Source organism: Streptomyces sp. AC512_CC834 (assembly GCF_019049325.1).
Taxonomy (GTDB): Bacteria; Actinomycetota; Actinomycetes; order Streptomycetales; family Streptomycetaceae; genus Streptomyces.
Genome location: NZ_JAGMUO010000128.1, coordinates 115,343 through 158,243 on the forward strand (window position 1 = coordinate 115,343; position 42,901 = coordinate 158,243).

General features: G+C 69.5%; 39 protein-coding genes and 4 pseudogenes (1 of these 43 only partly in view). 25 read left to right on the plus strand and 18 right to left on the minus strand.

Going from position 1 to position 42,901, the window contains the following annotated elements; all coding sequences use genetic code 11:
• The 13 genes and pseudogenes from KUM40_RS38835 to KUM40_RS38885 all read left to right on the plus strand — a co-directional run.
• Positions 1–1,723, plus strand: a pseudogene (locus tag KUM40_RS38835) (type IV secretory system conjugative DNA transfer family protein) (it extends 66 nt beyond the left edge of the window).
• Complete coding sequence (locus KUM40_RS38840) at positions 1,720–1,950, plus strand: hypothetical protein (protein ID WP_217171071.1); 231 nt, start codon at positions 1,720–1,722, stop codon at positions 1,948–1,950. Before KUM40_RS38835 ends, KUM40_RS38840 begins: the two are co-directional and overlap by 4 nt.
• Entirely contained in the window at positions 1,947–3,137 is a 1,191-nt protein-coding gene (locus tag KUM40_RS38845) for a DnaB-like helicase N-terminal domain-containing protein (RefSeq protein WP_217171073.1), read from the plus strand. Before KUM40_RS38840 ends, KUM40_RS38845 begins: the two co-directional genes overlap by 4 nt.
• Positions 3,138–3,158: 21 nt before the next feature.
• Complete coding sequence (locus KUM40_RS38850) at positions 3,159–3,329, plus strand: hypothetical protein (RefSeq protein WP_217171245.1); 171 nt, start codon at positions 3,159–3,161, stop codon at positions 3,327–3,329.
• Position 3,330: 1 nt separating this feature from the next.
• Positions 3,331–3,504, plus strand: a pseudogene (locus KUM40_RS41925) (DNA cytosine methyltransferase); the annotation flags it as partial.
• Positions 3,505–3,625: 121 nt separating this feature from the next.
• Positions 3,626–3,865, plus strand: a pseudogene (locus KUM40_RS41930) (DNA cytosine methyltransferase); the annotation flags it as partial.
• A gap of 504 nt (positions 3,866–4,369) precedes the next feature.
• Positions 4,370–4,531, plus strand: coding sequence for a hypothetical protein (locus KUM40_RS41935; RefSeq protein ID WP_254396328.1), 162 nt, complete (start codon positions 4,370–4,372; stop codon positions 4,529–4,531).
• A gap of 93 nt (positions 4,532–4,624) precedes the next feature.
• A complete protein-coding gene (locus tag KUM40_RS38860; protein WP_217171074.1) occupies positions 4,625–5,230 on the plus strand; it encodes a DUF4913 domain-containing protein in 606 nt (201 codons plus the stop codon).
• On the plus strand, positions 5,227–6,003 hold the full coding sequence (locus KUM40_RS38865; protein WP_217171078.1) for a glycosyl hydrolase: 777 nt from the start codon (positions 5,227–5,229) through the stop codon (positions 6,001–6,003). The genes KUM40_RS38860 and KUM40_RS38865 overlap by 4 nt, the downstream gene beginning before the upstream one ends.
• Positions 6,000–6,476, plus strand: a complete 477-nt coding sequence (locus KUM40_RS38870; RefSeq protein ID WP_217171079.1) for a hypothetical protein — start codon at positions 6,000–6,002, stop codon at positions 6,474–6,476. Before KUM40_RS38865 ends, KUM40_RS38870 begins: the two co-directional genes overlap by 4 nt.
• A complete protein-coding gene (locus KUM40_RS38875) occupies positions 6,473–7,141 on the plus strand; it encodes a hypothetical protein (RefSeq protein WP_217171080.1) in 669 nt (222 codons plus the stop codon). Before KUM40_RS38870 ends, KUM40_RS38875 begins: the two co-directional genes overlap by 4 nt.
• A 175-nt stretch (positions 7,142–7,316) precedes the next feature.
• Positions 7,317–8,255 (plus strand): DUF317 domain-containing protein, encoded by a 939-nt coding sequence (locus KUM40_RS38880; protein ID WP_217171081.1) that lies wholly within the window; start codon positions 7,317–7,319, stop codon positions 8,253–8,255.
• Positions 8,256–8,325: 70 nt separating this feature from the next.
• Positions 8,326–8,817: a hypothetical protein gene (locus KUM40_RS38885; protein ID WP_217171082.1), complete on the plus strand. Its 492-nt coding sequence runs from the start codon at positions 8,326–8,328 to the stop codon at positions 8,815–8,817.
• A 4-nt stretch (positions 8,818–8,821) separates the two neighbouring features.
• On the opposite strand, the gene KUM40_RS38890 is transcribed toward KUM40_RS38885, so the two are convergent.
• Positions 8,822–9,088: a hypothetical protein gene (locus KUM40_RS38890; protein WP_217171083.1), complete on the minus strand. Its 267-nt coding sequence runs from the start codon at positions 9,086–9,088 to the stop codon at positions 8,822–8,824.
• Between the two features lie 338 nt (positions 9,089–9,426).
• Between KUM40_RS38890 and KUM40_RS38895 the strand changes: the two genes are divergently transcribed.
• The 3 genes and pseudogenes from KUM40_RS38895 to KUM40_RS42785 all read left to right on the plus strand — a co-directional run.
• Positions 9,427–9,639, plus strand: coding sequence for a hypothetical protein (locus KUM40_RS38895; RefSeq protein ID WP_217171084.1), 213 nt, complete (start codon positions 9,427–9,429; stop codon positions 9,637–9,639).
• Positions 9,640–9,728: 89 nt separating this feature from the next.
• Complete coding sequence (locus KUM40_RS38900) at positions 9,729–10,058, plus strand: esterase (RefSeq protein WP_217171085.1); 330 nt, start codon at positions 9,729–9,731, stop codon at positions 10,056–10,058.
• A 162-nt stretch (positions 10,059–10,220) separates the two neighbouring features.
• Positions 10,221–10,337: pseudogene (locus KUM40_RS42785) on the plus strand (pyridine nucleotide-disulfide oxidoreductase); the annotation flags it as partial.
• A gap of 83 nt (positions 10,338–10,420) precedes the next feature.
• Here the strand turns inward: KUM40_RS42785 and KUM40_RS38905 are convergent.
• From KUM40_RS38905 to KUM40_RS38920, 4 genes are all read right to left on the minus strand, one after another.
• A complete protein-coding gene (locus KUM40_RS38905) occupies positions 10,421–10,801 on the minus strand; it encodes a helix-turn-helix transcriptional regulator (RefSeq protein ID WP_217171086.1) in 381 nt (126 codons plus the stop codon).
• A 163-nt stretch (positions 10,802–10,964) separates the two neighbouring features.
• Complete coding sequence (locus tag KUM40_RS38910; protein ID WP_217171087.1) at positions 10,965–12,188, minus strand: MFS transporter; 1,224 nt, start codon at positions 12,186–12,188, stop codon at positions 10,965–10,967.
• A gap of 10 nt (positions 12,189–12,198) precedes the next feature.
• Complete coding sequence (locus tag KUM40_RS38915; protein WP_217171088.1) at positions 12,199–12,552, minus strand: glyoxalase/bleomycin resistance/dioxygenase family protein; 354 nt, start codon at positions 12,550–12,552, stop codon at positions 12,199–12,201.
• Positions 12,553–12,618: 66 nt separating this feature from the next.
• Positions 12,619–14,010, minus strand: a complete 1,392-nt coding sequence (locus KUM40_RS38920; protein ID WP_217171089.1) for an NAD(P)-binding domain-containing protein — start codon at positions 14,008–14,010, stop codon at positions 12,619–12,621.
• Between the two features lie 164 nt (positions 14,011–14,174).
• On the opposite strand from KUM40_RS38920, the gene KUM40_RS38925 reads away from it, so the two are divergent.
• Positions 14,175–14,534, plus strand: coding sequence for a helix-turn-helix transcriptional regulator (locus KUM40_RS38925; protein WP_217171090.1), 360 nt, complete (start codon positions 14,175–14,177; stop codon positions 14,532–14,534).
• A 194-nt stretch (positions 14,535–14,728) separates the two neighbouring features.
• Positions 14,729–14,992 carry a helix-turn-helix transcriptional regulator gene (locus KUM40_RS41945; protein WP_281907640.1) on the plus strand — a complete coding sequence of 88 codons (264 nt, stop codon included), beginning with the start codon at positions 14,729–14,731 and terminating at the stop codon, positions 14,990–14,992.
• A 45-nt stretch (positions 14,993–15,037) separates the two neighbouring features.
• On the opposite strand, the gene KUM40_RS38935 is transcribed toward KUM40_RS41945, so the two are convergent.
• The 8 genes from KUM40_RS38935 to KUM40_RS38970 all read right to left on the minus strand — a co-directional run bounded on the left by KUM40_RS38935 (position 15,038) and on the right by KUM40_RS38970 (position 25,401).
• Positions 15,038–15,727 (minus strand): ATP-binding cassette domain-containing protein, encoded by a 690-nt coding sequence (locus tag KUM40_RS38935; protein ID WP_217171093.1) that lies wholly within the window; start codon positions 15,725–15,727, stop codon positions 15,038–15,040.
• A complete protein-coding gene (gene pstC, locus KUM40_RS38940; RefSeq protein WP_217171094.1) occupies positions 15,715–17,535 on the minus strand; it encodes a phosphate ABC transporter permease subunit PstC in 1,821 nt (606 codons plus the stop codon). The genes KUM40_RS38935 and pstC overlap by 13 nt, the downstream gene beginning before the upstream one ends.
• Positions 17,536–17,538: 3 nt before the next feature.
• On the minus strand, positions 17,539–18,411 hold the full coding sequence (locus tag KUM40_RS38945; RefSeq protein WP_217171095.1) for a phosphate ABC transporter substrate-binding protein: 873 nt from the start codon (positions 18,409–18,411) through the stop codon (positions 17,539–17,541).
• A gap of 364 nt (positions 18,412–18,775) precedes the next feature.
• The gene (locus KUM40_RS38950) at positions 18,776–19,135 is read right to left on the minus strand and encodes a hypothetical protein (RefSeq protein ID WP_217171097.1); all 360 of its coding nucleotides are present in this window, start codon (positions 19,133–19,135) and stop codon (positions 18,776–18,778) included.
• Entirely contained in the window at positions 19,132–20,667 is a 1,536-nt protein-coding gene (gene gpmI, locus KUM40_RS38955; RefSeq protein WP_217171098.1) for a 2,3-bisphosphoglycerate-independent phosphoglycerate mutase, read from the minus strand. Before gpmI ends, KUM40_RS38950 begins: the two co-directional genes overlap by 4 nt.
• Entirely contained in the window at positions 20,664–21,986 is a 1,323-nt protein-coding gene (gene aroA, locus KUM40_RS38960) for a 3-phosphoshikimate 1-carboxyvinyltransferase (protein ID WP_217171100.1), read from the minus strand. The genes gpmI and aroA overlap by 4 nt, the downstream gene beginning before the upstream one ends.
• 55 nt (positions 21,987–22,041) lie before the next feature.
• A complete protein-coding gene (locus tag KUM40_RS38965; RefSeq protein WP_217171101.1) occupies positions 22,042–24,564 on the minus strand; it encodes a molybdopterin-dependent oxidoreductase in 2,523 nt (840 codons plus the stop codon).
• 108 nt (positions 24,565–24,672) lie between these two features.
• Positions 24,673–25,401, minus strand: a complete 729-nt coding sequence (locus KUM40_RS38970) for a hypothetical protein (protein WP_217171103.1) — start codon at positions 25,399–25,401, stop codon at positions 24,673–24,675.
• A gap of 744 nt (positions 25,402–26,145) precedes the next feature.
• Here KUM40_RS38970 and KUM40_RS38975 point away from each other — a divergent pair.
• Together KUM40_RS38975 and KUM40_RS38980 are read left to right on the plus strand one after the other, a co-directional pair.
• On the plus strand, positions 26,146–27,711 hold the full coding sequence (locus KUM40_RS38975; protein ID WP_217171104.1) for an MFS transporter: 1,566 nt from the start codon (positions 26,146–26,148) through the stop codon (positions 27,709–27,711).
• 111 nt (positions 27,712–27,822) lie between these two features.
• Complete coding sequence (locus KUM40_RS38980) at positions 27,823–28,224, plus strand: helix-turn-helix transcriptional regulator (protein WP_217171106.1); 402 nt, start codon at positions 27,823–27,825, stop codon at positions 28,222–28,224.
• Positions 28,225–28,295: 71 nt separating this feature from the next.
• Here KUM40_RS38980 and aepY read toward each other — a convergent pair whose 3' ends face one another.
• The 4 genes from aepY to KUM40_RS39000 all read right to left on the minus strand — a co-directional run bounded on the left by aepY (position 28,296) and on the right by KUM40_RS39000 (position 38,263).
• Complete coding sequence (aepY, locus tag KUM40_RS38985) at positions 28,296–29,399, minus strand: phosphonopyruvate decarboxylase (RefSeq protein ID WP_217171108.1); 1,104 nt, start codon at positions 29,397–29,399, stop codon at positions 28,296–28,298.
• A complete protein-coding gene (locus KUM40_RS38990; protein WP_281907655.1) occupies positions 29,396–30,091 on the minus strand; it encodes a DedA family protein in 696 nt (231 codons plus the stop codon). The genes aepY and KUM40_RS38990 overlap by 4 nt, the downstream gene beginning before the upstream one ends.
• A gap of 85 nt (positions 30,092–30,176) precedes the next feature.
• The gene (locus tag KUM40_RS38995; protein ID WP_217171111.1) at positions 30,177–31,217 is read right to left on the minus strand and encodes a ketoacyl-ACP synthase III family protein; all 1,041 of its coding nucleotides are present in this window, start codon (positions 31,215–31,217) and stop codon (positions 30,177–30,179) included.
• 26 nt (positions 31,218–31,243) lie between these two features.
• Positions 31,244–38,263 (minus strand): type I polyketide synthase, encoded by a 7,020-nt coding sequence (locus KUM40_RS39000; RefSeq protein WP_217171113.1) that lies wholly within the window; start codon positions 38,261–38,263, stop codon positions 31,244–31,246.
• Between the two features lie 502 nt (positions 38,264–38,765).
• Here KUM40_RS39000 and KUM40_RS39005 point away from each other — a divergent pair.
• Both KUM40_RS39005 and KUM40_RS39010 read left to right on the plus strand, forming a co-directional pair.
• Positions 38,766–38,930, plus strand: coding sequence for a hypothetical protein (locus KUM40_RS39005; RefSeq protein WP_217171115.1), 165 nt, complete (start codon positions 38,766–38,768; stop codon positions 38,928–38,930).
• Between the two features lie 36 nt (positions 38,931–38,966).
• The gene (locus KUM40_RS39010) at positions 38,967–40,448 is read left to right on the plus strand and encodes an NAD(P)-binding domain-containing protein (RefSeq protein WP_217171117.1); all 1,482 of its coding nucleotides are present in this window, start codon (positions 38,967–38,969) and stop codon (positions 40,446–40,448) included.
• Positions 40,449–40,510: 62 nt separating this feature from the next.
• Here the strand turns inward: KUM40_RS39010 and KUM40_RS39015 are convergent, their stop codons facing one another.
• Positions 40,511–41,287 (minus strand): SDR family oxidoreductase, encoded by a 777-nt coding sequence (locus KUM40_RS39015; protein WP_281907658.1) that lies wholly within the window; start codon positions 41,285–41,287, stop codon positions 40,511–40,513.
• An 88-nt stretch (positions 41,288–41,375) separates the two neighbouring features.
• Between KUM40_RS39015 and KUM40_RS39020 the strand changes: the two genes are divergently transcribed.
• From KUM40_RS39020 to KUM40_RS41950, 3 genes are all read left to right on the plus strand, one after another.
• On the plus strand, positions 41,376–41,729 hold the full coding sequence (locus KUM40_RS39020) for a helix-turn-helix transcriptional regulator (RefSeq protein ID WP_217171121.1): 354 nt from the start codon (positions 41,376–41,378) through the stop codon (positions 41,727–41,729).
• Between the two features lie 550 nt (positions 41,730–42,279).
• Positions 42,280–42,555, plus strand: a complete 276-nt coding sequence (locus KUM40_RS39025; RefSeq protein ID WP_217171123.1) for a DUF5988 family protein — start codon at positions 42,280–42,282, stop codon at positions 42,553–42,555.
• Positions 42,556–42,662: 107 nt separating this feature from the next.
• The coding region (locus KUM40_RS41950) for a methylmalonyl-CoA mutase family protein (protein ID WP_254396368.1) at positions 42,663–42,901 on the plus strand (239 nt) is incomplete at its 3' end.

Consider the following 42,901-nt stretch of genomic DNA (forward strand, 5'->3'; position numbering starts at 1 on the left):
TTCGGCGTCCTCGGCGCCGCCATAACCTTCGGCTCCCTCGCCTGGCTGACCGGCAACCTCACCAACGCCGCCGTCGGCAGCGGAGCGTGGGCCCCGTTCCGCGCCACCGACGCCCTGTTGCACCCCGAGGTGCTGTGGCCAACCCTGAGCACCACCGCCCTGCTGGTCGGCACCCGCGTCGTCCCCGGCCTGCTCGCCCTGGCCCTGACCACCACCGGCCTGGTGCTGTGGATGCGCTGGCGCTCCGGCTCCAAGAGCGGTCTCGCCCGCAAGAGCGACCTGGCACCGCTGCTGGACAAGGAGATCACCGCCAAGGCCAAGAGCCTGCGGCCGTCCCTCAGCGACCGGGAGCGTAAAAGAGGTCGCTCCAGCTGACCGCGGCATCCTGCTCGGCACCCTCGCCCCGGGACGGGCCGAGGTCCGCGCTTCCTGGGAGGACGTGATCGTCGCGATCATGGCCCCGCGAAGCGGGAAAACCTCCGGACTGGCGATCCCCGCGATCCTTTCGGCACCCGGACCGGTCCTGCTCACCAGCAACAAGGCTGCGAACGACGCCTTCACCGCCACGGTGGACGCCCGCGCCGAGGTCGGCACGATCTGGACCCTCGACCCGCAGCAGATCGCTCACCACCCGCGCGAGATGTGGTGGGACATCCTGGCCGACGCCCGCGACCTGACCGGGGCGAAGCGGCTCGCCGGGCACTTCGTCGCCGCGAGCGTGGACGAGTCGAGCGGCTCCGACTTCTGGTCCACCGCCGCGAGCAACACCCTCGGCGCCCTGTTCCTGGCCGCCGCCAGCCACCGGCGGCCCATCACCGATGTCCTGGCCTGGCTCGCCATGCCGGCCGACCGGACCCCGGTGGACCTGCTCACCGATGCCGGTCACGACGCGGTCGCCGCCCAGCTCCAGGGCACCGTGTCCGGCGCGACCGAGACCCGCGACGGAATCTTCGAGACAGCGAGGCAGTACGCGAGCTGCCTGCTCGATCCGGACGTCGCCGCCTGGGTCACGCCGAACGAGGACCTCCCCGAGTTCAAGCCGCTCGCCTTCGCCACGTCCCGCGACACCCTGTACCTGCTCAGCAAGGACGGCGGCGGCAGTGCGAGCGCGATCATCGCGGCGGCGGCCGACTCCGTGATGCGCGCGGCCGTGATCGTCGCCGAGCGCTCCGGCGGACGGCTCGACCCGCCCGCCCTGTGCGTCCTAGACGAGGCCGCCAACGTGTGCCGCATCGCGGATCTCCCTGACCTGTACAGCCACCTGGGCAGCCGGGGCGTCATCCCCCTGACGATCCTGCAGTCCTACCGGCAGGGTCAGCGATGCTGGGGCGAGGCTGGCATGGACGCCCTGTACTCCGCCGCCACGGTCAAGATCATCGGATCGGGCATCGACGACGCCGACTTCGCCGACCGCCTCAGCAGGCAGGTCGGTGACCACGACGTCCAGACCACCTCGGTGTCGACGAGCGAGAGCGGCAAGTCCACCTCGGTGAGCATGCGCACCGAGCGGATCCTGCCGCCCGACGCGATCCGCGCTCTCCCGAAGGGCAAGGTGCTGCTCCTGGCCACCGGCATCCGGGTGGCCATGCTCAACCTGAAGCCCTGGTACAAGCAGCCCTCCGCCAAGGTGGTCGGACCGGCCTCCGTCCGCGCCACGAAGGCGATCACCAAGCGGGCCCTGGCGAAGAGCATCGGCCACGACGACTTCGGGCTGTCGGCATGAGCGCGCCCACACCGCGTCCCGAACAACTGCCGCCCTCACCGGTCGTTCTGTGCGACGGCCGGTGGTGGCTGGTCAGCAGGACCGGCTCGATTCCCGCCTCCGATCCCGCATTCACCGCCGTGCTGGACGACTTCGCCCAGGCGATGGCCGCTGCCGACCGGGCGGTCGCCGACCTCCACACCCGGCAGAGCGAGTCCTCCGCCTCCGACCCGGGTCACCGGCGATGAACCCGCTACTGAGTGCGGAGCAGGCGGTCCTCGGCTCCGTGCTCCTCGACCCGAACCAGCTCTCGCGCCTGGACTGGCTCGCCCCGGATCACTTCTACCGCCCAGTCCACCAAGCGCTGTTCGGCGCGCTCCGCAAGCTCCGAAGCGACGGCCACCCCGCAGTCGGAGCCGACGGGCCGGTGCCTCTGTCATGGGTGACCGACGCGGTCGGCGAGGCCGGCCTCCATGTCCGGGGGCTGACCGCGGTGTACGCCCACACTCTGACCCAGGCATGTCCGCGCCCCGAGCATGCTCCGGTGTACGGCCGCATGGTGCTGGAGGGAGCGATCCACCGCACCGTCGCCCAGCACGCGATCCGTCTTCACCAGGTGGCTCGGGCCGACGCCCTGCAGGGTGAGGTCGAGGGAGCACTGCGCTCTGCGGATGTCTTGGCCGGGGTACTCACCGACCTTGCGCGACGTTGGGGAACCGACCCACGTCCGGTCCCGCCCGCCGCTGCGCCGGCCACGATTCCCCCGCCGGTTCGGGCTGACCAGGTCGCCGAGGACGAGCGGTTCCTCCTGGCCGTCCTCGCCGAGCAGCCGAGGGCCATGGACGAGGTGGTGGCCTGGCTGCGGCCGGGGGACTTCGCTGATCCGGGCCATGAGCAGCTCTACCGCTGCCTCGGCGCGCTGCACCATCGGGGCGAACCCATCGACCGGATCACCCTGCTCTGGGAGGCCCAACGGCGCGGCCTCCTGGCCGACGGCTCGCTGTCGGGCGAGCAGCTCACCGCCATCTGCGACAGCGTGGGTGCCGGCAGCGCCGAATGGCTCGGGGAACGGGTGATGCGCTCTTCGCTCACGCGTACCGCAGCCGCCTCCGCGCGTGCGGTCCGGGTTCTGGCCGAAGACGAAGTCCTGGTTCCCGGTCCGCTGATCAACCACGCCCTGCACGCGCTCGGTCCGCTCGATGAGGTGCGCGCTCGCTGGGAGACCGCGAACGGCCGACCGGCTCCGAAGACGCCGGCCTCCGCACCTTCGCCGGACGGACCACCTCCTGCCCGGGTGCACGCCGCCCTCACCCGCAGCACGCCGCAACCAGCCCCGCCACCCCCGGCCCGAACCGGCCCCCGCCCCGCGCCGGCCGCCGCCCGGCCGCCCTCTCGCGCCACCTCTGACGCCCCTCAGCGTCCAGCCCATCGCTAGCTCTCCCTCTTGGAGTTCGCCTTGTTCGACACTTCCTCCTCCGACGCCCTGGCCCTTCGCGCCACGGCATTGGGTTTCGATGCCGTGCGCGGCAAGCTCCCGGTCGCCGGAGGTCCTCACCGCTCACTCGACAGCGTCACCGTCGTCCGCCAACTCTCCGAACTCAGCACGCTGATCGCGCGGGGCCGGTGACATGCCCACCGCCCTCGTGCGTCCTCCGCTGATCGGGTCTCTCTGCTCGGGGTACGGCGGCCTCGACCTGGGAGTGCAGTCTGTCCTCGGCGGCACGCCGGCCTGGCATGCAGAGGTCGATGCAAACGCCTCGCGCATCCTGGCCCGCCACTGGCCCGGCATCCCAAACCTGGGCGACATCACGACCGTCGGCTGGTCAACCGTCCCCCGGGTATGCGTCCTGACGGCCGGCTTCCCCTGTCAAAGACGTCTCGGTCGCCGGCCGCCGGGCCGGACTCAACGCCCAGACCCGCTCCGGGCTCTGGCTGCACGTCGCCCGTGCGGTCCAGGCCCTCCGACCCTGCCTGGTTGTGATCGAGAATGTGCGCGGCCTCCTCACCTCCCCCGCCGGTTCCGCTGGCGACGTGGAACCCTGCCCGTGGTGTCTGGGAGACACCCCAGGTCAGCCTCCTCTGCGGGCACTCGGTGCCGTACTCGGATCCCTGGCCGACCTCGGGTACGACGCGAAGTGGCTCGTGCTTCGCGCCTCCGATGTCGGAGCCCCGCACCGACGCGAGCGAACCTTTCTCACCGCCTGGCCCGCCGGACACCCTGCTCAAGACGCCTACCAGCAACATCGGCAAGAACGGCGGCTCGCAGCACCCTGCCAAGAGGAAGAGCGGAGGCCACGGCCCGAACCTGGCCGACGAGGTCGAGTGGCTCCTGTTGCCGACCCCGAAGGCGTCGGACGGGAGCAAGGGCTCGCCCAACCAGCGGCACGGCAACGGGGACATGACCCTGCCGAGCGCGGCGGCGTCGCTGCTGCCCACCACGAGGGCCGGCGACACGGGCACCCCGGGCCGTCGCCCCGGCAAGGGGTGGCGCCCTCCCTTGTCGGCGACGGCCCTGCCGCTCTGGACGGAGTCTCCCCCGGGAGCCGCGGGACAGACCGGCGATGGGGAACGTACGCAGCCGCCATCACCCGATGGGAGAGGCTCACCCGCCCCGCACCCGACCCCACCGACGCGGCCGGCCGGCTCCGCGCCGACTTCGTCGAGTGGATGCAGGGTCTCGACGCCGGCTGGGTCACCGCCACCCCGGGGCTCGGACGCCCGGCACAGCTCACCGCGCTCGGCAACGGCGTCGTCCCCCAGCAGGCCTCCCGGGCTCTGCAGTTGCTGGCGCCTCCTTTCCCACGCTGCCCCCGCTGCACGGCCGTGTAGCGCCCCACTACTGGGCTTTCCCGGCCGGACCAAACCACGGTTTCTCCGGATCCTCTCGGGCATGTCGCCGTCTCACAGATGGAGCACGCTCCCATGTCCGACACCAGCCCGACCGCCTCCACCCCCGAGCCGTTCCGCGTTTCCGACGGGGACCTCGACGACCTCGCCAGCACCCTCGCCAAGACCATGGCCGAGGTCAGGCAGCACGGCGTCATCCTCGACCGCCTCGGCTCCGAGCCCGATCCCGTCCCCGCTGCCGGCCAGCCCACGGACGGTGCTCCGGAAACCGGGGCGGCCGACCCCGAGCAGTCGGACGGCCCGGCCTCGGTGTTCATCCTCGCCCTGGGCGGGGAGGCGTACGCCGTCGAACTCGCCGCGCTCAGCGACTGGGTGAACTACCTCTTCCTCCCGGTGTACGGCCGGGAGATCAGCACGACGCGTCCGTGGTGCGCGCAGTGGTACGAACACTCGGAGGCCGTCGCCCGACTCCACGCGCTCTGGCTCGCGTGGCAGCAGTTCACCGATACGGAGGCCGGCCTGTCCGGTCCTTCGACCTGGCACCGCGACCACCTGGACCAAGCGCTGATGCACCTGCGCGCCCCCGACGGGCCCTTCGCGGCGTGTACGACGAGCACCAGCCGCCCCAACCACCGTGTGCTGGCCACCCCGGCGCCCGAGCAGTCAGGGGTGGCGGCGTGAACGACGCCTTCGACTTCGATTTCGGAATCGACGAACTCGCGCCCGCCGACGCCGCCTCCGAGGAGGCGGCGGAGATGTTCTGGTCCGGTGAGCTGACGGCCCTGTCCCAGCACCACACCACGCCGAACGGCTCCCACAGCTTCGTCGTCGCCCACGACCGGTCGGTCACCTGGGGAATACCCGGCGCGCCGCAGGTGGTTGCGATCGCGGTCGCGCGGGATCTCAGCCGGCTCACGTTCACCCTGGAGACGAGCTACCACGCCACGGTGCCCTTCGCCCAGAACTGGCTGGTCGAACGGGGCTGCCCTCCCGAGCGGATCGCCTTGGTCGGCGACGACTACGTGAAGCCCGCCGACGACCTCACTCTCCAGGTCGAACAGCAGATCCGGGAGTCGGGCACTCGCTACGAGGTCCTCGACACCCACACCTCGGACTCCGACCCGTGCGAGACATGGACGCTGGCCCGTGACTCCCGAGCCGATCAAGCACCGGTTCGAGTTTTCCTCGAAGAGTGGGACCGCGACTCCGGCACGTACACGATGCGCGAGGGCGCCTTCGCCGACGTGGGCGCCGCCCGCTCCTGGTTGGACGACCGCGGCGACCCGCTGCCAGAACCACCGGAATACAGCGATCACAACGGCGCCGTCGTCCGGGCCCGCATCGCCCTCGCCCGGTCGGCCGGCGCTCCCGCGACACCGAAGGCCGGTTTCGACGCCCCCCGCACGCCCCCGGCGGAACCGGCCCAGCGTCCGGTGCAGGGGCGGCTGTTGTGAGCCGCGCCCGCTTCGCCTTCGCCGCGCACCCCGACGCCATCGCCGACCTGCGCGAGCTTCCCGATGAGATCCGTGACTTGGCGCTGCTGGAACTGCAGAACCTGGTCCACGGAAGTGATGACTGCCTGCCGTTGAAGGGCCGACTCGCCGGCTTCCACAAGGTCTATGTCGACCCTTCCGTCGCCTACCGGATGGTCATCCAGTTCCGTCCGGCCCCGCCGACCTCGACCCACATGCGCGAGATCTACCTCGTCGCCGCCGGAAGCCGGAAGGACTACGCGGTCTACCGCTCGGCCCACTTGCGCACCGGCGCCCAGCAGAACGTCGAGACCGACTCCGCCACCGAGGCCCGCGTGCAGGCCGCCCGGTCCCGGTCGTCGCTCGCCGTCGACCGACCGTCGGCGGGTCAGGCAACTCCCCCAGCAGCAGCCCCGTCCCCGGCGGCCGCTCCCCGAAAGGTTGTCCACCGATGACCACCGACCGCACTCCCCTGACCCGTGCCGAACTGGCGGATCTTCTCACCGACGCCGCGCAGAGCGTCTCCGGCATCCTCACCGCCGAGTACCCGACGGCCGCCGGCCGCTCCTACCTGCACCCTGTGCTGGGCGCGCTGTCGGCCGGGCCCCAGGTGGTCGGCGAGCTGAACGACCGCCTCGAAGGGTTCGTGGCCGCCGAGCCGCGCCCCGCCACGTCGGCGGGCCTGTTCACCCTGGCCTCTTATGCCTCCGCACTGGGGTGGCTCACCGAGTCCTTCGCCGAGCTGACCGCCTCGGTCGATCAGATCTGCACCCGAGTGGGCATCCCCACCGAGCCTCGCAACCCGGTCTTCGCCGCGCCCGACGGCGCCGAACGGGACGACGAGTTCGACTTCGCGTTCAGCGCGCTGGAGCTGGCGGCGATCCGCACCGCGGCCGCGGCCGCCGGCCTGGCGCCGGACGACTACGTCGAGGTCCTCTCCGAGTCGCTGCTCGCCGCCTCCCGGATCACCGACGCCTGCATGGAGATCTCCAGCGGCCTACTCGAAGACGCCGGGTACGTCCTCGACGAGGCAACCGACCACGTCTGGCTCGGGGACGGCCCCGAAAGCCTGCCCACCCTGGTCCGCTCTCTGCTCGCCCGGATGGAGGCGACGGAGTGAACCCGCACGACGCGACCGAGCGGCCCGGATCCCACATGGTCGCCGAGGTGTTCGGTGTCGAGGGCGTGAGAGCCGGAGCCGTCTCGCCGCTGTCCGACGCCTGCGTGCGCTCCAACCGTTGGTTCCCGCCGCGCACGCGGGCGCGTTCCCCTCCTACCTGCCCGGAGCTTCGACCATGCGCGTCCCTGATGATCCGTACCGCTACCAGGAGGTCCTGGTCAGTCCCATGTACCTGGCCGGTTCCGACGGGACCGGAGACGCCGGCTTCGCCCCGGTCGCCCACTGGCCGCACCACTACCTCGACGAGGGCCCCTGCCAGCTCGTCGTCACCTCACCCGACCAGAGGATTCGGATCGGCTGGTTCGGCGATGACTTCGAGCTGTGGAAGATCACCGCAGCCGCAGAGGCCGTCTCCGCACCCCGCTGGACTGCGACCTTCAACCACGTCACCCCGGCCGAGATCGTCGCCGGCCTCGCCACCGCTCTGGCCCACGACTACGCCCAGGCCGACGCCTACGACGGCAACGGACGCTTTCTGGCGGAGCCGTCGCTCTACTGGGCCGACGCCGTCCAGCCTCTGACCGACGCCGGCTGGCGTCGTGAGGCCGGCGAGCGTGGCACCGTCGAGATCGTCGCCCCCGACGGACAAGCAGGCGTCCTGATCGACAACCGTCTCTCCGGCTGGGACGACGAGACCGTCACCCTGTGGGCCGGCCCACCGGGCTGGGGCACTCGGGCGGAGGCGGTGTTCACGGCCCGCACCCCATCCCGCCTGATCGCCGCGACGGCAGCCGTCATGGCGGAGTCGGCCCCAGTAATCCGCGAACGGCACCAGATCAACCGCAGGATGGAGCACCTGGTCACGCTGACCCCGGTCGGCCACATCGCCGATCCCCAGCTCCCTCGCGCTCCAACCCCACTCGACGTTCGCCGCACCGCTGTCGTCCAGGCCGTCCACCGCGCCGCGCGCACCGCGCGCACCGCAGCAGACCTCCGGGTGATGGCCGCCCGCAGCCGCACCGCAGGTGCGGCGCAGAACCGGTCCGGCAACTACGCGACCGCCGCCGCAACCACGCCGTCGGCCATCTCGTCGGCTCCACGGCACAGCCGCTAATTCCTGGACCGGGCCTTCCGGGACACCACCTCGGGCCCAAGCCGCGCCCCCGAACCACAGGAGTTCCGTCATGCCCACCGCCACCGCGCTCAACCAGGCCGCAGCCATGATCGAGAATGCCTGGGGCCAGCCCATCGAAATGCTGGAAACCCTCGCGGTCCGCCGACCCAGCGACGACCCGCTCCTGCGCTCGACCATGCACATCTATGCGGCCCTGACCATCACCGACCGCTCGGTAGCCGCTCACCAGAACCGTCTGCACGCCCTTACCCGGCCCGGATACGTGCCGGCCTTCTACGAACTGGAGCGGCTCACCGGCTCAGCGGCCGAACTTCGCGTCGCCCATGCGGAGAGCCATACGTACCTACAGGCGATCAGGCGTGTGATCGAAGCCCGGGAGGCCGCCGCGCCCACGGACCGAGCCTCGGCAGTTCGCCTGGCCCAGGCCGCTGTCGCCCGCTCCGGGCACGCGCAAACCGCCCTGAGCCAGGCGACGCCCGACCCGCCTGCTCCTTCGGCAGTGGTAGGGCCGTCGGCACCCGCTGCGGGGCCGCATCGCTGAGCGATCAGGCGAGGTCCTCGCCGTGGTGGGCGCCCTCGATGCGGGTGCCCACCTCGCGTACCAGCTCCTCCAGCGTCAGCTCGACCCGCTGGCCTTCCGCTGCCCGGTGCTCCACCACCATCTCCTCGTCCGGCCACCTGTCGGGCTGCGCGCCGACGCCCCACTGGCCGTCGGCGACCATTGCGATGTCGCCCAACGTCCACGGCCGTCCGGCAGCGCGGACCTTGCGCTCCAGCCCGGCTCCGTCCCAGTGTCTGCTCGCCTCTGCCATCCCTGCTCCCCCCTTCGCTCCCGTGAGGCCGTCGCCGCAACCCAGGTACGACAACCGCGTTCGCCGATCCATTCCCCGGCCGTCGACCCCCTGCTGACGGTCGCGAGTTCGCCCACGGCAGACGTCACCCCCGGGAAAGGACTACGCGCTTCGGCACACTGCATGTCAACGTACGGATGTCGGGAAAATCGCAGGTCAACGAATGTCTGGTCGCCGACGGCGCCTGGCCGTCCCGGAGAGCGGCCCTATCTGTCCCGCCTGTCCCTACCGGCTGACCTCCTGACGAACCACCACCACCAACCCGCACCTGACTTTCCGTACTGCTCCCGGAGGTTCCCTTGCCCCAAAACCTGACCGTCGGCCACCTGCTCCGCCAGCTCCAGGGGCTCGACCCCCACCTGCCGATTCGCCTCGCCGTCAACCCCGACTTCCCCTTCGCCCACTATGTGGGGGCCGATGTCGTCGTCCGGGACGGCAAGGCGTTCATCGCCGACGATGGCCAGGAGGGCTACCTCCCGACGGCGCTGCGCGTCGCTCTCGCCTGGGCCTGACCGGTTCCATCAACACCACGGAGGCTTCTATCTCGTCGCTACCCCACCCTTCGTCCGTCCTTCCGCTGCACGATCTCGCCATACGCCCCATGCCGGACGGCGTACGCGGCGCGCTGGTCCGGCGCGTCTCCGCCCGGCCCGACGGCCCGCTCAACGTCACGTGGCTCGCCGCCGGAACTCCGAGACTCCCCCTCGGCCGCATCCGTCTTCACTGGGAGCCCGCCTCCCTCGCGGGCTGGGACGTCACCGCCCACCTGGGCCTGGCCACCACCGAGGTGCACCTCGCCTCCTGGCTCGCAGCCCCGGACGACTGGCCGCGCCTGGTCCGTCCGACCGTCCACGAGGTGATCGGCCTGTGCGCCGCCCTCACGTTCGCGACCGACGCCCTCGACCTCTCGAATCGCCTCGCCGAGGCCTGACCGAGAACCGCAGGGTGCCGGCGGGCGTCGGAGCGGGGGCGCCGTGCAGAACCGGGTCGCCCCAGCGGATGACGAACTGCTGGGCGTAGCCGGGCGGAGCGGTGACGGTGTCGGCCGTGTTCGGCGGAACGAGCTCGGAGCGCAGATCGCCGGGCAGGTGATCACCTGCCCGGCTACGGCTACTTGACGGGTTCGGCCTCAGCCGTGCTCATCGGGGTCGGACGGCCGGTGCGCGATGCGGCCCGCGAGATCGCCTGGCCTCTCGATACCGAAGGGTGATCCTCGGGACATCGCGAGGCGAAGAACCGGACCTGCGGTGCACAGACCGCCGCTGTCCGCTCGACAGAAGCGGTGAGGACCGGTCACCCGTGTGAGGTCCGAGGTGCCGGGTCCAGGATGGACCGAATGCGTTGCAGTCCGTTGTGGTTGACAGAAAACCAGGCCCAGGTGCCACGCCGCTCGCGGTCCAGGAGCCCGGCTTCGGTCATGATCTTCAAGTGGTGGCTGACGGTGGACTGGCGTAGCTCCAGACTGTCCGCCAAGTCGCATACGCAGGCTTCCCCGTTGGGGGCCTGCTCCAGTAGCCGGAACAACTGCAGGCGGGTGGGATCGGCGATGGTTCGCAGCATCGCCGACAACTGTTCGGCTTCGGAACGGTTCAGGGGTTTGCAGTTCAGCCCCGGCCCGCACGAGCCGCCTTCGAGGAACCCGTCCTCCGACGTCTGCAGATCTATGACAGCCACCCATCGACCATAAGGGTTGGGTGATCACTTTGGCACGATCGAAAATGGCCGGACTGGGCGCTCGGCCAAGATTAGGGGTAGTTAGGGGACAGACATCGAGGCAGCGGCAGCAGATCGTGTGGGCGTCGGCTGGCGGCGCGGTGGCGACTGTCCTTCACGGCTGTCACGTTGTCTTGCCGGTTGGCGTGGTGTGCCAGGCGATCAGTGCGGCGGCGGCCGAGACCAGCGCGAGGACGACGAACAGGCTGGGGTAGCCGCCGAGCGGCACGGTCAGGGCGGTACCGGCGAACGGGGCGAGCGCGGAGGCGGTCGTCGCAGGGGCGGCAAGAATTCCGGACAGCCGACCGTAACGGTTTGCGCCCCATCGGTCGGTGATGGCGGTGGCCTGCAACAGGGTCAGGTTGCCGCGGACGGCGCCGGCGACGACGGCCAGGACTGCCAGCAGCGGGTAAGGGCCAGGGACGAACGCGAAGGCGGCGGTGGTGGCTCCCCCCAGGCCGATGAGAACCGCGGCGCGTAGGGCGGGTGAGCTTCGGCGGGCCAGGGCGGCATACAGCGTGCGGCCGAGAGTCTGCCCGGCCCCACCCAGGCCCAGGGCCCAGGCGGCCTGGGTAGCGGTGTAGCCGCGGTCGAGCAACAGGGGGACGAGGGCGACGACCACGGCGTACATCGCGAAAGCCGAGAGGGTCAGGGCGGTGGCCAGCAGGAGGAACGGACGGCTGCGGGTGATGGCGGCCGTGGTGGCGGTCCCGCCGGTGGTGGCCGGGGGCGGAGCGGGGGGCCAGGGCCCGCGCAGGGCGAGGGCGTGGGCGGGTATGGTCACGGCGGCCAGGACGACGGCCAGAATCAGGTACGTGTGCCGCCAGCTGAAGTGGCCGGCCAACTCAGCGGTCAGGGGCGCGAAGACGGTGGAGGCCAGACCGCCGGCGAGAGTGACGGTGGTCAGGGCACGGATGTGGTCGGGGGCCCACCAGCGGGTGAGTGCGGCGAACGCGGGCTGGTAGAAGGTGGATGCCATGGCGAGACCGGCCAGCAGCCACCCGACGGTGAACATGGCCAGGTTGGGCGCGGTGGCGACGATGACCAGGCTGGCGGTGCCGATGACGGAGCCGACGGTCATCACCGTGCGGGGCCCGCGGGCGTCCAGGATGCGGCCGACGCGGATACCGGCCAGGGCGGAGACGAGCAGAGCGGCGGAGAACGCGGCCGTGGTCGCGGCCGCGCTCCAGCCTGTGGCAGTGGTGATCTGCGGGTTGAGGACGGGAAAGGCGTAGTAGACGATGCCCCAGCTGGTGATCTGGGTCAGGCACAGGGCAGGCAGGGCCGCCGCTGGCCGCGCCGGTTGACCGGTGACGGCGGCCGCAGGGGCCGTGGAGAGATCGCTCATGAGTCGGTCATCAGCAACTGGCCGTGTCGGGCTGTAGTTCGGGCAGACTGGCGGTCGCGGGGGTACAGCAGGTGCTACGAGGCTGCTTGGCCAGGGTGTCGGCGTCGGCCTTGACCACGTACACCTCCGACGGCTCCTGGCCGGGACCGCGCACCCAGGCCTTGTCTTGCAGGGCGTAGCCGCAGGCGGTGCCCTCGCCCGCCGTTCCTTCGACGAGGGCGAGCTTGAGCGCAGGCTCAGTGGTGGAGGAGTTGGCGTAGCCATCACGACGCAGCTTGGCCGGCCCGGTGCCGAAGAGCCTGCTGTGGAAGGTGGTCGCGGCCTGCAGGTCGGGCACTCGCGGTGTGAGTTGTGTCCGGGACATGGGTCGTACTCCTGCCGGTTCGGTGGTGCGCGCTGCCCGCAGCCGTGACGGCTTGGGTAGTGGCGTTCAGGTGTTGCAGCAGCTGCCGGGTGCGCTTGCCGAGCCGGGAGTGGCGGTGATGAGCTGGATCGGCTGCTGAGCGACCGGGGCGCAGCAGCTTTCCGTGGGGGCCTGGGAGGCGGTGTCGGCCGTGTCGAACAGGCCTGACCCACCGCACACTCCGGTCTCCGGCAGGACCAGCTCCACTCGGTCGGCTGCCTCGGCATCGCCGGCCAGGGCTGCCGTCACGGAACGGACCTGTTCGTAGCCCGTCATGGCCAGGAATGTGGGAGCACGGCCGTAGCTCTTCATGCCGACGAGGTAGACGCCGGAGTCCGGGTGGGACAGCTCCCGGTGGCCGTGCGGGTAGACGGTGCCGCAGGAGTGCTGGTTGGGGTCGATCAGCGGGGCGAGCTCCACCGGTGCCTGCAGGCGCTCGTCCAGCCGCAGGCGGATCTCGGAGAGGAAGGACAGGTCGGGGCGGAAACCGGTCAGGACAATGACTTCGTCCACCCCCTCCAACCGTCGCCCGTCCTCGGCGACCAGCACCAGTCGGCCGTTGGCGCTGCCCTCGACGGCCTCGATGCGGAAGCCGGTGACCGCCTCTGCGTGGCCGTCGTCGACGGCGGCCTTCGCGGCGAGGCCGAGGGCGCCGCGCGCGGGCAGCTGGTCGGCATCTCCGCCGCCGAAGGTGGAGCCGGAGATGCCACGGCGCAACACCCATACCGCCTTCGTGTCTGTGCCGTCCTGGGAACGCGCCAGTTCGGCCAGTGAGGAGAGCGCGGTGAACGCGGAGGCGCCCGAGCCGATGACGGCGGTGCGCTTGCCCACGTAGCGGGCACGTACGGCCGGGTCCGTGAGGTCGGGGACGCGGTAGCTGATGCGATCAGCCGCCGCGCGCTCGCCGAGGGCGGGCAGGCCGCTGCCGCCGGCCGGTGAGGGCAGGGTCCAGGTGCCGGAGGCATCGATCACGGCAGCGGCGAGGATCCGTTCTTCCCGGTCGTCGGCGTGCTGCACGTGCACGACGAAAGGCTGCGTCTCACGGTCGGTGTCCACGATGCGGTCACGGCCGACCCTTGAGACGCCGGTGACCCGGACGTTGTAGCAGACCTGATCACCGAGCGCGTCGGCGAGCGGCTGCAGGTAGCGCTCGATCCAGTCGCCGCCGCTCGGGTAGGTGCCGACGTCGGGCTTCGTCCAGCCTGTTGGGGCGAGAAGCTTCTCGGCCGCGGGGTCAACGACTTCACCCCAGGTGGAGAAGAGACGTACGTGTGCCCATTCGTGCACGGCGGTGCCCGCCGCGTGACCGGCTTCCAGAACGAGAGCGTGCTGGCCGCGGTCGGACAGATGGGCAGCGGCGGCCAGGCCGACGGGACCGGCGCCGATGATGACTACCGGCAGAGCAGGGGCAGCGGACATGATGGCGACGACTCCTCGGATTCGATACCTGTCGATGTCGCCCAGCATGACCCTTGAGATCGATGTACGTCAACATAGAGATTCATCGAATCTATGCCTGAACGGACGCAGAGGGGTTCCGTTCTCTGCTTGGCAAATGATTAGATGACTGTCAACATAGAGGCATGTCTAATCTGGCTCTGGGCTCCACCAATCTGACCGCCGCCATGACCTGGTGCTGCCAGCCGCTGGGGAAGGAAGAGCTGTCCGCTGCCGACTCGGAGAAGATCGCCGTCATGTTCAAGGCGCTGTCCGACCCCGTCCGGCTGCGACTGTTCTCGAAAATTGCAGCCCGGCCGGGCGGAGAAGCCTGCGTCTGTGACATCCAGGACGTCGGGGTTTCTCAGCCCACGGTGAGTCACCACTTACGGAAGCTGAGGGAAACCGGGCTTCTCGAGTCGGAGCGCCGCGCCAGCTGGGTGTACTACCGCGTTGCGCCCGGGGTGTTGTCGGCTATGGCGGGCCTGCTGTCACAGACTCCCTGAACCGGTAGGCTCCGGCGATCCGTAATGCGGGCGTCGGCCAGGCATGACGATTTCGGGCGCAGGGACATGCCGACCGGTAACGATCCCGGAAGGGACGCTGGGAGGGATAGGTCATGTGTCAGAAGGGGACTGCTTCTGCCTGTGACGGTTCGTGCCTGGAGCTGAGCGCGGCCGACATGGTCTGGTGGTCCAATGTGTTCAAGACCCTCGGAGATCCTGTCCGCCTGCAGCTTCTGATGCAGCTGGCCGAACGGTCGGGCGCCGAGGCCGCCGTGCACGAACTGGCAGACGTCGGAGTGTCTCTGGCAACCGTCAGTCATCACCTGAAACGGCTGCGATGCATCGGTCTGATCGAGAGCAGGCGTGATGGCCGCCTCATCTACTACAGGTTGGGTGTGGGCGTGCGCGCTGCGCTGATGCAGATCCTGCATCAGCGCAGCCAGGTCAACGTCCAGTGAGCGCGGAGACGAAACAAGGCTCCGGCTCCGTTGCGATGCCGGTGGTCAGCCCACGGCGAGAGCAGGTGCTGTCGTCATGGGCTGGTCCAGGTGAACGGTCGTGTCGCACAGGCGCTCCACCTGCGCCGGGTCGTGGGAGACGAGAAGCACCGCCCTCCGCCCGTTCAGCGCGGCGATGGACTGTTCGACCTTGTCCCTGCTGCGTTCGTCGAGTGCGCTGGTGGGCTCGTCGAGCAGCAGCCCGGCCGGCTCCAGTGCCAGGGCACGGGCCAGACAGAGCCGCTGGCGCTGCCCGGCGGACAGGTTCTGCGCGGGGGAATCGAGGCGGTCGGCGACTTCCTTCCACAGTCCGGCCTCCTCAAGTGCCTGCTCCGCCCGCTCCTTCAGGAGCTCCTGGGAAGCACGCAGGACATGGCGAAGACCGAAGAGGGCGTTGTCGAGGATGCTGCCTCCGAAGACGACCGGCATCTGGGGCACGAGAACGACCTTGGCCCGCAGGTCGGCGTCTCCCTTGCCAGGAGCGATCGTGCGATCCAGCACCCGCAGTTCGCCGTCCCGGGTGAGCCCGTGAGGGAGTAGGTCCACCAGGGCACGCAGGATGGTGGACTTGCCCGCGCCCGACGGCCCGCACAGCCCGGTGGTGGATCCGTGCTCCAGGCTGAAGGAGACCGGGCCGACCAGGGTCTTGTCGCGGCTGAGTACGCGCAGCTCGCGCACGGTGATCACGTTGTCCATCGCTCTCCTTCGAAGCGGTTGCGCAGCGCGACCGCCGCGCTGAGGAGTACTGCGGTGATGAGGACCAGCACCATGGCACTCCCCCAGGCCTGGGTGACGGCCTGGGGGTCACCCGAGTCCTGGGAGAGGGTGAAGATGTGGGTCGGCAACGCCTGCACCGGCGAGTCCACGATTCCGCTCGGTACGGCGGGCGCACCGAAGAAGACAGTCGCGGTGAAAAGCAACGGAGCGGTTTCGCCCGCGGCTCGTGCCAGGCCGAGCAGCAGGCCGGTGATGGTCGCCGGCCAGGTGTACGGAACGACGACGGACCGGACATACTGCGCACGCGTCAGCCCCAGGGACATGACGCTCTCCGTGAGTTCGGGAGGGATACTCCTTACACGGGTGGAGGTGGTCAGGGCAATCACCGGTACCACGACGGGAACGAGCACGATCGCACCCGCCAGCCAGGACCGGCCCCAGCCCATCGTGGTGGACAGGATCACGAACCCGGCCAGGCCCAGCAGGATGGTCGGCACCCCTCCGAGCACGACCGTGACATTCTGCAGAATGCGTGCCGTGCGCTCGGACGCGTGGACACCGATCAGGACGCCCGCGCCGAAGCCGAGCGGCAGAGCCAGAATGCCCGTGATGGCTATGAGCAGCACCGTCCCGATGATCTGGTCACGCACGCCCCCTCCTGCCGCGCCCGTTGCGGGCGTGAACCAGAAGGACGGATTGAACGCCGAACTCCCTCGCGTCACCAGGAGAGCCAGCATGCCGACGAGAAGAACGCTGGGCAGAACCAGGGCCCCCAGCCGCAACGTCCTCACCAGCCGGTCCCGCTGCAGACGCATCCGCACTGTGCCATGGGACTTGGCGGAGCGTTCGGTCGCCGCGCCGCGGGTGCGGCCTCGTGTGCCCCAGACCGTCATGGCGGCCACCAGCGCCAGGAGGACGAGGCCGAGTCCACACAATGCGGCGAAGTGGGGGCCGGACGTTCCCGCCAGCACGGGCTCCGGACCGGCAAGCTTCGTTGTGAGCGTCTGGCCGGGGTGGCTCAGCGAGTCGAGGAACTCTCCGAAACTGGTGGGCAGTCGGCCGTCTGCCCTTCCCACGACCAGGAACACGGCGATGGCTTCGCCAAGTGCCCGGGCCAGACCGAGCAGAACAGCCGCTCGCATGCCGGACCGCGTGAGCGGCAGTACCGCCGAGCGCACCACTTCCCGGCGGGTCAGACCGAGCGAGTACGCGGCTTCGCGGACGCGGTCCGGCACCGCGGCGAGTGCGTCGACGCTGACCGCCACGATGGTGGGAGTGATCATGACGGCGAGGACGATGCCGGCGGCCGCGAGACTGTCTCCGCCGGGCACGTCGGCGATCCGCGCGATGACCGGACGGATGACCATGATGCCGATGAGGCCGTAGACGATGGACGGTACGGCGGCGAGCAACTCCACGCACATGCGCAGCGGTCGGGCCAGGCGGGGCGGGAGGTACTCCGACAGCGCGACGGCGGCCCCCCAGCTGACGGGCACGGCGATGACGAGGGCAAGAGCACACACCACCGCCGTGCCGTAGATCATCGCCAGGCCGCCGTACACCGAGCTGGCCGGGCTCCACGCGGCTTCGGTCAGCAGCTCCAGCCAGTCGATGTGTCCACTGGTGACTCCTGCGCCGAGATAGCCGACAACGGTCAGGAGGAGAGCCGCCACGGCGAACACCCCGGCATACAGCCAGGCCCAGATCCACTTGGACTGGCGCGGGCGGCTGCCGGTGTCGGGTGCGTCGGGTGCGTCGGGCGGCCGGGTCAGGGTTCCGGTGGCCATCGGCTACTTCCCGATGTTCTTGAGGGTCAGGTAGCCGTGTTTGGTCATCAGCTTCTGCCCCTTGGAGGTCAGCACGTAGTCGATGAACTCTTTGGCGGACCCCGCGGGCTTGCCGTCGGTGAACAAGTACAACGGCCGGGACATGGGGTACTTGCCGGAGGCGATGTTCTCCGGGGACGGCTCGATGCCGTCCAGCGTCACGGCGGCCAGACCGTCGCGTCCTTCGACGAAGCTGGTGGACAGCGGCGCCACGGCGCCGGGCGTGGACTCGAGTTTGTTGCGGGTTTCGAGGTTGCCGCCGACGATGGCGAAGTTGCCGGACTTCGGCGGAGGCGGAGCCTTCTCGTCTCCGTAGAGGTACTTGTCGAGGACTTCACGCGTACCGCGCCCCGGCTCCTTGTCGTAGACGAAGACGTCGAGATCGGGGCCGCCGACTTCGGACCAGTTGGTGATCTTCCCCTCGAACAGGCCACGCACCTGGGCGGCGGTGAGGTTCTCGACCCCGCCGTCGGCGACCTGCTTGGTGACAATGACGCCGACGGCGTCTGCACCGATCTGCGTGGAGAGGAAGTCGGTGTCGGGGTTGGCGGCCTTGTCCTCCTTCGCCAGTGGCTTCGAGCTCATGGCGATGTCGATCTGCCCCGAGGCGAGCTGCGAGATGCCGCCGGCCGAACCCCCCTGCGTGGCGACGGTGATGTCGAGCCCATCGGCCTTGAGCGCCTCGGCCGCGTCCGCGGCGACCGGCGCCACCGTGGTCGACCCGCTGACCTGCAGGGCACCACCTGATCCGGCTCCGCCGTCGGCGCAGCCTGCCAGAGACATGACCGTCAGAGCCGAGGTGACGAGGTATGCGCGGCGGAACTTCTTGCTGAACACTGTTGAGACCCTTCCTTCGTGCGTGACCGCTTTACGTGGGACGAGATGGAGCGGAGCGTGCTGCGACACTCCTTGGGCGGTCACTGGTGTGACAGAAGGGGACGGGCCGGGCCGGGAGGCCTGAGAGCTGAGGTTGTGCCTGCGGCAGCGGCGAGAGCCGATACCGAGAGAAATACGGCAGTGTGCATGTCAGATCCTTCGGGGATGGCGGTGCCCTGAAAGAGGAATGCGGGACAGCGCACCCGTAGGGGGCTGCCCCGCGCAGGCTGCGGATCTGGCGAGGCGGTGCTGACGGGCTCATGCCCGTCAGCACCCGGGCGCGGGGTGATCAGACGTCAGGTGGTCCGGACCCCGACGCTCTCCTCTACGGGGCTGCGGTGAGCCACGCCGTGCCGGCTGCGTCCAAGTGGACGTACATACCGTCGGCTGCCTCGCTGGTGCGCACGGAGCCGCTGAGGAAGTGCCAGGTGCAGTCGGCGCGTTCGGGCAGCAGGGTGCTGAGGTTGATACGGGCCTCGGTCGCGGACGGGTTGTGCAGGCCGAGGACCACGCGCGAGCGGTCGGCGGGCTCATGGAGCACGCCCTCGATGCTGTCGGCGGCCAGATTGCGGATGGTGGCGTCCTCCGCGAAGGCGGCCGCGATGTGGGGCCTGTCGAGACAGCCGGACAGAGCCGGAGTCTGATGCGACAGGGCCGAGGTGGGTGCGGAGGCGAGGGGACTCACAGCAGGGTCCTTCCTGTCATGGCGGATCCGGGTTTGTGTCCCAGCAGGTGCAGGACGGTGGGGGCGACATCGGCCAGCGTGGCCGTCTGCGGCAGCGCGAGTGGCGGTGTGTCGGTGCCCGGAGGGACGATCACCAGCGGCACGGGATTGGTGGTGTGCCCGCCGTAGGGCCGCAGGGTGCCGTCCGGTGCCTGCTTGGTCATGCGTTCGGCATTGCCGTGGTCACCGACGGCAAGTACCCACCGGTGGCTGGCCCCGGCCGCGTCCAGGATCTGGCCGACCGCGGCGTCGGTTGCCTCGCAGGCGGTGATGGTGGCGGTGAGGTTGCCGGTGTGCCCGACCACGTCGATGTTGGCCAGATTGGCGATGACCAGGTCGACTTCCGGGCGGGTGGCGGCTTCGACGACTGCTGCGGTGACGCGGTCGAGGTTCATCCGGGGACGCGCGACGTAGTCGGGCTTGCCGTCCCCTGTGACGCGCACGTGCTCCTCCCCGCCGCGCACCGTGGCGTCACGGCCGTTGATGTAGTAGGTGACGTGCTCGAACTTTTCGGCCTCGGCGATGCGGACCGTGCGCAGCCCGGCCGTGGCGAGCTCGTCGGCCAGGCCGCCGGAGGCGTCCGCGCGCTGGACCAGAGCGGGTATGGCGGTGCGGGTGTCGTACTGGGCCAGGCTGACCATGTCCACCGAGCGGCCGGTGGCCGTCAGGTGCTCGCTGAGGCGGTCGGCGAACTGCTGGATGCGGTCGCTGCGGAAGTTGAACCACACCACCGCGTCCCCGTCGGCGACGCTCGCGTGTCCGACAGCTGTGAGCACGGTCGCAGGGACCCACTCGTCGCCGCGCTCACCGGCGCTGACGGCCGCGTGGATGCTGTCGGCGGGCACGCCGCGCCCGTCGGCGACCAAGGTGACCGCCTGCTCGGTCAGATCGAGGTTGCCGGCCTTGTCCATGGCACAGCCGCGGCCGATGACGGTGGCGATCTGCCCCGCTCCGGCCCGGGCGGCCAGTTCGGCCACCCGGGTCAGGTAGGTCTCGCTCGTGTGGTCGGCCACATCCCGGCCGTCGGTGATCGCATGGATGAAGACCTGCTGTACCTGGTGTGCGGCCGCGGCGGCCAGCAGCTCGCTCAGGTGCTCGACGTTGGCGTGGATCTGCCCGTCCGAGCACAGACCGATCAGATGCAGCGCGCCCGAGGAAGCGGTGATCCTTTCCAGCAGGGTGTCCAACCGCGGATGTGTGCGCAGGGTGCCGGTGTCGATGGCCTGCTGGACCAGGAGGCTGTCGTAGGGCAGGGGCCGTCCGGCTCCGATGACCATGTGGCCGATCTCGGAGTTGCCGACCGTGTCGGGGAGCAGGCCGACCGCGTCGCCCGAGGCCTTGGCCAGCGTGCTCGGGCGGTGGGTCACCAGTTCGTCCAGGACCGGGGTACGCGCCAGCGTCAGGGCGTTGTCGTCGGACGCGTCCGCGTGGCCCCATCCGTCGAGGACCAGCAGAAGTCCCGGGCCGGCGAACACCGCTTCGGACGCGCTCACTTGGTGCTCTTCAGGTCGGGGTGAAGGGTGTCGAGGGTCTGCCAGAAGGTGGGGAAGGACTTGGCGACGCAGCCGGGGTCCTTGATGACCACGTCCTCGGTGCGCAGACCGGCGATGGCGAAGGTCATGGCGATGCGGTGGTCGTCGTAGGTGTTGATGGTCGCGCCGTGCGGGGTGCCGCCGGTGATGTACATCGCGTCCTCGTGCTCCTCGACCTCGATGTCCATCTTGCGCAGCTCGGTGGTGACGGCGGCGATGCGGTCGCACTCCTTGACCCGCAGGGAGGCGATGTTGGTGATGCGGGTGGTGCCTTCGGCGTAGGCGGCGGCGATGGCCAGGGAGGGCACGACGTCGGGCATCGCCTCCATGTCGATGTCGATGCCGCGCAGGGACCCGCCGGTCACGGTGATCGAGTCGTCGCCGACCTCGGTGCGGCAGCCCATCTGCTCGAGAGCCCGGACGAGGTGGACGTCGCCCTGGTGGGAGCCGGAACCGATGCCCGGAATGACGACGCGGCTACCCAGGATGGCGGCGGCCGCCAGGAAGTAGGACATGCCTGAGGCGTCCGGTTCGACGGTGACCTGTCCCCCGCGGGCCTGCTGCCCGGCCGGGACGGTGAAGCGCCGGTATCCGTCCCGGCCGACGTTCACGCCCATCTCGCTCAGCGCGGCGAGCGTCATCTCCACGTACGGCTTGGAGACCAGCTCGTCGCTGATGGTGATCTCGGTGTCGGTCTGGGCGCGCAGCGCGTTGATGATCAGGCTCGAGGTGAACTGGCTGGAGACGGCGCCGCTGATGGAGGTGGCGCCGCCCTTGAAGGAGCCGCCGACGACCCGGATGGGCGGGCTGCCGTTGCCGCGCACCGCGGTGGCGTCCACGCCGAGCGCGGGCAGTGCCTTGAGCAGGTCGCCCATCGGGCGCTCCTGCATGCGGGCGTTGCCGTTGATGACCGTGGTGCCCTCGGCGTGCCCGGCCATGGAGATCAGAAACCGGAGGGGCGTGCCGGCACCGCCGACGAAGATCTCCTCGCCGGGGGCCCGCATGGCCTGGCCCGTGGGGGTGACGCGTATGCGGGCAGTGGCGTGGTCGATGTCACAGGTGACGTGGCCGAACGCCTCGATGGCGCGGGAGAGGTACACGGTGTCGTCGGACAACAGCGCGCCGTCGATGACCGTCTCCTGCCCGGACAGGGAGGCGATGGCCAGGTAGCGGTTGGTGTAGCTCTTGGATCCGAGGACTCTTACAGTCTCGTCGAAACCGGCCAATGTCCGGACGGTGACGGACTCGGCCTCAAGGCGCGGGTCGGGCGTGGCGGACATGCGTTGCCTCCAGCAGTGGGAAACGGGTGGGTGGAGCCGGTACTCGTTCGATGGATCAGGCCTTGACGACCCGGCAGGCGAAGCACTTGAAGGCCTGCTGGCCCGAGAGGTTGTCGTAGAAGCGGTCGTCGGGGAGCGTGTTGGCCGCCTCGTAGCGTGGGTCGTCGAAGAGGTCACCCTGCTTCTGGGCAGGGCCGAAGGTGTTGGGGACGAACACGGTGTCCGTTCTGATCCCCTCCCACAGCAGCGCGGTGCCCGTCACGGATCCGCGAGGGCTTTCAACGCGGACGTCGTCGCCGTCGGCGATGCCGGAGCGGCGTGCCGTGTCGGGGTGGATCTGGATGAAGCGGATGCCGTTGAGCTGCTTGCCCGTCGGCGTCCAGTGGGTGACCTCGGCGAAGTGGACGACACTGGGCCGGCCGGTCATGCCCATCAGCGGGAAGTCACGGTGCACCGCGTCACTTCCGGGTACGCCCAGTCGGACCGGATGGGTGACGGCCTGCGGGTTGAGAGGGTTGGTGACGAACTTGCGGCTGTAGGCCAGGGTCGGGTTCTTGCCGGTGACCTCGGGGTGCGTGTAGAAGATCGGCAGAGCGCTGTGTCCGGTGACCGCCAGCTTCTTCTCCAGGACCGGAGTGGTGATCTCGACCTTGCCGCTGGGCGTGAGGAAGCGTTTGCCCCGGTTGGCGGGGTCCAGCGACTCGGCGGCCCGGTACCAGCTGGGGTGGTCCAGGTAGAGGGTGCTCACTCCGGGGTGGTCCTCGGTGGGGCACGGCCAGCGAAGCGGCTCGGTACGCTGTCGCATCCGGGCGCGGGTCATTCCGCCCACGCCTGGGGTGTGGGCGACGAAGTCGGCCCACAGCTGCCGGTAGTCCATCCATCGCTTCGGGAAGGCTGCGCGCCATTCGGCGGCGGGACGGTGGGTGTCCAGTTCCGCCAGGGCGTGGGCGAGACCGACCCAGATCTCCCAGTCCGGCCGGGACTCGCCGACCCGGTCGACGGCCTGGTCCTGCCAGCGGATGGCCCGGTCGTCGCGGCGCATGTAGACGCCTTCCATCTCCAGTCCGCTGCAGACCGGCAGGATGACGTCGGCGTAGTACGCGGCCTCTTCCATGAACAGGCCGGTGTAGACGTAGAAGTCGAGTTGCTCGAAGGCCTTCTTGACCTTGGTCGTGTTGGCGGAGGACACCAGTGGATTGCCCTGGGTCACCACCGCGCGCAGCCGGTAGGGGTTGTCCGTGAGGATGGACTCTGCGAAGTAGTCCGGGCCGACCGGCAGCGCCTCGCGCCGCTCGGGCACGTCGACGTCCAGGGGACGCAGGTGCAGGTCGCCGGGCCAGGTGTTGTGCATGAAGTTGCAGCCGCCGCCCGGCTGCCCGATGTTGCCGGTCACCGCCGCCAGGAACGTGGCCACCCGGTAGGTGTCGAAGGCGCCGAGCTGGTGGGAGATACCTGCGTTGCAGAAGATCGCTGCCGGTTTCGCCGTCGCGTACTCCACCGCCATGTCGATGATGACGTCGGCCTTGACTCCGGTTACCTTCGCCGCCCACGCGGGGGTGTACTGGTGCTTGGCGAGATGTACGCACAACTCGTCGAAACCTGCCACCCACCGCTTGACGAACGCCTTGTCGTACAGCTTCTCCTGCACGATGTGGTGGAGCATGGCCAACAGCAGCGCGAGGTCCGTGTGCGGCTTTGGCGCCACCCAGCGGTCGGCGGCGGCTCCGGTGGGCGTCAGACGCGGGTCCACGACCGTCAGAGTCGCGTTGTTCTTCTTGCGGCCGCGCAGCAGGTAGTCGAAGGTCACCGGGTGGGTCTCGGCCTGGTTGGTGCCCAGGAACAGATAGTGGCGGGCCGAGCCGAGGTCGTCCTCGCCGGTCGCGCCGTCGGTCCCGTACCCGTTGGTGAAGTTGCCCAGACCGAAGGTCGTCGTGAGGGCGTTGCCGCCGGCGTCGTTGCACACCGGTCCGACATCGGTGTTGTTGGGGCTGCCCAGCATCGCGAACATACGGGCCACAAGCGAACCAGTACCTCGGGGCATCCGGCCGGTGGTGCGGTTGGCGATGGTGTGCGCCTGCCCGGCGTCGCGCAGCGCCAGAAACTTCTTGGCGATCGTGCGCAGGGCCTCCTCCCAGCTCACGGCCTCGAACTTGGAGTGCCGTGAGCCCTTCGCACCGGAGACGCGGCGAAGCGGACGGGTCAGTCGTTCGGCGTTGTAGACGAGCTGGGGCATCATCTCGGCCTTGACGCACACCTGTCCCTGTTGGACGGGGTCGCGGTCCTCGCCTCGAACGGCCAGTACCCGGCCTGCTTTGAGATCGACGTTGAGCCGGCAGTTGGCATTGCAGAACTGGCAGGCCGTGGCGACGGTCTTGTCCGGCGTCAGCGCAGCGGACTGGTCGGTGAAGCCTGCGACTGTCACACCACCGGCAGCGGATGGCCCACCTGTTGCGGCGGATGTTTCGCCGGCGTGTGCGGATATCACCGGCAACAGGGCCGGCGTTCCAAGGCCGGCCCCACCGATGACGCTGCCGCGGACGAAGCCGCGCCGGGACAGGCCGTTCTGATCATGCTTCATAGAGACGTGGGGGTCCTTCCGCCTGGTGTGGGGAACGAGGCGGGCATGGCGGTGCCCGGGCCGTGCGGCCACGCCGCACGGCCTTGTCACAAGCAGATGCCGCCTGGGTCAGAGGGTGAGCGTCGGCAGAGCGTTGGCGTCGACGTCGGCGTTGGTACGTACGGCAGCCAGGAAGGCCTTGAGGATCTTGTGTTCGGCTCCTGGCGCGGACGAGAGCTCAGGCTGGAAGAGGCTGCCCATGAAGAACGGGTGCCCGGTGATCTCCAGTGCGCGCGGTGCGCCGTCGCTGTCCCAGGCGCTGAGCTGCAGCGACCCCTCGTTGGCGGCGTTCATGAACGTGTCGGTCAGCCCGTAGTCGCAGTGGAAGATCTCCTCCACCTCGGTCGTGCCGTAGATGGCGGCGAGCCGGGAATTCTCCTTGACCCGCAAGGGAGCCTTCTCTCCACGGAAGGAGCACTTCAGCGGGGTGACGAGAGGCATCAGCTTCTCGGGGTCGTCGTCGACGCCGATTGCCTCCGGCAGGTGCAGCACGTTCTGGGCGTGCTCGATCAGGGCGCTGAAGAAGCCGCCGCAGGTGCCCAGGAACGGCAGTTGGTTCTCCCGAGCATGGCGCACGGCGATGTGTACGCCCTTCTGGTTGAAGTACGGCGCCCCCGGTACTACCCATACGCCGTCGAAGCCCTTCAGGAAGGAGGCGTCGTCGATCTCGGTGGTCGGTATCCACTCAGTGGTCAGGTCCCACTGCTCACGCATCGCGTCGATCTTCGGGTGGGACGGCTCGTCGTGATTGCCGTGGTCTCCCACCAGGGCAAGGCGTGGCTGGGCGTGGACTGACATCGATGTCCCCTTCAAGTACAGGAAGGCCTTGAACTGCTTTCGCCAGTGACAGTTCGAGCCATGTGGGCGCAGCAGAGCGCGTGCCGAGCACTCCGTTGCGCGAGCTTGGTGTGGTGCCTGAGGTGATGTCACGACCGTGCCGCCACGCACGGGTTCCGTGACAGAAAAAGTGGTGGGGTGCTATCGCCGCGTTGGCGGTGGTGCGGCTGCGAGTCGCCGCCTATCGGATGTACGCATGTCTTCCAGCCCCCGACCCCTTGGCGCCCCGTGCAGGGCCCGTTGCAGGCCCTCCGTGCTGCTTCTCGACCAACTTATCGATGACGGTCAAAGTATTCGAGTATCTCGCGGTAGCACTGGAAACGATCGCGCCATCTCCACTGCGCCCAGGAAGCGAGGTGAGCGGTGCATGCAATGGCGGTCCCATCAGCGATGTTGTCGGGACTCGCCGACGGTCGGCGGTCGCTGTCCGGGTGCGCCCCTTCGTGACCGGCCCGTCGCGCCGGGGTTGTTTGAGCACGCCAGAGCGACAACTGGACCCAAATGAGCGTGACTTGCGAACGACCAGCCGAGATGGCCGGAAGCGGCGCACAAAGTGCGCCATTATCACCAGCGTTGACTGTTGATAGGGACTGATGCTGTTTAGTTGGGCGTGGCCGGTGGTCGGCCTGCTGTCCTACCCCCGCGGGCACAGCCGGCCCCGGCCGCCCTACGGGGCGCCAACCTGTTGCGTTCGAGGAGAAGTAAGTGAACAGCTCCGCCGGCCATCCCCGCAGATGGCAGATCCTGAACATCCTGTGTCTGAGCCTGGTCCTGATCGGTCTGGACACCCTCATCCTGAACCTGGCCCTGCCCAGCATCCAGAAGGACCTGGACGCCACCAGCAGCCAGTTGCAGTGGATGGTCGACTCCTACGCCCTGGCCTTCGGTGGGCTCTTGCTCATGGCCGGTGGTCTGTCCGACCGGTTCGGCCGCAAACGGCTTCTCTCCATCGGCACGGGCGCCTTCGCGCTGACCAGCCTGGGCGCCGCGTTTGCCTCGAACGCCGAGACGCTGATCACCTTCCGCGCCCTCATGGGTATCTCGGCAGCGCTGATGATGCCCGCCACCCTTGCCATCATCAAGGACGTCTTCCCGCGTGAGGAGCAGGGCAAGGCCATCGGTATCTGGTCGGGCGCAGCCGCGGTCGGTGTGCCCCTCGGCCCGCTCGTCAGCGGCCTGCTGCTGGAACACTTCTGGTGGGGTTCGATGTTCCTCATCAACGTCCCCCTGGCGGCCATCGCCCTGATCGGCGGAGCCAAGCTGATCCCCGAGTCCAAGGCTGAAGGCCACCCCGGACTGGACCTCGTCGGCGCCCTTCTCTCGGTGGCGGGCCTGGTGACGATCGTCTACGGCCTGGTCGAGGCCCCGCACAACGGCTGGGGCGACGTCATCACACTCGGCTCTCTCTTCGTCGGCGTGGTTCTGATGGTCGCCTTCGTTGTGTGGGAGCGGAAAACCGCCCATCCGATGCTCGACGTGGGTCTGTTCCTCAACGCCCGCTACGGCGGCGGCGCCCTGGCCATCGCCTGCACCTCCTTCGGCCTCTACAGCGGCCTGTACCTGCTCACCCAGTACCTGCAGTCGGTACTCGAACTCGACCCGCTGGGCGCGGGCCTGCGCATGCTCGCCATCGGCACGATGATGGTGGGCGCTCCTCTGTCGGCGAAGCTGGTGGAGCGCGCGGGGCTGAAGACGACGGCGGTGCTCGGTCTGCTGCTGTGTGCGGCGGGGCTGGGTGTCCTGGCCGGGCTCTCCGTCGACGACCAGACACAGGCGCTCATCGGGCTGGCCGTGTTCGGTCTGGGCATGGGTGTCGCCCTGCCGGCTGCCGTGGACGCCATCCTCGTCGTCTCCGCCGCCCGCCAGGCGGGCGCCGGGTCCGCGGTCGCGGATGTCGGCATGCAGGTCGGTGGCGCACTCGGTATCGCCATCAGTGGCAGTGTGATCACCACGCTGTACCGTGACGACCTGCCCCAGGCCGCCCAGTTGCCGGGCGAGGCCGGGCAGGCGGTACACGAGTCCCTGAGCGGCGCGTCGGCAGTTGCCCAGCAGCTCGGTGGTGCTGCCGGCCAGCGTGTCCTCGATGCGGCGCAGCAGTCGTTCGTCGGAGGGTTCGCCACCACCCTGTTGATCGCCGTCGGAGTCGCCGCCGTCGGTGCCGTCGCCGCCGCGCTGATTCTGCCCCGGGGCCGTGTCACCGACGACGACGATACAGAACAGCCCGAAGTCAGCGCCCACAGCGGCGGTGCCGACGTACCTGCCGCCTCCTGAAGAACTGGGGAGTGACAAGTGCATAGGATCGACTCCACAGCCCGCCCCGGCCCGCACGCCAGGACGGGGACCGGGCCGGACGGCCGGCTCACGGGCGAGAGGGAGGTGGCGATGGCACGGCCATCGAAGCTCAGGGTGGCGGTCAGTGATCCTGACCAGTGGCTCAGCGAGCACGAGCGGGCACAAATGCTGGCACCCAAACTGCGTGCCCTGGCAGACGAGACCCGGCTCATGCTGATCCTGTTGATCGCTCAGCGTCCCCGCACGGTCAAGGAGTTGCAGGAGGCCACCGGCCTGAGCCAGACCCTGGTCAGCCACCATCTGGCTCCGCTGCGGGAACAGAACCTCGTCGAGGCGATTCCCAAGGGGCGGAGCAACCAGTACGTGATGTGCTGCCAGACCTTGGCCGAACCGCTGCGCATGTTCGCCAGCCTGGCCGCCATGGACCCCGAGACGGTGGCGGCCTGCCTCCAGACCGGGGTCGACGAGCCCGCGAGGGCCAAAGGGGCCTGAAGCCGCGAAGGCCTGACAACGGGGGGTGTTCCACGCGACGCGCGGGACACCCCCCATCAGTCCGGGGCGAGCTACTGCTGCAGATCGCTCTGGAAGCGGTCCCGGATGTCCAGCGTGCTGAGCGCATTGGTCGCGCGCGGTGGAACAGCGCCCGTGCGAGGCAGCGTCTTGACACAGACCAGGTACGGGCCGGCAGCAGCCTGGGCCTGCAGCATCGCAGACCGTAGCGCGTCCTCACTGTCGCAGACGACGGCGCCGGCGTATCCGGCCGCCAGCGCCATGTCGGGGAACGAGGTGGTCGCCGAAGTGGTGGCCTGCCCGCCCGTGGACTCGTGTACCCGGTTGTCGAGCACGACATGGATCAGATTGGCGGGTGCCTCACTGCCGATCATCGACAACGTGCCCAGGTGCATGAGCAGTGCACCGTCCCCGTCCAGGACCACTACGGGCCGCTCAGGATGCGTCAGCGCCACGCCGAGGCCGATGGAGGAGGCGTGGCCCATGGAGCCCTGCATGTAGAAGGTGCCGGGTGCGTCGGCCACGGCGAACGCGTCGCGGCCGGTGAAGCCGGTGGTCGCGATGACAGCGGCCTGCGGCGCAGCGGCGGTGACAATTCGGATCGCCTCCGAGGCGGGCAGCCCCTCGGTGTGCGGGGCGTTGGCCGCGGTGGCCTTGCCGATGGCGCCGCGTTCGACCAGCACGAACGGCGCCCGCTGACCGGCCAGATCCTTCTCTGCCTGCTCCAGGACCGCGGAGAACTCCTCGACCCCGTCCTGCGCGTACAGGGTGTGGTGCGGGGTGTCGACGCTGTCGAGAAGCCCGGGCGTCGCCGGCCCCATCACGGCGTGCTGGGGTTCGTCCGTGGCAGGGTCGGGCCAGCCCCGCAGACTGGTGAAGGTCAGGATCGGCATCTGGTAGGTCATCACCAGTGAGGTGAGCGGGTTGATGAGGTTGCCCAGACCGGAGTTCTGCAGCATCACGTAGGCACGCTGTCCGCCCAGGGACGCGCCGGCGGCCACCGCCATTGCGCTGCCTTCGTTCGGCGCGGGGACGTAGCGGCCGGGCTGGGTACTCAGATGCGCGATCGGCCCACCGAAATGGGAGCAGGGAACGCCGCTGGCGAACGTGAAGCCACGGTCGGCGAGAAGGTCGCAGAATTCCTTTGCGGAGATCATATGCGGGGCAGCTCCTTTTCGAGGGTGGCGGCGGATGCGGTGGACGGTGCCTGGTCCGCGGCCTGGGCACTGCGGGCTTGGCGTCGCATCTTGATGCCTTCGATGATGATGGGGATGCCGGAGACGAGCACGATGCCTATGACGATGGCTTCGATGTTGTCGCGGACGAAGGCGATTTGGCCCAGGTAGTAGCCGACCAGGGTCAAGGTGACCGACCACAGGACCGCACCGATCACGTTGAACAGGAAGAACGTGCGGTACGCCATGCGTCCGATGCCGGCGGTGATGGGGATGAAGGTGCGGAAGACGGGGATGAAACGGGCCATCACCAGAGCCTTGGGGCCGTGCTTGAGCATGAACTGCTGAGCCCGTTCGGCGTTCTCCTGTTTGAAGAACCGTGAGTTGGGACGCCTGAAGAGAGCACCACCCACTTTGCGGCCGAAGGCGTAGCCGACCTGGTCACCCAGGACTGCGGCCACTGCGATGGCGAGCATGACCAGCCACAGGGGCTGGTTGAGGAACTGGTCGTTGGCCACAAGCAGACCCGCCGTGAACAGCAGCGAGTCGCCGGGCAGGAAGAAGCAGACGATCAGGCCGGACTCGGCGAAGACGGTGGCCATGATGCCCAGCAGGCCGAAGCCGGAAATCAGGGCTTCGGCGTCGAGCAAGGGTGATGAGGCGAGGTTTTGCACGGGTGCCCCCCAGGACGGTGGTGCGAGCAAGCGGACATGCCGTCTGCCGGCCCCGTGGGCGGGGCCGGCAGACGGGCGTGGTTGATCAGCCGGCGGCCCAGCCGGGCCGCTGGTCGATGCGTACGACGGCGCAGGTGATGGACACCCCGCCACCGTGGGCGACGATCAGGACGTGGTCGCCGGGGCCGACCTGCCCGGTTTCCACCAGGTGAGTCAGGCCGACGATCTGGTCGTTGACCGTCATGTGGCCCAGATTGCGGCCGAAGTCGAGCAGGCCCAGGTCGGTGGAGAGACCCATCGGGTCGAGGATGACCTTCAGATAGCTTTCCTGGCCGGTGAAGACGTGGCAGACACGGGTGACGTCGTCCGGTTCCAGTCCGGCCTCGGCCAGGGTGCGCAGTGCTATCTCCGTTCGTAGCTCACCCTGGCGGCGCACGACCTCGGCGACGGTATCCTCCAGCCCGCCCGCGGCGGCCAGGCGCTCCTTGAAGTCCATGCCGCGGCCGACCGTCAGCGACGGCGGGAAGAGCGGCTCGCTACCGCGGTACTGCTCCTCGACCTCGGCGGTGGACCCGGTGTTGATGGACAGCAGGCTCGCGAACCCCTCGGTCTTCGACAGCAGAATCGCGCTGCCTCCGTCGCCGAGGACACCGTTCTGGATCCCGAAGGCCCACCGGTTGAAGTTGGGGGTCCCGACGTTGTCGGCGCCGGTGAGCAGAGCGGCACCGCGTTCGGGCACGGCCTTGAGGTAGCAGGCGGCCAGCTCCAGAGAGCCGATCAGGCCGCTGCAGGCCTGCCAGACACGGAAGGAGGGAACGTCGCGGTCGGTCAGATGCCGCAGGATGTAGTGCTGTGGCGACCAACCCTCGGGTCCCTGTTCGTGCCCGCAGGCGTGGATGTGCAGATCGATGTCGTGCGGATGCAGCGCGGAGCGTTCCATGGCCTGCCGGGCGGCGGAGATCGCCATGTCCGGAGCGGGCATGTCGTCGGCGACCGCGGCACCGGTCCAGCCGTAGAACTCGTATTCGTCGGCGTCGTACAAGCCCAGCGCGACGGCCTTACGGGCGTCGACGATCTCAGGGATGTGCGTGCCCAGTCCGGCGATGCGAATGTCAGTGGTCTTCATGAAGTCGGTCCTCGTCCCTCGCTCGGTCAGGCCGAGGCGTCTGCGGAGTTCAGTTCGGCGGCCAGGGCCTGGGCGACGCTGGTGACGGTGCCGTCCTTGAGGAGTTGCACCATGGGCAGCTTGACCTGGTAGCGGCGTTCGATGCGGTTGCGCAGTTCGACGGCCATGAGGGAGTCCATGCCGAGCCGGTTCAGCGGCCGACTGACGTTGACCCGTTCGGCGCGCAGTCCCATGACCACGGCCACTTCCTGCTTGAGGAAGTCCAGCAGTTCGCTGCTGGGCGTCGCCGGTCCGGAGGCCGGGGCCTGCGACTCGGGCCGGGCAACGGCCACCGGCTCCGCGACGACCGGTTCAGTGGCCGGGGCAGTCGCCTCGGGGCGCGGTGCGGCCGGTGCGGCAGCAGTCTGCGCCGGTGCGTCGTGGGCCGAGGCGTCTGCCGAGTTCAGTTCGGCAGCCAGGGCCTGGGCGACGCTGGTGACGGTGCCGTCCTTGAGGAGTTGCACCATGGGCAGCTTGACCTGGTAGCGGCGTTCGATGCGGTTGCGCAGTTCGACGGCCATGAGGGAGTCCATGCCGAGCCGGTTCAGCGGCCGACTGACGTTGACCCGTTCGGCGCGCAGTCCCATGACCACGGCCACTTCCTGCTTGAGGAAGTCCAGCAGTTCGCTGCTGGGCGTCGCCGGTCCGGAGGCCGGGGCCTGCGACTCGGGCCGGGCAACGGCCACCGGCTCCGCGACGACCGCAGGGGCGGCCGGGCGCGGTACGGCAGGCTCCGCGGCCTGAGACGGCGTGACCGGCTCGACGAGCCGTTCCTCACGGGCGGATTCCTGCTGCCCGGACCGCTCGCCGCCGGTCAGGTGCTGCAGCAGCGGAGCTGTCGCGGCACTCGGATACGCACGGGCCCACACGGGCCAGTCGGCCGGCAACACCGCGGCCTGCACCCTGCCCTCTGCCAGGATCCTGCCCAGCAGTGCCAGCCCGTCGGTCGGGCTGAAAGAAGCCATGCCCTGCGGCAGCAGCGTGCGTTCTTCCTGCTCTTCCTTGCGGGCCACCATGCCGACGCTGTCCCAGAAACCCCAGTTGACGACCGTGGCAGGCAGCCCCTGGGCGTGCCGGTGGTGGGCCAGCGCGTCGAGGAAGGCGTTGCCGGCCGCGTATCCGCCCAGCATGGGAGAGCTGAGCAGGGCCGAACCGGAGGAGAACAACACGAACGCGTCCACCGGTTCTTCGCGCAGCGTCCGGTGCAGGTTCCACGCCCCGGAGACCTTGGCCGTCAGCACCCGGTCCATGTCGGCACCGCTCATGTCGCTCAGCGGGGTGTAATCGATGACCCCGGCCGCATGGAAGACGCCACGCACGGGCGGCAGTCCGGTGTGGCGCCGGGCTTCGAGCATCGTCCGCATCGCCTGGGCGTCAGCGACATCCACTGCCTCATAGGTCACGTGCACGCCGCGCTCACGCAACTGCCTGAGTACAGCGACAGCGGCGGCCTGCGGATGGTTCGCATCCAATGCCGAGTCCCACTGTGGGAGTGTGCTGCGGCCGGTGAGCAGCAGGTGGCGGGCCCCCTGGTCGGCCAGCCACAGTGCCAGTCGGCCGCCGATGCCGCCCGCGCCCCCGGTGAGCAGGTAGGTGCCGTCGGCGTGCACGGTCACAGCCCGGCCGCGCGGTCCGCTTGTCACAGTCGGCGCCTGATCGAACGACAGTACGATCTTGCCGGTGTGCCGTGCCTGGGCCATGAGGCGGAAGGCGTCGGCCGCCTGCTCCACCGGGTACACCGTATGCGGCAGCGCCTCCAGGTCGCCCTTGTCGACCAGGGCGGCGGCATCCCGCAGCACCCGGCCGGCGCGCTCGGGGGCGTACTGGATCATGTGCACGACGTCGATGGCGTGGAAGGAGAGGTTGCGGGCGAAGGCGCCCAGCGGCAACGCGTTGTTGTCGAGGATGTCGCGCTTGCTGAGCTCCAGGTAATGCCCGTACGGGGCCATCAGCGACAGGTTCGCTTCGATGGCCTCACCGGCCAGGGTGTTGCAGATGACGTCGAACCCCTCTTCGCCGACGGCAGGCTTGAAGGCCTCGGCGAAGGTCAGGCTGCGGGAGTCGGCGACCTGCTCCACACCGAGGTCGGTCAGCAGCTGCCGCTTGGCGTCGCTGCCGGCGGTGGCGAAGACGCGGGCCCCCTTCCAGCGGGCGACGTTCAGCGCCGCTCGCCCGGTGCCGCCGGTGGCGGTGTGGATGAGGACCTTCTGGCCGCGTTCCAAGCGGGCCATGTCGTGCAGGGCGTGGTAGGCCGTGAGATAGGCGGCCGGCAGTGTCGCCGCCTCGGCCGCGGTCAGCCGGGACGGCTTGGGCGCGGTGAGGCACGCGGGGGTGACGACTTCGGAGGCCAGGGACCCTTCGGCGAAGGCGATGACCTCATCGCCCACCACGACGTCGGTGACGGCGCGGCCGGTCTCGATGACCGTGCCGGCGCACTCCCAGCCCATCACCGGCGGCCTGTTGTCCTGTCCGGGGTACATGCCCAGGCTCAGCAGCACATCACGGTAGTTGACGCCGGCGTGGCTGACCTGGATACGGACCTCGTCCGCGGCGAGGGCACGTGAGGGCGTGTCGAGCAGCCGCAGGTCGTCGATGACACCGGGCGCGGGCAGCGACAGCGCCTGCGGCGGACGGGCTATGGAGTCCGCCGGGCGCAGCCGGGCTGCAAGGCGCTGACCGTCACGCAAAGCGATCTGGTCCTCCTGGTCCGGGTGCAGCAGCAGCTCCGTCAGGGCGGGGACGCCGGCTGCCGACCGGTCGAGGTCGACCAGCCGTGGGTGCAGCGCGGGGGCCTCGGCGGCCAGAGTGCGGCCCAGCCCCCACAACATGGCCTGGAGGGGGTGGCGCACCTGCTCCGCGGTACCGGTGGCCTGGGAGAGCTGGGTGACCAGCCACAGCGGCGGGTTTCCGAGCGACTCCTTCTCCAGAGCGTGGGTCAGGTGCAGGACACTGTGCGCGGCCAGCAGTTGAGCGCGGCGGATCTCGGTGGGTGTGGCGTCCAGACCGGCCTGGGCGTCCAGGGCCCACAGGTGGATGATGCCGCGGCAGGCGCCGTAGCGGGCGACGTCTACCAGGACCTCGCGGTAGTGCCCTTCGTCCGACGGGTCGATGCGGTAGCGGTCGCCGCCCCCTGCCAGCTGGCCCGCACCGGCAGTGACGGCCACCACGCGCTGCCCCCGGCCGTTCAGTTCCCGCACCAGGGCCCGCCCCGTGGACCCGCTGTCGGTCAGCAGCAGCCAGAACCCGTCCGTGTCGGTGGTGGCTGTGTCGGGGGCGGGCAGGGGCGCCTGGTCCCAGGTGAGCGTGTGCAGCCAGGTGTCACGGGTGCTGCTGGGCGGGGAAGCCGGAGTGGCGGTGGTGTGCGGTGGTGTCATGGAGTCCTCGGTGTGGGGATTGAGCAGACCGGGGGCGTGGCCGGCCAGGTACTGCAGGCGCAGGCCGCGCATCTGGGCGATCAGAGCGCCGTCGTCGGCACGGATGTCGATGTCGGCGACGAAGGAGTCCTCACGCGGGGACGGCAGCAGCCTGGCGTGGCTGAACAACTGGGCGGACGGCCGCTGGTAGAAGCGGACTTCGTCGATGCCGCCGAGAACGAAGACGCCTTCGTCACCGGGAGCGGTCAGCGGGCGGGCGGCGGCCATGGCGTGTCCGCTCGCGTCCAGGAGTGCCGGGTGGAAGTGGTGGCGTGCCAGGCTGTCCACGAGCGTGGCGGGACAGGTCAGCTGGGCGAGGACTTCACCGTCGGTGCGCCACAGTTCGGTGATGCCTTGGAAGGTGCCGTTCCACTGGTTTCCGCGTGCGGCGTTCCACGGGTAGAAGTCGTCGGCGTCCTGGTGCTGCGGCAGGCGGGCGCGGATCTCCTGGAGCGGTTCGCCGACCTGAGGAGCGGCATCGGGTACGGCGCGGGCGGTGGCTTCGGTATGCAGGGTCCAGTCTTCGGTGTCGTCGTCCCGGCTGTAAATGCGGCAGTGCAGTGAGGCGTCCGGGCTGGGGGTGAGGGTGACCTGGACCTCGGGTGCGGGTCCGCCCTCGTCCAGGAAGAGGGCGCGGTGGTAGTGCACGTCGCTCAGCGACAGCGCGCTGGAACCCAGTTCGGTGCGCGCGGCTGAACTGATGAGTTCGAGGTGGGCGGTGCCCGGCAGGATGATCGTGTCCTGGATGCGGTGATCGCGCAGGTAGGCGTTGTCGGTCAGGCGCACAGGGCCCTGCCAGACGAGGGTGGTGCCCTCGGCGGGCACCGGCCGGCCCAGCAGCGGATGAGCGGGCTGTCGGCCCGGTTCTTGCTCAGCAGGTGCGGCGGCGGGTGCTGTGAGGGTGTGGCCAGGGCTGATCCAGTGGCGGGTCCGCTGCCACGGGTAGGTCGGCAGCGGCACATAGTGGGCGTCGGCGGTCAGTGTGTCGAGGTCGAGCTTGGCGCCGGCCGTGTGCAGGGCGGCGGCCGAGGTCAGCAGGGCGGTGCGCTCGTCGGTGTGGCGGCGCAGGCTGCCCACCGCGGTGGTGTCCGCGCCAGTGAACGTACGGCTGGTTTCGCGGATGCCGGCCACGAGCAACGGGTGGGGGCTGACCTCGACGAACACCGTGTCGCCGAGGTCGAGCTGGCCGCGGACCGCGCCGACGAAGTCGACCGGCTGACGGATGTTGCGTACCCAGTAGTCGGCGTCCATGCCGGAGCCGTCGATCACTTCGTTGAGGAGGGTGGAGTGCAGCGGGATGCGGCCCGCGCGCGGGGAGATGTGGGACAACTCCGCGAGCAGGTCGTCGCGCAGGGCGTCCATCTGCGGGCAGTGCGATGCGAAGTCCACATTGACGCGACGGTTGTCGACACCGCGCGCTTCGAAGGCGGCCAGCACCTGGGTGAGAGCGTCGACGTCGCCGGACAGCAGGGTGGACGTGGGGCTGTTGATGGCGGCGACCGCCACCTTGTCCTCGTGACCGGCCAGTGCGGCGGCGGTCTCGTCCGCGGGCAGACCGACCCAGGCCATGGTGCCGCGCCCGGAGAGACGCTTGGCCAGGCGGCTGCGCCGACAGATGACCGCTGCGGCGTCAGGCAGCGACAGCGCACCGGAGATGTAGGCGGCTGCGGATTCGCCCATGCTGTGGCCGATGACCACGTCCGGCTCGATGCCCCAGGACCGCCAGAGTTCGGCCAGGGCGATCTCCATGGCCCACAGGGTGGGCTGGATGACGTCGAGCTGCTTGAGCCGCTCCTCGTCCGCCGAGCGAAGCAGCTCGATGACCGACCAGCCGGTCTCGGCCTTGATAGCTTCGTCACAGGCCTGCATGGTCTGGTTGAAGACCGGCTCGGTGTCGAGGAGTTCGCGGCCCATGCCCGGCCACTGCGAGCCCTGGCCCGGGAAGACGAACGCGATCCGGGGCGCCACTTCCGGGTCGGTGTAGTCGCTGAAGGACAGACCCGGTTCGTTGTCACCCTCGGCGAAGCCCCGCAACGCGGCGACGGCCTCGGCGTGGCTGTCGGTGGCCAGCGCGAGCCGGGCGTCGTGGTGGGTGCGGCGCAGTGCTGCGGAGTGGCTGATGTCGCGCAGGGTGTGCCGGGCGCCGGGACCCTCGAGGTGGTCGGCCATGGCGCGGGCCGTGTCGGCAAGGGCTTCGGGGCTGAGCGCGGACAGCACCAGCAGCTCGCTGCGGGAGCCCGGTGTCGGGGCGTCGGCGGCGCGGGGGGCCGGCTCGGGCGCCGCTTCCAGGACGAGGTGGGCGTTGGTGCCGGAGAAGCCGAAGCTGGAGACCCCGGCGATGGCGGGCCGGTCCTGCTCGGGCAGCGGTGTGGCCTGGGTGGGAATGGTCAGTGGCAGGGCGTCCCAGTCCACTGCCGGGTTGGGGTTCTTCAGGTGCAGGCTGGGCGGGACCGTCTTGTGCTCCAGGCACAGCACGGCCTTGATCAGACCGGCCATCCCGGCAGCCGCCTCGGCGTGTCCGATGTTGGTCTTTACCGAGCCGACAAGACAGCGCGTGTCAGAGGAGCGGGGGCCGACGATGTCGGCCAGGGCCTCGAGCTCGACCGGGTCGCCGACGCTGGTGCCGGTGCCGTGGGCCTCGATGTAGTCGATGTCGGCCGGGTCCACACCGGCGTTGGCGTAAGCGCGGCGCAGTACGTCGCGCTGGCCCTCGACGGCGGGGGTGACCAGGTAGCCGCTGCTCTGGCCGTCGTTGCCGACGGCGGAGCCGCGGATGACCGCGCGGATACGGTCGCCGTCGGCGAGAGCGGCCGACAGCGGTTTGAGGATGACCGCGCCGATGCCGTCGCTGCGGACGAAGCCGTCACCGGAGGCGTCGGCGAATTTGCAGCGGCCGTCGGAGGCGAGCATGCCGGCGCCGGAGTAGACGACCCCCTCCTCCGGCAGCAGCACGAGGTTGACGCCGCCTGCTATCGCCATGGGGCACTCGCCGAGCCGGATCGCCTGCATGGCGTTGTGTACCGCGACGAGCGCGGAGGAGCAGGCGGTGTCGACGGTGAAACTGGGCCCACGCAGGTCGAAGGCGTAGGACAGGCGGCCGGAGGTGATGGCGCGGGAAGCGGCACCGGTCATGGCGTACAGGTCGAGCTGATCACGGTTGTCGTACTGCAGATGCCAGTAGTCACCGCCCAGCTGCCCGATGAACACGCCCGTGTCGGTGCCCGCGATACGGGGAAGCGGCTGACCTGCGTCTTCAAGGGCTTCGTAGGCGACTTCCAGCAGCAGCCGCTGCTGGGGGTCCATACGGTCGGCCTCACGGGGGGAGACGCCGAAGAACTCCGCGTCGAAGGCGTCGATGTCGCGCAGCAGGCCGCCCCACCGGCTCACCGAGCGGCCGGGTGTGCGGGGTGTGGGGTCGTAGACGGCATCGATGTCGTAGCGCTCGCTCGGGATGTCCGTGATGGCGTCGCGGCCCTGGAGCAGCATGTCCCAGAGCTGCTCGGGGCTGGTCGCATCGGCGAACCGTCCGGCCAGGCCGATGATGGCGATCGGTTCACTGGCGGTCTCAGCCGCGCGGGTGGAGTCGTGAGGCATGAATGTCCTTCCGGGCATGGCGAAGCCGTTCACTGGTGAAGCAGCACGGAAGGAACTGCGGTACGGACGCGGCGGACCGGCAGCAGGAACCGGCCCGGTGGCGGGCGCACATACCGTGGGCAGAACGGGAGTGACAGTGGGGAAGTGTCGGCTCCGCTGGCTGAGCGGTCACGTGCGGGGCGAGTGCACTGACCGTTCACGGGCCGGACGCGGCTATCGGCACAGCCGCTGTTCCCCGATGTTGCTGTGGCACTGGGTGAGTGTCCCCTGTGCCGCTACCCCCGCTGTTTCGACATGTATCGAGATTGGCCCGACGTGAGGTGCCTACGCAACGCGGCGCGGGGTGACGCTCGTCACACCCCGTCAAGCCAGGACGTGAGGTTGACATTCATCGAAACAGGGGCGAACCTGGAGTCCTGATTCGTTGTTTATCTATATAGGCGGTTGTGATGCGCTCGCTCCCGTGTCGCCGTCTGAACCGCCGCGACAGGAGCCGACCCGTATGAGCGAACTCGCCGGCCCCGCTGGTGCCGAGCAGACCAGCTCCTGCTGTGCCGCGATCGCCGCATGGCGACAGCGGGCAGAGCAGCGAACCGAGCGGCATGTGCGGGCGGACAGCGGTGAGGGCCTCGTGACGCCCGCACCCGGCGCCGCGCGCGACGCCTGACTCCCGCCTCCGCCCTTCGTGAAAGGACACCGCACCGTGGTTGACCTCAGCCCCGACCGTCTCCCCGTCGCCGTGATCGGAGCCGGCCCCGTCGGCCTGGCCGCCGCAGCGCACCTGGCCGAACGCAACGTCCCCTTCGTCGTCGTGGAAGCCGGCGACGCCGCTGCATCGGCCGTGCAGGCCTGGTCCCACATCCAGCTTTTCAGTCCCTGGGAGTTCAACACCGACCCCGCCGCGCGCCGTCTGCTCGCAGCGGCCGGATGGGACGAGCCCGACGCCTCCGGCCTGCCCACCGGCGGCGAACTCGTCAAGCAGTACCTCCAGCCACTGGCTGAACTGCCCGCCCTCGCCGCACATATCCGCTACGGCACCGCCGTCACCGCCATCAGCAGGCTGGGCATCGACCGCCTGCGCACCGCCGGCCGGGAAGCAGCCCCCTTCGCCCTGCGTCTGGCCGACGGCGAAGAGTTGCTCGCTCGCGCCGTCATCGACGCCTCCGGCACCTGGAGCCGGCCCAACCACGTCGGCGCCAACGGCCTGCCCGCCCACGGTGAGCAGGATGCCGCCGCCTGGATCAACCACGGCCTGCCCGACGCCTTCGGGGCGGACCGCGACCAGCACGCCGGCCGTCACACCGTCGTGGTCGGCGCCGGTCACTCGGCGGCCAACACCCTGCTGGCCCTGGCCGAACTGGCCGACGCGGTACCGGGCACCACCATCACCTGGGCCATCCGCGGCGCCGACCCGGCCGGCTCCTTCGGCGGTGGCAGCGACGACGAGCTGCCCGCTCGTGGCGCCATCGGCTCCGGTCTGAAGATGCTCGTGGAAACCGGCCGTGTCACCCTCGCCGCCAACTTCCGCACCCACGCCGTCCGAGTCCTGGGCAGCGATCCCGCGCGCGACCAGGTCGAACTCGTCTCCCGGGGCCGGGACGGCACCGAGCAGACCCTCACTGCCGACCGGATCGTCGCGGCCACCGGCTTCCGGCCCGACTACCGCATCGCCGACGAACTGCGCCTGGAACTGGACCCGATCATGTCCGCGCCCCGCGCGCTGGCCCCGCTCATCGACCCCAACCAGCACTCCTGCGGCACCGTCACCCCGCACGGCTACCGTGAACTGGCTCACCCCGAACCCGGCTACTTCGCCGTCGGCATGAAGAGCTACGGCCGCGCCCCGACCTTCCTCATGCTCACCGGCTACGAGCAGGTCCGCTCCATCGCCGCCGCCCTGGCCGGTGACATGGAAGCCGCCCAGTCGGTCGAACTGCAGCTGCCCGAGACCGGGGTGTGCTCGGTGACCGCCGGAGGAGAGGCACTGGCGCTGCGCCTGGGCCTGACCACGGACCAGCACGAGCAGCTCCTGCACGTGACCGCGAAGCACCTGGGCACCTCGGCCACCGCATCGGACGCCGTGCTGTCCGCTGCCACGGAACTCGGCATCGACCACACGGCCGCCCTGCAGCTGGCCGCGTACGCAGCCGACATGTTCGACGTACCCGGCGCCTCCGGCTGCTGAACAACACGAACGCGGTTGCCTCCCCCGCGAGGAGAGGCAACCTCGTTCGCGACGGTCCGGTATCAGGATGTGCGGTGCACCTTGTGCTGCGCCGCCTGCGCCCGGGGCCGCACCACCAGGAGGTCGATGTTCACGTGCGGCGGCCGGGTCACCGCCCATGTCACCACGTCGGCAACATCCTCGGCGACCAGCGGATCGGCGACCCCGGCGTAGACGGCTTCGGCCTTGTTCAGGTCCCCGCGATAGCGGTTGAGAGCGAACTCCTCGGTGTGGACCATGCCTGGAGCGACCTCAACCACCCGCAGCGGCTCCCCGCAGACCTCCAGACGCAGAGTCTCGGCCAGTACATGGGCGCCGTGCTTGGCGGCGCTGTAACCGCCACCGCCCTCGTAGCAGGTGAACGAGGCGGTGGACGAGATGACGACCACGACTCCGTCACCAGAGGCTCTCAGGCTCGGGAGCAGCGCCTGGGTCATGTGCAGCGCACCGACGACGTTCACTTCGTACATGGACCGCCAGTCGCCTGGATCGGCGTTCTCGATGTGTTCCGTTCCGTAGGCTCCACCCGCGTTGTTGACCAGCACGTCGCACGCCGGCACCTGGCCGGCGAAGGCGAGGACTGCCTCCCGGTCGGTCACGTCCAGCGGGAAGACCCGGGCCGCTCCCCCATCGTCCCTGATCTCCTTGGCGACGGCCTCCAGCCTGTCGGTCCGGCGGGCGGTCAGAACGACCTCGAAGCCGTCGCGAGCCAGTGCCCGTGCGGTAGCCGCACCGATCCCACTACTGGCCCCCGAGACGACGGCCGTCCTCGCAGGCCCTTCCTCATCGGCGGTGCGCACGTCTGTCATGCTTCCCCCAGCTAATGATTAGATGGACATCTAATCAAGCGATCTTGGCAGGAGGCGGAACCGGTGTCAACATAGATGCATGTCGAAGCTAGCGCAGTTGGCGGCCACCACCGCCGCTCCACCGTGCTGCCCGTCCCTTACGGACCGGGAGCTCACAGACGAGGAAGCCGAGGTCACCGCCGCCATGTTCAAGGCGCTGGGTGATCCGGTGAGGCTACGTCTGTTCTCCAAGGTCGCTTCCCATCCTGACGGGGAGGCCTGCGTGTGCGACATTGCCGATGTCGGGGTTTCCCAGCCCACCGTCAGCCACCACCTGAAGAAGCTACGCGAAGCAGGCCTGCTGCTTTCGGAGCGGCGTGGCACCTGGGTCTACTACCGGCTCGCCCCTGCAGTCCTTGCCGCACTGTCCGGATTCCTCACTGCCCGCGACTGAACCGCACTCCGACGCCCTGTCGAGCCGTGCCGTAGGCGGCTGAGCCTCCCCGCCACGTGCACCTGAGCCATGCCCTGCCGCCGGCAGCTGAGCGGTACGGCACCCTGCTGGGCGAACTCGACATGCGGCAGTCCGGACACCCGGTGGCCCGCCGCAGCGTCCGTGGAAATCCCTGGCCTGCTCTCCGGCTCCGTCGCCCAGACAGCCTTCTTGCGCGTGCCCGCATCCGCAGCCATGCCGCCACGTGCCTTGCATTCCTGCCGGTGTCGTCCGCCTCCACCCCTCCCGGAAGGATCGGCATCCTCGAGTTCCGGGAAGTGGTTGACAGTCGCCACAGATCGACGCCAAGCTAATCCTTGATTCGGCAACAGTCGATATAGCGAAGTCGCGGGAGCCCCTAGTGGCGCTTCTACGACCGTTGTGTCCCCTGACGCATCGACGCGCAGGGAACCTCCGCACCATCGATCACCGATGCGCCGCCCACACGGCCGCGCCTCCCCACCCCTGTCAGTTCGGCTGTTCACAGCGCCCTGCGTGAGAGGACTCGCACATGACCAGCACCATCCTCAGCACTGCTCAGGCCCGCCCCGACAACATCCTGCGAAGTGACGACAGCCGTCCCGCGGAGCCCAACATCTTCCTGTCAGGTGGAAAGGACGTCCCGGAGGACCTGCGAGTGCACCAGGTTGCGGAGTTCGCGGATCGGGTCAAGCTCAGTGTCCAGAACCGCTACGAGCATTTCGAGGCGACCTCCGAGGTACGTGACGTCGACGGACGTTCCCTGCGCGTCTACGCGTGGATCTACCGGACCTACATAGCCGAGTAGAGCGCTCCCCCACGCCACAAGCATGGCGCACCTGCGGCAACGGACAACCGTCGCCGGCCGGCGCCGCCGACCTCCTCCACCCAACGCCCCACGAAAGGTCCCCTCACATGGCGCGCGAGTCGGAGTCCGGGCTGCCCATCGAACCGGTCTACGGGCCCGACACCCAGGCGGGCTGGGATCCGGCCGAGCAGCTGGGCGAGCCGGGGAAGTACCCCTTCACCCGGGGCGTGTACCCGTCGATGTACACGGGCCGGCCGTGGACGATGCGCCAGTACGCCGGTTTCGGCACGGCGACGGAGTCCAACGCCCGCTACAAGCAGCTGATCGCCAACGGCACCATGGGCCT

Excerpts from the sequence above, each read along its gene's own strand:
- KUM40_RS38840 (WP_217171071.1), top strand. The coding sequence starts at position 1,720 with ATGAGCGCGCCCACACCGCGTCCCGAACAACTGCCGCCCTCACCGGTC.
- KUM40_RS38845 (WP_217171073.1), top strand. The coding sequence starts at position 1,947 with ATGAACCCGCTACTGAGTGCGGAGCAGGCGGTCCTCGGCTCCGTGCTC.
- KUM40_RS41935 (WP_254396328.1), top strand. The coding sequence starts at position 4,370 with ATGCAGGGTCTCGACGCCGGCTGGGTCACCGCCACCCCGGGGCTCGGA.
- KUM40_RS38860 (WP_217171074.1), top strand. The coding sequence starts at position 4,625 with ATGTCCGACACCAGCCCGACCGCCTCCACCCCCGAGCCGTTCCGCGTT.
- KUM40_RS38875 (WP_217171080.1), top strand. The coding sequence starts at position 6,473 with ATGACCACCGACCGCACTCCCCTGACCCGTGCCGAACTGGCGGATCTT.
- KUM40_RS38880 (WP_217171081.1), top strand. The coding sequence starts at position 7,317 with ATGCGCGTCCCTGATGATCCGTACCGCTACCAGGAGGTCCTGGTCAGT.
- KUM40_RS38885 (WP_217171082.1), top strand. The coding sequence starts at position 8,326 with ATGCCCACCGCCACCGCGCTCAACCAGGCCGCAGCCATGATCGAGAAT.
- KUM40_RS38890 (WP_217171083.1), bottom strand. The coding sequence starts at position 9,088 with ATGGCAGAGGCGAGCAGACACTGGGACGGAGCCGGGCTGGAGCGCAAG.
- KUM40_RS38900 (WP_217171085.1), top strand. The coding sequence starts at position 9,729 with ATGCCGGACGGCGTACGCGGCGCGCTGGTCCGGCGCGTCTCCGCCCGG.
- KUM40_RS38910 (WP_217171087.1), bottom strand. The coding sequence starts at position 12,188 with ATGAGCGATCTCTCCACGGCCCCTGCGGCCGCCGTCACCGGTCAACCG.
- KUM40_RS38915 (WP_217171088.1), bottom strand. The coding sequence starts at position 12,552 with ATGTCCCGGACACAACTCACACCGCGAGTGCCCGACCTGCAGGCCGCG.
- KUM40_RS38920 (WP_217171089.1), bottom strand. The coding sequence starts at position 14,010 with ATGTCCGCTGCCCCTGCTCTGCCGGTAGTCATCATCGGCGCCGGTCCC.
- KUM40_RS38925 (WP_217171090.1), top strand. The coding sequence starts at position 14,175 with ATGTCTAATCTGGCTCTGGGCTCCACCAATCTGACCGCCGCCATGACC.
- KUM40_RS38935 (WP_217171093.1), bottom strand. The coding sequence starts at position 15,727 with ATGGACAACGTGATCACCGTGCGCGAGCTGCGCGTACTCAGCCGCGAC.
- pstC (WP_217171094.1), bottom strand. The coding sequence starts at position 17,535 with ATGGCCACCGGAACCCTGACCCGGCCGCCCGACGCACCCGACGCACCC.
- aroA (WP_217171100.1), bottom strand. The coding sequence starts at position 21,986 with ATGTCCGCCACGCCCGACCCGCGCCTTGAGGCCGAGTCCGTCACCGTC.
- KUM40_RS38965 (WP_217171101.1), bottom strand. The coding sequence starts at position 24,564 with ATGAAGCATGATCAGAACGGCCTGTCCCGGCGCGGCTTCGTCCGCGGC.
- KUM40_RS38970 (WP_217171103.1), bottom strand. The coding sequence starts at position 25,401 with ATGTCAGTCCACGCCCAGCCACGCCTTGCCCTGGTGGGAGACCACGGC.
- KUM40_RS38980 (WP_217171106.1), top strand. The coding sequence starts at position 27,823 with ATGGCACGGCCATCGAAGCTCAGGGTGGCGGTCAGTGATCCTGACCAG.
- aepY (WP_217171108.1), bottom strand. The coding sequence starts at position 29,399 with ATGATCTCCGCAAAGGAATTCTGCGACCTTCTCGCCGACCGTGGCTTC.
- KUM40_RS38995 (WP_217171111.1), bottom strand. The coding sequence starts at position 31,217 with ATGAAGACCACTGACATTCGCATCGCCGGACTGGGCACGCACATCCCT.
- KUM40_RS39000 (WP_217171113.1), bottom strand. The coding sequence starts at position 38,263 with ATGCCTCACGACTCCACCCGCGCGGCTGAGACCGCCAGTGAACCGATC.
- KUM40_RS39005 (WP_217171115.1), top strand. The coding sequence starts at position 38,766 with ATGAGCGAACTCGCCGGCCCCGCTGGTGCCGAGCAGACCAGCTCCTGC.
- KUM40_RS39020 (WP_217171121.1), top strand. The coding sequence starts at position 41,376 with ATGTCGAAGCTAGCGCAGTTGGCGGCCACCACCGCCGCTCCACCGTGC.
- KUM40_RS39025 (WP_217171123.1), top strand. The coding sequence starts at position 42,280 with ATGACCAGCACCATCCTCAGCACTGCTCAGGCCCGCCCCGACAACATC.